We start from the raw sequence: 55,550 nt of genomic DNA on the forward strand, positions 1-55,550 counted from the left end.
TGGCCAAGATCTGGACTTCAGAGCCAGACCGGTTCATCGTCGACCCGATCCACCAGATGCCGGGACTGAACACCTAGACGGGGGCAGAGACGTGAGGAGGGTGATCGCGTCGTACTTCGCGCACGGCGTTGCCGTGCTGTTCCCGCTTGTATCGGCGGCCTGCAGTGCTCCTGCGATCGAGCAGAACGACGCGGATGCTGCTACGCGCGCTCCACAAGCGACCATGCGCAACGCGATCGACGACGTCGAGGCCGCGGAGGCCGCCGTCGCTGACGCAGCGCCAGCCAACCGAAACTAGCGCGAGCGAAACTCTCGTTGAGGTACGTCTGCTTCACCCCGTTCTGGCCTGTATGACATCGGCCTGATCGGCCCATTGCTGCATCCGATCGCCTCCGACAGCATGTCGTGGGTGGAAGTCAGGCGACCAATGCCAACCTGTTCCGGCCCTCGTGCTTCGCACGGTACAGCGCCGTATCGGTGCGGGCGAGTAACTCGGCCGGCTCGATGCTCGCAGCGAGCGGCGACAGGCCGGCGCTGACCGTCACGCGCACCGGCTCGCCTGCCGCCGAGCGCATTTCCGTCGAGGCCAGCCGCTGCCGAATTCGGTCGCAGACCAGATGTGCCTGTTCGGGCGTCGCACCGCCCAGCAGGATTGCGAATTCCTCACCGCCCAGGCGGACCGCGAGGTCACCATCCCTGATGCTCGCTTGCAGCAACTGGGCAAAGCCTCGCAGAACCTCGTCACCGGTCGCGTGGCCGTGCTGGTCGTTAACGCGCTTGAAGTGATCGAGGTCGAACAGCGCAAGGCAGCCGACCGCGCTGCCGCTGCCGACCGCCGCGAGCCGGTCGGCGAGCGCCACGTCGAACGCTCGACGATTGCCGAGCCCGGTCAGCGGATCGGTGATCGCCTGTAGCGTCAGCGCTTCGGTCGCCTTCCTGCGTTCGTTGATTTCGCGGACGATGCTCACGGTTCCCGTGACGCGGCCATCATCGCCGATGGTGGCTCTCATGTGACTTTCGACCCAGGAGACGCTCCCGTCCTTGCGAACCACGCGGTACTCCGCGACCGCGCGCTGATCCTCCGCGGCCAAGGCCCGGGTGCGCGTCTCGATCACCATCGGCAGATCGTCGACATGAACCAGATCGAGCGCCGACCGCCCGTTCAGTTCCTCTGCCGTATAGCCCGATGCCTGAATGACCGACGGCGAGGCATAGCGGATCGTGCCGTCGACGCCGAGGCGCATGACGATGTCGCCGGTCCGGTCGAGCACGAGCCGATGCAGCGTCTCGGCAGCCTTCAGACGCTCGGTCAGCCGCCTGCGCGCCTTGAGCTCGGCGGCGATGGGCAGCAGGATCAGGACCACGGTCGCGAAATAGACCTGCAGAACCTGCAGTTTGACCCCCATCGCGCCGGCGAGAAGCGTCGTCGGCCCGAGACCCGCAAGCGAGCAGCCCATGCCGATGCTCATCAGCAGGACGACAGAAGCGACCGCGCCGAAGCGACCGAGCCGGAACGTCGCCGCGATCATCGGCAGGAGGGGGAGCATGACGAGTGGGATATCGTTCTGGCCGAACGTAACGGCGCAGGCGCCGGCAACTGCGCCAAGTAGCCCGACTGCCTCGAACGCGTCGTGGCGCGACGCAGTGCTGCGCCAGCGGCTGAGGTTGCCACGGAACATCAGCACCAGGGGAGGGGCGAGCGCAATGAGCCCGAGCGCGTGACCGGCGTACCAGTCGAGTGCAGCGGTCCGAAGCGGAATGCCGCTCGCGTAGTGGGCAAGCCAACCACCCAGGACCGCACCTGTCGCTGGGATCAGCGCGCCGGCGATCGCAAGGAAGCGCGAGACTTCGCCGATCGACTGAAAGCGCCCGATCCGCCGGCAAACGCGCTTCAGCAACCAGGCTGCGGCAAATGCCTCGCCGACCGATATGCAGGCGAGGGGGACGGCAACGCCGCGACCAAAGCCGAACATCGCGGCGGCGAGAACGCCGGCAGGCAGGCAGCTGAGGACAAGAAGGGACCATCGATGGCGCGGCGAGGCCACCAGTTTGGCAAACAGCACAGCGCCTGCGGGCCAGACGATGGCAACGCCGCCCCCGAAGCGGGTCAGCTGCAGCGTCAGCGCGGCACATGCGAAATAGGCGAAGGCGAGGCCAAAGACTTCGATAGCGCGCGTCAGGCTGATCGGGGCAGGCGATCTGAACATCCGGATGTGGTAAACAGCGAAGCTTGGCAAAGCCTTACTCCGGTCGCCGCTCGTCGTTTTTCACCCGCGAAAGTGCCGAGTGGACGGCAAGCTGCGCCACATCCGAACAGGGAAGCTATCGTCCACACCGAGCCAGCGCCGCCAGACGATCCCGTGACCCCTCCCGTGTTGAGTAGGCGACGTCCAGTCGGCATGACCGGAACATGCGCCGCAAGCCACCGCCTCGAGTTCTGCAACCTCGCCTGAGTGAGAACGAGAAGCGCGATCTGTCGCCGACATTGCCTTCCATGGACGATCGTGCCGATCTGAGAGCCAGGGCAACGTACGCGGGCTATGCCAAGCACAAGCGCGATCCTTACGCCTGGGGACTGGAGCCCTTCCGCGGTCGCGCACCGGACCGGACCTTCTGCGAGGACAGCGGCTTCGGGATCGCCGATCAGGTTCGTATTCCGCAGCTGCTGCGGCGAGGGATTGACGCCGGGCTGTTCGGAGACCTGATCCGCCAAGGTGATCCAACGATGCTATGGACGCTGGATGACGACGGCTGGATCTACGAGCTGCGGCAGACCATTCCGGGCCGCGCGGTGTACCACGGCTATCCGTTGCTGCCGACCAATGCGCTGGGCCGCAAGGTGATAGCCCGGTTCGAAAGCTGGTATCTGTCACGGCCTCGGGCGCAGCGACAGCCAGTCATCCTCGCCGCGTTGCGAGGCGCCCAGGAGCGGTATAGATAGAGCTGTGAGCTTCGACATCGATCTTGACTGGCCGGCAGGGGGCAGGCGGCAGGGTGTGGCCGACATCCGGATGGCTGTTGGCGGCACGATCTTCACGCGTCTGCTCGACGAGCATGCAGGACATCGTCGCGACTATTTCCGGGCATCGCCGCTCCTGCTCGGCTTCTGGTTCGTCGACAATTTCTGGCGGCTGCGCTGGGAGCCGCTCGACGACCCGCATTTCCCGAGCACCGAGTGGCGGCTGCGCCATGAGCTGAGCGCCGCTTCTGGCGACACCCTCCTCCCGCCCTTCATGATCTACGGAATGGGACCGCGGGTGATGGTGGCGCCGGTTACCGGCGTCGAGGATGACGGCAGCATGATCCGCTACCTGCAGGAACGTCCGCTGACGATGCTGTCGGACGAGTTCGAGACCGGTCTCGAGCGCTTCTTCGAGGCGCTGCTTCGCTGCCATGACCTGCCCGACAGCGCTGTATTCGCCGATCTCGTCGCCCAGCTTGCCCGCGAGCGCGGGGATGACGAGCTCGCCGGATGGCGACGCCTCGAGGCCTGCCTCGGCTACGATCCCGATCAAGCGCCCGACGCGGTCGTCGAGGCGCTCCTCGGGTTCGAGGAGCGGATCGGCGAGGCGGCGGTGGACGAAGCTGCGCTCGCGACCAAGGGACAAGCGGCGCCGGTGGCCTTGGAGGCGGTGCTGGAGGCGGTCGATGCCTCGGACGTCGTCGTCGACTTCGCCTCGGTGCAAGGACAGATCGATCCCACGACGCTGCCCGGTCAAACGCCGTGGCAGGCGGCCGAAGACGCCGCGAACGCGCTACGGGCCACCCTCAATCTCGGCAACACCATTCGCTGGGCCGATCTGGGCGACATCCTCCGGGTCCGGTGGCAGTTGCTCAAGGAAGCGACGGCGACGGCGCGGCATCTGCCGTTCGCCGCCAAGACCCAGGACGACGGTTCTCAGGCGCGACTGGCGCTGGCGATGAAGCCGCTCAATGATCGTCGGTTCGAACTGGCGCGGATGATCGGTGACGAGGTCTGGACAGGCGGTCAGGGCTTCGGGGTGATCAGTCGGTCGCGGACCGACCGGCAGAAGTTCCAGCGTGCGTTCGCACAGGCGCTGCTCTGTCCGATGGAGGCGCTGCGCGACATTGTCGACGTGAACCGTCCGACCCGCGAGCAGATCGTGCGGGCCGCCAGCCGTTTCGGGGTGCGCGACAGCGTGATCGTCACGATCCTGCGCAACCGCGGTTATCTGCCGCGCGAGTCGATGGCCGACTGGCTGGAAGCGGCCTGACTGCCGGCCGAAAGCGCCCGGCGTTTTACATAATCTATGTTATCAATCTTGTACGTTTGTAAGCGCTAAGTACAAATGGCACCATCCTGCTAGATAGAAACGGCACTGCCGGTGCTGTCAGCGGATCGCCGGTGTCATAGCCTTCCTCGGCAACGAGGACGCGCATGGTATGACGGTGCTGACGATGAGTGCTGCAGAGATCACCCGGTTCAACACGCTGATGCGGCTCGACCGCGGCGAGATCCGGATCCCGGACGCGATGGAGCTGCTGGGCCTACAGCGGCGGCAAATCTACCGGCTGCTCGATCGCCTGCGACAGGAAGGCGCTGCGGGTCTCGTGTCGCGCAAACGTGGGCGACCGAGCAATCGGCGCTACAGCGATGCCTTTCGCGCCGAGGTGGTCGCGCTGGTGCGAGAAAACTATGCCGACTTTGGGCCGACGCTCGCGCGCGAGTATCTCGCCGAGCGCCACGGCCTTGGCTTGTCTTGCGAGACGCTCCGGCAGATCATGATGGAAGCCGGGCTTTGGAAGGACCGCGCCGCCAGGCGCCCTCGCCCCTACCAGCCTCGCTACCGGCGCGACTGTCGCGGTGAGCTGGTCCAGGTCGATGGTTCGAAACACTGGTGGTTCGAGGGCCGCGGCCCGCAATGTACGCTGCTGGTGTTCATAGACGATGCCACGAGCGAGCTGATGCACCTCGAGATGGTCGAGAGCGAGAGCACGTTCTCCTACATGCGCGCGACGCGCACGTACCTCGAGCGGCACGGCAAGCCGGTCGCTTTTTACACGGACAAGCACAGTGCGTTCCGCAACAACACGGCCTCGGCGAATGGCGACGGCATGACCCATCTTGGACGCGCGTTGGACCGGCTGAACATCGACTTGATCTGCGCGAACTCGCCGCAAGCGAAGGGGCGCGTCGAGCGGGCCAACGCGACGCTGCAGGACCGGCTCGTCAAGGCGATGCGGCTCCACCGCATCGACACCATGGACCAAGCCAACGCCTTCCTCCCCTCCTATATGGCGCAGCACAACCAACGGTTCGCCAAGGCGCCGTTCGACCCGCGCGATCTGCACCGGCCGCTCGCCATCCACGAGAACCTCGAAGCCGAGATGGTATGGCGCGAGCAGCGCACCGTCACCGGCGCCCTCACCCTCCACTACAACAAGGCGATGTTCATCCTGGAGCCGACCCTGGTCGCACAGGGGCTCGCGCGCAAGAAGGTGGATGTGTGCGAATATCCGGACGGCCGGCTCGAGATCCAGCACGAGGGTGAGACCCTGCCCTATCGCGTCTTCGACAAGATGCGCAGGGTGAACCAAGCGCCGGTGGTCGACAGCAAACACCTGGACGCCGCTCTGGCGCTCGCCCATGCCATCCAGCAGGTCCAGCCGCACCACGCCAAGCGCAACAACCACGAGCCCGCGCGTACCGCTCAGCCCAGCGGGATGTTCAAGGCCCCCTCGCCCGTCCCCCCTGGGCCTAAGCTGGATCGCCGCAAACTGGGCAATCAGCGCCTGAAGCGAGGCCTTCGCCTCTCCAACGACGACCTCGTCGCGCGCGGCCTGGGCGAGTATGTCCGCCAACACATCGGATGACCGAAGGCTGTGCCTGTCGGCGCCTCAAACGCGATGGAGTTTTGAGTGCTTCTAAGCAGACACGCGGTAAAGCCTGCACGGGAGTGCCCTGTGTCCCCTCAGCCTGGGTGGACGCTGGGCGAACCAACATGTATCTTAGGCGTTGGAGGACCAGGATGCGCGTGAATACCAGCACTTCGATGCGTTTGGCCCGCCGGGTCAAAAGCAGGTACGGCACATGGCAGGCCGTGCGACAGGCGTCGCGCGTCGAGAACGGCGTGTACGTCGTGAGCGCTAACGCGGCCACCGATAGCGACAAGCAGGACGGCTCAATTCCCGTCACGGCATAACCGGCTTGGCCTTCAGCTACTCGCTTTTTCTCGTTCTGCTGCTGATCTTCCCGGGCCTGTGCTTCTGGGCTGGCTGGCGTGCCGGCGAACGAACCGACTTCCTGAGCCCGTCGCCGGATCGACCGAACTCCACCCTTACGCTGTTCATGGTGGTCTTCGGCACCATTGTAGGACATCTGCTAGGAACGGGCTTCTTCGCTCTGCAAACGGCCTGGTGTCAGACAACCGGCTTCTGTGTCGGTGTCGGCTTCGACCCCAACATATACCGCGCCTTGTTGCGGGGTGCTTCCGATGCTCGAGGCGCGACAGACTTTGCATTGGAAGCATGGCTATTGGCGATGCTCCTCATCGGCGTGGTGACAGGCGTCGTCGCCCAGTGGCTCGTGCAGCGCGACGCCGTGAGTGGCAAGACGGACCCCATCGCGTTCGGATGGCTCAACCCCGCCGTGCAGGCGGTCAAAAAAGGCGACTCCTTCGTCGTCGCCTATGTGCTTACCAAGACCAGCCACGACGGCTTCATCGTGGCTTATGAGGGCACGGTTCAGCAGCTCGCGCTCGACGAAGACCAGTCGATCAAGCTGGTCATCCTCAACGACGTCGACCGTTTCCTGGTCAAAATTTCTGAGAGCGGCCTAGACCGGGTCGACACAAGCTCGACGCCGATCACCCAATTGCAGGTGACAGCGGCCGAGATTGCAAATGTGGCACTGGAGGTCGTGCAGGCGCCAGCTGCGGATGTTGAGGCCGTCGCACAAGAGGACGCGGCTGAACGGAGCTGACCAGCTTCACGGTCAGCCGAACCGCGCTGGCCAAACCCGTCTCGAAAAGGATGGTGAAGAGAGAATGTAGTCGGCTTCTCAAAACCTATGTCTAAGGGTGCTGGTGATATCCGAACGACTGTTGGTCACTTCGGCGCGAGCGCGAAATCGACCCGCGCCGCGACCACGCCGTTGTTCGTGCCGGCCATGACGGGCGGGGCGGCGCTCTGCATCGCGACCACGGGCGGCGGTGCTACGGGCATCGCCGTCATATCGCCGGCCTGCGGTAATTCGCCGCCAGTGCCGCCATCCCGGATCGAAAGCACCCGCACGATATGCAGCCCGGCCGCGGCGGCATATGCGTCCGCTTTCGCGCGTGCGGTTTTGTAGGCATTTCCGTAGCCGGTGAGGTTCGCCTTTTCCGGATCGGCGACCGAAAGGTCGGGGCCGGACACGATGTTGGCACCGGCGTCAGTGACGGCGGCGATCGCCGCGCCTACTGCGCCGGTGTCGCGCATCCGAACGGTGACGCTGTTGGCGACCTCGTACTGTCCCTTGTTCGCGCCCCAAGTGATGCGGTTCACCGACAGATTGCGAGTTTGGATATCCCGTTGGGCGACGCCTAACTTTGCCAGTGCCTGCGTGATCGCGGTCATGGTGCGAGCGTTCCGTTCGGACGCGCCGCGGGCATCCGCGGCGATGCTCGACAAGCCGGCGGTGAACAGCGCTTGGTCAGGCGTCGCCTCGGTGCGGCCGGTGCCCGTCACCGACAACAGCGTCTCGCCCGGCTGAAGGCCGATCGGATCGGGGGTGGCGTTGCAAGCGCCGAGACCAGCGCATAGCGGCGCGACCCAGATCAGACTCCTCATCCGCGTTCTTCCTTCTCGTTCTCTACCTGGAAGACACGTCTATCGATACGGTCGAGGTTTTCCCATTGGGATGCTAATTTTGGGACAACGAAAGGTCAGCCCAGGATAGGTGTTCCTATAACTACGCCATCCTCAAGCTGAAGCTTTTGCCACTGCCGCTCTCGCGCATAGTGGTACAAGGCAGAGTAGAGCCGCCAGCATCCAGAAAGCGGCCGTTAGGCCGGTATGCCCCGCGACGAAACCGATCGCAGCCGGACCTGCCAGGATGCCGGCGTAGCCAACCGTCGTAATCGAGGCGACGGCAAGCTCAGGCGGCATCGCGTTCTGTGCGCCAGCCTGGCGAAACAATACCGGCACCGTGTTCGATGCACCAAGTCCGATCAACATCAGACCCAACATGGCGACCACGGCAACCGGTGCGAGCAGCATGATCCCGTAGCCCATGAGCGCCAGCAAGCCGCCCCAAAACATGGTCTGACGATCACCAATTCGAGCCACCACCCGATCGCCGGTGAGCCGCCCTGCGGTCATCGCAATAGCGAAGACACTATATCCAAGGCCCGCTTGATCGGGTGCCAGCAATCCCTTGCCGGCAAGGAGCAGCGCACCCCAGTCGAGAATAGCCCCCTCCGTCAGGAAGGTAATCGCGGCGAGTAGCGCCAGGAGAACCACAATACCGCGCGGCACGACGAAAAGCGGCGCTTGTTCGGCACGCGGCGTAACGATGAACCGTGATGCGGCAACTGCCAGTGCGGCAAGCATCAGTGCGGTCGCAACGAGTGTTCCGGCGAGCGCGCTTAGGCGCGCAGATACATCGTCCGCGACGCGCACAGCTGGACATGCGCGACCTTCACGCGCATCGGCTTGCCCGAGATCTCGACGTCCTCGTGGCTCCAGTCGAACTGGTAAGCCTCGCCCGGCCGGAATAGCAGCGGGATGAACGCCGGCGCATTCATTACGTCGCGACGCCGCGCCTGCCGCCAGCGCGCCGCATAACGGCGCACCGCATCATACGAGCCGTCGAACCCCTCGCGTAGCAGCAGGTCGTGGATACGGGTGAGGCGCAGCTTCTCCCGCCGCGGCCGTGCCTCATCTTCCTCCAGCAACGCGTCCAGTCGCGATTGAAACGGCCCCAGCTTAGGCAGCGGCTGTACCTCCCGCCGATACCCCATGTCCGCCTCCGGCGCCCGGATCGCCTTACGCACCACCTTGCGCGACAGGTGCAGGTCCCGCGCTATCGCCTTGATGGCCTTCCCAGACGCGTGCTCGCGCCGGATCCTCAACACCGTCTCCAATACCAGCATCCCGATCTCGCCGCCTGACACACCGCCAAGCGAGCAGCCTAGACCACCGGGATGAGGGGTCCTTTTTCGACGCCGATCACCCCGCTACCGGGGTCCTTTTTCCACGCCGATCCACACCCGAAATTTCGCTCGAAATGCGGTTGCCCATCACCGGCCACCGCTCTTTGCCCAGCCGCAGACTACCGACTGGCAGGTGAACGGACGACCGCTTTCGGGAGCGCTATTACCGCGATTGAACCACCGAAATTGGGTCGTTATAGCCTGGATCGCCGGTGAATATCTCAGCCTTGATGGTGTCACATTTTGAGCAGTGCGCCTCTCCCGAGGCATGAGGCTCGTGACGCCAGCGTGTCACGAACGCTGCATCATGCGCTCAACGATCCTAGACTGTTTGGTTGATAAAAAAAGCACGTGCAATCTCGTGTGCGGCGATGTTGGCTAACTTGGCCGAACAAAGCGGGCATATGCGATCCAGCCGTAGAAAACGGTGAGCCCGAAGAGGTTCACCACTTCGCCTGATAATTGCCGAAGGCTTCCACCCATCTGGTTGACCCCCACCATCAGATGTATCCCCGGGGTCGTGGGAAGCATCCGTGACGCTGCGACGAGCCATCCCGGCGTTGCCTCCGAGGGCCATGACAAGCCGGAGAGGAAGAAGATTGGCAGGGATGTCACGATCCAGAGCTGGATCGGCCGCTCGCGAGTCTTGAAGAAGCTGGCAAGCGCCATTGCCCCGGCGACGGTTGCCGCGACGAACGCGATTGCTGCGACGATGAGGGTGAGAGGGGCCGCCTGAGCACGTGGGTAGTCCTGAAACCAGAAAACGAAGCCAGTGTAGTAGGCCACGTCGAGGAGACCAATTGATACGAATGCCAGTGCGATGCCGAAGAACTCCCTGCGAGTGAAGCGTCGGCGGCCCTGCCGTTCCCTCATCGTCCCGGCAAGCAGAGCGAGACCCATCAGCAGCGTCTGATGAATGATCAGGAACGCGACGCCCGGAACGACCGTGCTTCCATAGCCTTCGCGCGTGTTGAAGAGCGGTCGTTGCACGAGCGACAAGGCCGGTGGCGCCGTCGCGCCGGCGGCCATCGCCTGATCCATCCCTGCCTCGCGACCGACCGCCGAAATGGCAGCGGCGATGCTGCCGAGCGAGGTGCTGCTACGAAGAAGATAGGCACCATTGCCATACAGCGCGATCGTGCCTTGGCCACCACGCAGGATGTTCCGCTCGTAGCCGTCCGGGATGACGATCACCGCGTCCGCGTGGCGAGATTGCACCCATCCGTAAGCCTCTCGAGGAGACGATAGGGAGGCGATGAGCTCGGCCTGCTGAAGGGCCGGGAGCTTCATCAGGAGCGAGCGGCTCGAACCGGTATGGTCGAGATCGACAACGACGATGGGCAGTCGCCTCGGCACCTCGCCGGAATAAGCGGCCGGGTAGAAGAACGAATAGATGATGGCCGATCCGATCAGCAGCAGGAGCGCGGATCGGTCCGAGAGGATGGCACGGAACGTGCCGAGGAAGGCGTTGCGTATCACCGGCGGCCCCAGGTTTCCGGCTGCTTCGCCGCGGCAAGGTAGCGCGGCAGTCCGACGGCAAGACCGACGATCACGAATGGTAGCATGACGATGATCTGTCGCAGTGACACTGATGCCGCCGAACCCATGATCCACTGCTCCGAAAGCAGCTTGGCAAAGGAAGAATAAGGAAGCAGCGCGCTCCATACCCGAGCAAAGCCGGAGGCGGACTCGACCGGGAATACCGCCCCGGCGAACGCGAAGGAGGCTCCCGCGTAGAGGCCAGCCGCCGAAAGCGCGCTGCTCATCGTTAGAGTAAGACCGACGAATAGAAGCCCGACACCGACATATGCCATGTACATCACCGCATAGCCGGCGCCGATCAGCAGCGGGCTGCCCGCGATCGGCCAGCCTCGCAGACCAGCCAGATAGGCGATCGCTGCGATCCCCCAGCCCATGAAGATGAGGACGTAGAGCAGCAATTTGCCGCAAACGGCCCAGGCCGCCTCGCGTCGCGAGCAGTCTGCAAGCCAGTCCCCGATCGTTCCGTCGCGAAGCTCCCGCCCGAGCGCGCCGGTGATCGCCACCATGAAGATCAGATGCAGCAATGCGGGATGAAGCAGCGCCACCAGCTGAATTTCGTAGCTGCCCTGCGGATTGAAGAGAACGGTCGAGCGTACCGCGATGGGTGGCCTGCGAACCCTCCCAGGCCCCAGCACGGCCGCGCTCTGCTGCGACGCAAGCGAGCTGGCATAGCCTTGCACGACGCTGCCGACTTCGCGGATGACGGACCCGGCCGGTGTCGAGTAGCTGGCATTGTAGAGCGCAATGACCTTAGCCGTGCCGCCGCGGAGTACCTCTCTGCTTGTGTCCCGATCGATGAGGACAATTGCATAGGCCTGTCGGGCGCGCACGGCGTTTTCCGCCATCGACAGGTCGGGTGCTATTTCGAGAACGGCCAAGCCGGGCGCCGCATCGAGACGGCGGGTCAACTCGCGGGCGATGCCGCCGCCGTCGCGATCGACCACGACGATTGGGAGGTCGCGCATGGCCCCGGCCGACATCTGGATGGCGACCGTGGCGAGAAGGATCAACGGGATCCATGTCACGAGCGACAGGTCCCAGAAGCTCTTTCGCAGGAAGCCGGCCTCCCGCCGAAAGCCGCCGACCAGCGCGGGCGGGATCATTGCGGCCAGTCGAACAGGACCGTCATACCGGGACGCAGCCCGTCGATGGGACGGGATGGCAGGGCGCGGACCTCGAAGCTCTTGACGTCGAACCCGCTGGACTGGCGGGTCGCGCGCCAGGTCGCGAACTCGCCCGCCGGCGCCAGGTACGACACGCGGAACGTCACCCGCCTGTTCGCAAGCGCAGGTATCGTTCCGACGATCTGCCGGCCTCGTGCGAGCCCGTCGAGCTGATCCTCGCGGACGTTCAGCGTGACCCAAGCGTTTTCGACGTCGGTCAGCATGAAGACCGGAAAGCCCTGCGGCACGAGTTCGCCTGGTTGAGCCATCCGTTTCCCGACTTCCCCAGCAGATGGCGCGACCACGCGCGTCTCGGCGGCGGCGGCCTGCACCTCGGCCACCGCGCCGCGCGCCTGCTGGACCTGACCGCCAGCGGCGGCCTTGTCCTGAGGGCGGGCTCCCGCCAGGGCCTGATCGTATTGCGCCCTCGCTGCCTTCGCAGCCTCCGTCGAAGCGATGGCGTTCGTCCGCGCCTCGTCCGCCTTCTGACCGGCGACGACGCCCTGGGCGAACAAGCGTTGCGTGCGGTTGCTGGTATCCTGCGCCAGATTCGCTGCCGCCTGTGCACGCCGCCATTGCGCCTCGGCCGCCCGGATGTCCTCGCTGCGCGCGCCGGCCTCGGCCTTGTCCTGCGTTGCCTGCGCGGCCTCCAGCGCCCCGCCGGCCTGCTGCTGCTTGGCGGCGACTTCGGGGCTGGAGATCGTGTAGAGTAGCTGCCCTTGCCGGACGGGCTGTCCTTCCTCCACGCCGAACGATGCGATCCGTCCCGTGACCTTGCTCGTGACGCGGATCTCGCGCGCGTCTACCATGCCTTGCAGCTGACCAGGCACGGGACGGTAGCTGAGCCAGAGTCCGACGCCCAGCAGGGCAGCGACCACGAGAGCGACAACGACCAGTTTGCCGCGGGGTGGCCTTGTCGTCCCCCCGCCGTCGTGCATTTCGTTTTCAGTTGCGGCGTTCATGGAATTACCTTGTCGGCTTTGGCGACGTATGCGGCCATCTCATCCATTTGCCCGCTGACGTTCAGAAGCTGGGCAAGTGCCTGTACATATTCGTTGGCCGCCTGCGCGCGCTGGATGCGCGATCGCCCCAGCGAAAGCTGCGCGTCGATGACGTCCAGCGATGTCGCCTGCTGTTCCCGATAGGATAGGGTCTGAAGCCGCAGATTCTCGATAGATGAAGCGAGGGAGGTATCGAGAAGCAGATACCGCTTTCGCGCCGCCTCGACGTCGTTCCACGCCTTCGTCACACCGATCTCGATCTGCGTGCGGCCTTCGCGCAGACCGGCGCGCGCCTGTTCCGCCGTCGCCCGTGCCGCATCGACCGCCTGTCGGCGCCCAAGACCCCCGGCGAGCTTATAGCGCAAGCCAACACCCACTGCCCAATCCGGGTCCGTGAGGAGGGTGTCGCGCCGGTCGAAATTATACTGGCCGAAGCCGTAGACGGTCGGGCGCTGCTTCGCCTGCTGGATCAGGACGCCGGCCTTCGCCTGGTCCTCCAGCGACGACAGCCGCTCGAGTTGAGGATGTGAGGCTAGGGCCGCGGCCTTGAACGTGTCGAGCGGCGGCAGTGGACGCGAGATGACGAAGAGCGGCGTTGACGGCCTCACTCCTGCGGGTTCGCGCAGCAGCCCCGCAAGCGCCGCATTCGCCGTCTGGAGGTCAGCGATCGCCTTCTCATATTCCGCCCGTGCGTCGTCGCGTGCCACCTCTGCCTGAAGGCGTTGCGCCCGGCTGATGAAGCGCGCTTCCTCGAGCTTGACGGCGTCTGCGACGTGACGGTCGAGCCCATCGAGCACGTCGCGGCGCACGCCCAGCGCTCGCTCGGCTAGCTGCTGGCCGAAATAGGCCCGCACCAATTGCACGAGCTGATCGTTGGCGGTGATGGCCCGGTCGGCCTGCGCCTGCGCCACCTGTGCCCGCGCACCAGCCTGCGTCCCCGAAATCTGCCCTCCGGTGTAGATCGGGAGGGTCGTCGAAGCGATGGGGCGCGTACTTTGCCTTCTAACTTGAAACCGCAGCGGGTCAGGGATGCCGAAGCCCTCGGCGACCGGCGCGAGCGAACCGAGCGGCAGATAGAGCGTCTTCTGATAGTCCAGCAGTTGCGCCTCGAGGTCGACGTCCGGCCTGCGCAATGTGCGCGTGGCTCCCTCTTGCGCCTCCTTGCTGCGCACGTTCGCGTCCGAGGCCGCGATCGCGTCGGAACGGTCCAGCAGCTGCTCCTGCGCACGGGCGTATGTCAGGACGGCGGGGCTTGAGGGGCCGATGTTCTGGGCCGATGCGGCATGCGCCGTCGCGACCGCGGCGCCGATGATGGCGATAGACCGAAGGCTCATCATCGACGTTGGCCCGCTTTGCTGTGAGGCGACAAGCCGTCTGCGGCCTCGATGCCGCAGCCATGTACGAGGGGACGAGGTCTGGGCGTCGCCGCCATGATCACGTTCACGACTGCGACCCCGGTCGTCGAAATTCGCAAGAGACGATGCTCGCCCCCCTTCGGAGGGTCAGCTCGCGGGCCGCACGTCGTTTCGCGAATGATCTTGGCAATCCCAAAGCATGGTCCAGCTCGTCGCCGATCAACGACGCACTCAGCGCGCCCGAAACGATGCCCTTGACGAGGGCCGGCAGCTCGTGGTCGGCGACTGTCGAGCCCCCCGTCGTGTCGCCCGCCAACTCGCTTGGTAGGCGGGAGAATCGGCTGAAGAGGGGTTCCAGCATCTGACGATCGGTCGCGGCAAGCCAGCCGATCAGCCGGCCCACGCCGGTCTGTGCGAACGTGTCGAAGACGAGGTCGACGAGGCCGGCTTCATCGATGTCGCCTGCCCTCAAGGCTCGGACACCGCGCCGGACGTCCTCCAGAAGCTGGCCGATGACGTCGTCCGCGACGGCTGCCTGCAGGTTGGCCGCGGTGCCGAAATGATGGGTGATGCTTCCGTGCGCCATGCCTAATGCCCCGGCCACGCTCTGAAGCGTGATCGCTGCCGGCCCGAAACGCTCAAGGATATCGCGGGCAGCGCCGACCGCTTCGCTGCGAAGCTCGTCCGGATGACGCCGGCGGCGACGGGGAGGCTCTATTGTCATTGATGACAATATAAGTTAATGCCGTGTCGGCGTCAATGACGATCAGCGGAGACGACGCGGATGCCTAACGATAGCGCCGGCCATACCTGCGCCTTCGATGTGATCGCCTCCGACATCGATCACATGGGCCACGTCAACAATACGGTCTATTTAGGCTGGATTCAGGAGGCGGTGATCTCCTTTTGGCACCGGATCGCGCCCGGCGATGCGCTGGAGTCGGTTGCCCGGGTCGCGATAAAGCATGAGATCACCTATCGCTGCCCCGCCTTCCTAGATCAGCGCGTTGACTGTCAATCGGCGTCCAAAAGGGACCCCCTACCGGCGTCCAAAAGGGACCCCCTTCGTCGAGCAGCGTACCGGGGATGACGGGCGCACTGTTCGCGCTGGTTGCGGCGTAGGGCGGGCGTAGCCCGACGGGAGGCGCAACCAGCGCGAAGCGTTCTCTGCCGGTGTCCCAGGCGTCAGCTTCGATGTTTGAAGCGCCAGCTGTCGTTGCCGGTTTCGACGATGTCGCAATGGTGGGTAATTCGGTCGAGCAGCGCGGTGGTCATCTTGGGGTCGCCGAAGACGGTGGGCCACTCACCAAAGGCCAGGTTCGTCGTGACGATGACTGAAGTCTGTTCGTAGAGCTTGCTGACGAGGTGGAAGAGCAGCTGACCGCCCGAGCGGGCAAACGGCAGGTAGCCAAGCTCGTCGAGCACCACGAGGTCGAGGCGCGAGAGCTGGGCCGCCAGCGTGCCGGCCTTCCCAAGGCGGGTTTCCTCCTCGAGCCGGTTCACCAGATCAACCGTGTGGAAATAGCGCCCGCGGGCGCCGGCCCGTACCACATTGGCGGTGATGGTGGTGGCGAGGTGCGTCTTGCCGGTGCCCGTCCCACCGACCAGCACGACGTTGCGCCGGCCCGGAAGAAACGAGCCGCTGTACAGCGAGCGTACCGCGTGCCGCTCTACACGGGCGGTGCGATCCCGGCGATCCAGGCGGGTGCGGACGGCGCGGTCGAGGTGGCCCGCGCCAGGCAGGCGGGTGGTCGCGACCTGTCTCGCGTCAGGTTGGTCCGCACCTATTTCGGTCAGCAGGTTGCCGCCCAGCTGACCCGGTCGACGCGCGAGACGCTCGCAGGGTTCGATCGGCATCTGTCGGATGCCGTGAAGCTCGAGCAGAACGGGGTCATTCCCCATGCGCGCGTCCTCCAGGTTCAGGTCGCCCGCGACGCCGCCGAACGCGCCTTCATTCGCGCGCAACTCGAGGAAGCGACTGCTGCCGACGCACTGTCGGGTTGCTGGACCGACCCGCCGGCGTCGGCGCATCGACGCCGCTGTTCGTCAATTCGCAGCCGCTGCCTCCCGTCGGCACATTCCTGGAGGGCATAGACGCGACGCCCCGGGCCCGCGGCGCCGACGCAGCGCGTGACATCGCCAGCGCGGGGGTCGGCCTGGCGAAATCGCGCTACCGCCCGCAAGCCTTCGCGTTCGGCAGCTACAACGCCAATCGCGACAATGCGCTGCCCACGGACACGCGAAACCGCGACCGCTCTGTCGGCGAGCGCCGTCTATGCCGGTTCGGCGCTTGCCTATTCGGGCGCGACGTTACCGCTGAACGGCGCCAACGCCTTTGCCCACATCTGGAGCAACGTGCTGCCGCTGAACCCAACTCAGTCGCGGCGGGCTGCCCGTCGCGGTCACCACCGAACCGTTGTTCAATCGGACGGGTGGTTACAAGGGCTATGTCTTTCCGGCCGTAGCGGTGATCATCGTTCAGCAGACGCTGCTCTTCGGCGCCGCTACCTTCATGGGCGGACGACGCCGCTCCGGCGCATGGCGGATGGGTGTCGCGGAGTTCTGGGGAACGCTGGCGGCGTTCACGTCGGTAGGCATCCTGGGATGCTATTTCCTGTTCGGGTTCATCTTCTGGCTCCAGGCTGTGCCCGTCGATGGCGACATTACCGGCATGATGGTGATGGTCCCTGTCTTCGCCACGGCGGTTGCTGCCCTAGGGCTGCTCATCGGCAGCGTGTTCGATTGCGCCGAGCGGGCAACCTACATCCTGGCACCGACCTCGGTGCCGTTCTTCTTCCTCACCGGGACCGCCTATCCGCTCGATCAAATGCCGGGCTTCGTCGCCGCCCTCTCTCACTTGATCCCGGCCACCGCCGGCGTCCACACGTTCGTCCCGTTGAACCAGATGCATGCGCGCCTGGCCACGAGACTTCGTGTCGCTGATCGCTGCCACCTGCATCGATAGTTGCCTCACGTAGAGACCTGGTCGAGTCGACAAGAAAGGGAACCATTCGGTTTCCCTAGGTGTTGTTGGTGGGTAATTGCCGGGAAATGGCTGGGCCAAGCGGCGCCGCGACCGGCGTCGGGACATGGGCAACAGACGAGGTCAGGCTTTGAAAGCACCGCTTCTCTATTCGTCCGACATCGAGACGATCGCCGAGGATGAAGAGCGCCTGACGGCCGAGATCGTCGAGCAGATGGCGGCCGGGAACCGCTGCGCTTTCGAGCATCACCGCCATGCGATCCGCGACGCGCATGCCAAGTCCCATGCTGTCCTGAGGGGCACGTTGACGGTTCACGACGATCTGGCGCCGGAACTGCGGCAGGGCATCTTCGGACACCCATGCACCTACGGCGTGGTCGCACGGCTGTCCTCGGCGCCCAGCGACATTCATTCGGACGCGATCCCTGCGCCGCGAGGATTCGCGATCAAGGTAATCGGCGTCGAAGGAGAGCGGTTGTCGCCCGATATCGGGGGCGCCAACCAGGATTTCCTGATGGTGAACTTTCCCGTCCTCGCCTTTGGCACCATCGCCAAATACAAGCTGATGCTGAGCCTTCTCGAGGCGAATGCGCATGCGCCCGACACCTTCCAGCGGCTGATCGCGGGCACTGCGCGGGGTGCCAAGAAGACAGTGGAGGCGTTGGGGATGACGCCCGGGGCGACGCTCGAGGGTTTGGCGCGCGACAACCATCATCCGCTCGGCGAGAGCTACCATACGCAAGGTGCTATCCGCTTCGGTGACCATGTCGCCAAGCTGGCTCTGTCCCCAGCTTCCGATAACGTCCGGGCCTTGACGGGACAGCCGGTGGGCAAGGCGGATTTCTCCACGATGCGGGATGTTATGGTGGAGCATTTCGCCGGCCAGGGCGCGGAATATGCCCTGTCGGCGCAGCTCTGCACCGATCTGGCGGAGATGCCGGTCGAGGATGCGGCGGTACGCTGGGACGAGAAGGTGTCGCCGCATCGCCCGATCGCGACGCTGCGGTTCGCAGCGCAGGACGCCTACGCCCCGGCACGCCAGGTGTATGGCGACGACGTCCTGTCTTTCAATCCATGGAACGGCGTAGAGGCGCACCGCCCACTCGGCCAGATCATGCGCATCCGCCGGGCGGCTTACGAACGCTCCACCAGCTACCGCCATCGGATGAACGCGCGCCCCCGGATCGAGCCTGACCGGCTCGATGACATTCCCGATTGAACAAGCAGGAGGTCGTGATGACCACAGACAACAAGGACCCGCGCCTCGCGGATGAGAGCAAGCTTCAGGAAATCCGTCGCCGGGTGGAGGAAGTCGCCGCCGATGCACCCCACCTCGCCAAGATCGCGCTCGAGGCGATGATCCGCAAACATAATCCGGACCTGAAGGGCGGCGCCCAGTCGGCGGGCCGCGCCGGCAAGCAATCCGGCAACGTGTCCGAACTCACCGCCATCGCGACGCTCAAGCCGGGCGGCGCAGAGCGCCTGCGGCGGATCTTCGATCTCACCGCCGGCAACATGGACGGGGCCCAGCGCGTCTCCACCCTGCACGACATGCGCTTCGTCTTTTTCGACGATGATACGCGCATCCTGTTCGCGACCGCCTACGACGGCGACTGGGATGCCTACATCAATGACTTTGCGACCAAGATCCCCGAGCTCATGGACCTTCTGTTCGCCAACGTCGAAGGCTGGCCGGGGATCGACAGCCCCAAGGTGAAGGATTTCATCGCCGACCACCAGATCGACGCTGCCGGCTGGTTCGTTGCCAATCCGCAGGTGACGGTGGTCGACGTACGCCGTTTCCAGCGAATGGAGAAGGCGCTCAACGCGTTCCTCGATGCAGAGGCCGCCAACATGGGCATCGACCCGACGACCAAGGCGGCGCTCGGCCAACTTACCGACGCCATCTCCAAGCCGGAAGGGGTGGATTACTGACATGAGCGTTCTGGCGAACCTGAAGGCGCGCTTCAGCCGGGAGCGGGTCAAGCTGCAGCTCGACGACATCCAGGCCCTGATCCTGCGATCGCGGCCCGAGCCCTATGTCGGCCTGCACGCGATGCTGCACGTCGATGAGGCGGAAGGCGGTCGCGATCTGGTCCGCCGGCTCGCGCCGCATATCCCCTCGGCCGACGATTGGACGGACGACATGGACTCCTGGACCGGCGTCGCGATCAGCCATGCCGGCCTGAAGGCGCTGGGCGTGCCAGAGGCATCGCTGAAGAGCTTTCCCCTGCCATTTCAACAGGGCATGGCGGCCCGAGCCGAGCAACTGCGCGACTTCGGCGAGAATGCACCCGACCGGTGGGAAGATGCCTTTCGGCCCGGCACCTGCCATATCGCGCTGACGATCTATGCCCGCGACGAAGCCGCGCTGGAAAAGGCGATCGAAGTCGCCATGACCGAGTTGGAAGCCTCGCATGGTGTCACGCTCGTCGGCACGCACAGCTTCGGGGCGGATGCCGATGCCAAGAACCCTTTCGGATTTCGCGACTCCATCTCGCAGCCGACAGTGGCGGGCGGCGGGGTGGACCCGCGGGGCGACGAGCGCGCGATCGCGGCGGGCGAGTTCATCCTGGGCGAAAACAGCGAGACCGGCGCGCCAGTCGCAATGCCCGAACCGGCCCCGCTCGGTCGCAACGGATCGTTCGTGGTCCTGCGCAAATATCAGAGCGCGGTTGGCGCCTTCAACGATTTCATCCGCGAAAACGCCGACAGCGAAGCCGACCAGGAGAAGCTGGCGGCCAAGATGTTCGGCCGCTGGCGCAGCGGCGCGCCGCTGATCCTGGCACCGGATCATGACGACGAGGCGCTGGGGGCGGATCGATCACGCAACAACGACTTTAATTTCGCGGAAGATCCCAAGGGACTGGTCTGTCCGCATTCAGCGCACATGCGCCGTCTGAACCCGCGCGACAGCCAGTTGACGATCCTGACCGACGTCAACATTCACCGCATCATCCGGCGCTCTTCCACCTTCGGCCCAAAGTGGACTCCGGACGTGACGGCGGCCGACGATGCGAAAGACGATCGCGGCATCTTCTTCATCTTCATCAGCGCGCGGGCGTACGATACGATCGAGTTCCTCCAGCAGGAATGGATCAACCGGGGCAACTTCATCGATCTTGGCACCGAAAAGGACCCGATCGTCGCGCTGCACGAGGAGCCCGGGACCTTCACCATTCCGCAGGAGCCGGCGCGAAAGCGCGTCAACGGCGTGACCACCTTCAACCGTCTGATGGGCGGCGAATATCTCTTCATGCCGTCGCTGACGGCGCTCCGGTGGATCGGTGAAGCAGGCTGGCACTGATCCGTCCAGCGGGCCTGAGGGGCGCTCGCAATACCGTTCGCATCGGCATGCCATCACCGTTTCGGCGGACGCGATCGACGAACTGGGCCACGTCAACAATGCTGTGTACCTGCAGTGGGTGCAGCAGGCGATAACCGCGTACTGGCGCGCGGTGGCGAGGAAGGAAGATGTCGACCGGCTTCGCTGGATCGTCGCTAGTCACGAGATCTTCTATCGAAAACCGGCCTATCACCGCGATAGTCTCATCGCGACGGTTCAGATTACCAAGCACACAGCGTCGCGAGCATGGTTCTCGACGCATATCGGCAGGGACGGCGAGACGGTCGCCGAGGTGCACTCGACGTTATGCTGTCTCGACGCGAGCTCGGGTCAACTCGTCCGCATCACTCCGGACCTTGCGCAGCCGTTCTGCCTGTAACACGCCGGGCCTATGAGGGGCGGTTAACCCTGGCGAGCAGCTTGGGTCGGATGGTGCGGCGCAGCCCGCGAGCAAGCTGCGCCACGGCCGATCATGCTCAGCCTCTGGGCATCGTCGGAACGGCTCGAGCGGTCGTCGCCGACGCTGACCGGGACCGATCAAAGCTCGGAGCGATGTAAGGAAGAGCCGCGATGGTCGGTGAAAAGAGAATGCCGAAAAGCCAACGCGGTCGGATAGGCCGGCCGAGTGCCGAAGAGGCGGCCAGTCTGGAAGACCGGATCCTGGCCGCCACTTGGGACTTGCTGCTCGCAAAGGGTGCCCGCGAACTCTCGGTCGAACGGATCGCACGTGCGGCTGCTGTCAGCAAGAAGACGATCTACACTCGCTTTCAAGGCCGCAGTGATCTCTTAATGCGCCTCCTGCGGCGCAAGCTGGAACTGGAAGAAAGCGGACTTCATGAGGACGTGGATGCGGAAGACTTTCGCGATGCATTCTGCAGCGTCGGGAGGCGTATCCTGGCCTTCTTGATCAGCGCGGAGCGTCAGGCGATCGCAGCGGTGCTGGCGGAACTACCGGACGCGCGGCATGATGCCTGGACCTCTACCTATGCTGTCGGTCTACGCGCAATTGATGCCTTGCTAGCACATCCGGGAGCCGCGATCGCGCTAGCGGATCTCGATCTTGCGACGTTCCGTCATGCTTTGTTGCAATGTCTGATCGGTCGGGCGGAGAACATGCTGCGTGCTCCTGAGTCAGATCAGCCTATGAGCGAGGATTGGATGAAGGCCTTGGCAAAGCTCTTCATACGGCATGATTCGTAACCGCGGTGGTGACTGCCATAGCCAATAGCCTTGGCAGGGTAGAACGGCCTCGCCGCATCGCTCGTCTCCATCTGACGAGCTAACCTGCAAGTGGCATGATTTCCGGGGAGCAGGTCAAGCACGTCAATGTCTGCGCCGCTGCCCCGGTAGCCGCTGCCAAGGTCAGCAGGCTGCCGGCCATGATAGACTTGAACATTGGTTGCTCCTTAGGATTAAAATCGTCCCGCTTGCGCGATTGACTCGGGAAGAAAGCTAAAGGGAACCACTCGGTTCCCTTTGGGCGATACACGTCCTGGGATTTTTTATGGATAGTGGGAGTTCGTCGGAGCATCGGGTCGATAGCGCGGACGGCTAGGAGGGGTTCGAGGTGGTGGCCGAGATGAGCACGTTGGCGAGCGGGCAGTCCCGACGGATTGGTCGGCCGAGCGTCGAGGAGGCTGCGGCTTTGGAGAGCCGCATCTTGGCAGCCGCTTGGGACTTGTTGCTGACCAAAGGATCACGCGAGCTATCGATCGAGCGGATCGCGCGTGCCGCGGAGGTCAGCAAGAAAACGATCTACACGCGCTTTCAGGACCGGAGCGACCTGCTCATGCGTCTGCTGGAGGAGAAGCTCGAAGCCGAGGAGAACGGCTTGTGTGAAGACGTGCAGATCGAGGAATTCGCCAGTGCCTTCCGCAGCGTGGGCGAACGCATCCTCGCGTTTCTGACCAGCCCGGAACGCGAGGCGATCGGTGTCGTGCTAACGGAGTTGCCGAAAGCGCGACATGACGCTTGGACGGCCACCTACGCCGTTGGGCTGCGAGCAATTGACGGGCTTCTCGACCATCCCAGCGCGGCCACAGCGCTGGGGCATCTGGACGCGACGACGTTTCGGCACGCCTTTCTTCAATGCCTGATCGGACATGCGGAGAACATGATTCGCGCGCCAAAGAACGAGGATGTTTCAACTGCCGAATGGATGACGGCGCTGTCAGAACTATTCATTCGTAATTGAAGTTGAGCAGCGTCAATCCGCGCTTTTAAGCCGACGCGCTGGGCAAGCTGGGTGCGCGGGTCGTGTTGAGTGGGAAGCCAACCGCCCCAGCTTTCCCACGCCCGCACCGCCCACGCTCATCTCTCTCCGGTCGTGCCCTTGATGCGGTCGAGCGCCTGCTTTTCGATGGACTTAAGCTCGATGAGCGTCTGTTCCAACGCGACGAACTGCGCCTCGAGGTCCGCCACGCGTTGATGGCAGCGATCGGCCAAGGCCTTCATCTGCTCGACGTGCTGCGGATCGGCTTCGTACAGGTCTAGGAATTCTTGGATATCGCGGAGCGAGAAGCCGAGGCGCTTTCCGCGAAGGATTAGCTGCATCCGGCCCGTCTCGCGCTTGGTGTAGATGCGCACTGTCCCGATCCTGCGGGGTTCTATTAGGCCGCGATCCTCGTAGAATCTGAGCGTCCGCGGCGTGATCCCCAGGAAGTCGGCCACCTCCTGGATTCCGCGCAGTTCCTCTTCACTGTCGCCCAATCTGCCCCTCCAGCGGCTTTCCCGCAGCCCTTTGCGCCTCTTCCTCGACCAACTCCTTTTTAGAGAGCTTTCCGATCAACGTCTTTGGCAGACTCTCTCGGATCTCGACCTCTCTGGGAAGCTCGATCTTGCTGAGCTTGTCACGCAGGAAGTCCCGAAGGGCAGCGCCCGTCACCTCTTCCCCGGGTTTGACGGTGACGAATGCCTTGGGGGACTGCCCCCGATAGGGGTCGGGCACGCCGATCGCGACCGCTTCGGCGACGGCGGGATGCTCGTAAAGGGCCTCCTCGATCATGCGAGGGTATACGTTGTAGCCGCCGCAGAGGATGATGTCCTTGATCCGGTCGACGATGAACAGGAAGCCCTCCTCGTCCAGATAGCCGATGTCCCCTGTCCGGAGAGCGCCCTCAAAAAGGACCTGCTGTGTATCCGTAGGCTTGTTCCAATAGCCGCTCATCACCTGCGGTCCTCGTGCGCAGATCTCCCCTGGTATGCCGATGTCGCGTAGGATCGAGGGCGCCTCCGGGTCCCTGATCTCGATCGTCGTGCCGGGGAAGGGGCGGCCGGCGGAGGCCGACTTGTCCGGGCCGTCTATCGGATTGCAGGTGACAATCGGCGATGCCTCGGACAGGCCATAGCCCTCGACCAGGCGCCCCCTTGTCTGACGCTCGAACGCCTCGCGTACCTCGGACGGAAGCGGTGCGCCTCCGGAAATACAGGCACGTATGTTGCCGAGATCGACCACTTGGCGGCCCGCAGCTTCGGCGATGGCATTGAAGATCGTCGGCACGGCGGGGAAGAAGGTCGGGCGTGTCCGGGCAATCGCCTTCAATGTCTGCTTGAGATCGTAGCGCGGCAGCAGGATCATCTTCGCCCCTACGCGGAGCGCGAAGCTGAGCACCGTAGTCAAGGCGAACACGTGAAACAGCGGCAGCACGCCCAGGACGCGTTCCTGCACCTCCTTCTCGCCGCCGACATGGACCACCATCGCATCGGCCTGGGCGACCAGGTTGGCGTGGCTGAGCATGGCGGCCTTGGGCCGACCGGTAGTTCCCCCGGTATACTGCAGCACCGCGACCGCGTCGGGCGAGACCGCGACCGGCATCGGCGCGCGGCCCCGGACCAGCAGACGTGCATAGGCGACATGGCCATCGCCACGGGGCGCTTCGGCGATGTCACGACGCCGGAGCAGCCGATAGGCGAGCGACTTACCGAAGGGCAGGGCGCTGGCGATCGGACATGTGATCACATGACGCAGTCCCACCTCGGCTGCGACGGCGGACACTCGGCGATGAACCTCGGGCAGGTCGCAGGTCGCGATGATCTCCGCACCAGAATCGACAAGAAGGTGGCGCAACTCCCGCTCGACGTAGAGTGGGTTCACGTTCACGACCACTCCGCCCGCTTTCAACGTTGCGAGGAACAGCACGGGATAATGCGGCGTGTTGGGTAGGGAGAGGGCCACCCGCGTGCCCGTCGTCACGCCCAGGGACTGCAACCCCGCCGTGGCGCGTTCCACGGACTCGGCGAGCGCCTGATACGACGTGGTCGCCCCCAAGAAGTCGATCGCGGTCCAGCCGCCGTGCTTCGCCACCGATTCTTCGAACATGGTGGTGACCATGCGGGGCCGTTCATCCGATGCGATGCCCTGCGCTCGTGCCGATACCATCTTCTTCCGCTCTCCCGACGATAGGGCTTCCAGGCTGCCGAACTCGGCGCCATGGCATATTGCTCTTGACGTATAGGTTAGTTATCGCACCTTTAGGTAAGGTCGCAAGACCGGAACTGTCGCGTTCGAGAGGATTTCCATGACCAGCGTCGTGATCGCGGGATACGCCCGCTCTCCCTTCCACCTTGCCGCCAAGGGCGATCTGGCCCGGGTCCGACCGGACGATCTGGCCGCGCAGGTAATTCGAGGCTTAATTGAAAAGACCGGCATCGACGCGGCGGAGATCGAGGACGTGATCCTCGGCTGCGCCTTTCCGGAAGGAGAGCAGGGGCTGAACGTGGCGCGCATGATCGGGCTGCTCGCGGACCTGCCGCTGTCGGTCGGGGGCATGACGGTGAACCGCTTGTGCGGCTCCTCGATGAGCGCGATCCACATCGCGGTAGGCCAAATCCAGATCGGCGCGGGTGACGCGTTCATCTGCGCCGGGCTCGAGTCGATGAGCCGCATTCCGATGGGCGGCTACAACCCGTTACCCAGCCCCGCGCTCGCGAAGCAGCGGCCCGGTGCGTACATGGGCATGGGCGAGACGGCCGAGAACGTTGCTCAGCAATATCAGATCACTCGCGCCGAGCAGGATGCCTTTGCGGTCAAGAGTCACCACAAGGCCGCCGCCGCGCGGGCCGCCGGCAAGCTCACGGACGAGATCGTCCCGATCACGACCAAGGCAGGCACCATCGGTGAGGACGGCATCATCCGGTCCGATTCGTCAGTGGAAGTCCTCGGTGGCCTGAAGCCGGCGTTCAGCCAGGACGGCACGGTGACGGCCGGCACCTCTTCCCCCCTGACCGACGGCGCGTCCGCCGTGCTGGTGACCTCCGAGGAGTTCGCGACGCGGCACGGCCTCAAGATTCTTGCCCGGATCAAGGCAGTGGGCCTGTCCGGTTGCGAGCCCGAGACGATGGGACTGGGGCCGATCGGCGCGTCGCGCAAGGCGCTGGAGCGCGCGGGACTGAACGTCGCCGACCTCGACGTGGTGGAGATCAACGAGGCGTTCGCCAGCCAGTCGATCGCCTGCATCCGCGACCTCGGCTTGAAGGAGGAGACGATCAACATCGACGGCGGCGCGATCGCGATCGGCCATCCGCTGGGTGCGACGGGCGCGCGGATCGTCGGCAAGGCGGCGGCGCTGCTGGCGCGCGAGGGTGGCCGCTATGCGCTCGCCACCCAATGCATCGGCGGCGGGCAAGGTATTGCCACGGTGTTGGAGCGCGCCTGACATGAGCGAGCCGATTCGAAAGGTGTGCGTCATCGGTGCGGGCGTGATGGGCGCCGGCATCGCGGCGCAGGTCGCCAACGCGGGCATTCCGGTGCTGCTGCTTGATGTCGCCGCGAAGGAAGGCGCCGATCGCGATGCGGTGGCGAAAGGCGCGGTTGCGAAAATGCTGAAGACCGACCCGGCGCCCTTCATGTCGAAGCGGGCGGCAAAGCTGGTCGAGACGGGCAACATCGACGATCATCTCGACCGCGTCGCCGAATGCGACTGGGTGGTCGAGGCGATCGTGGAACGGCTCGACATCAAGCAGGCACTGTACGCAAGGCTGGAACAGGTGAAGCGGCCCGGCACGGCGGTGTCGTCCAACACCTCCACCATCCCGCTCGGTCATCTGGTCGAGGGGCGCGGCGACCAGTTCCGGCGCGACTTCCTCATCACCCATTTCTTCAATCCCCCGCGCTACATGCGCCTGATCGAGATCGTGCGCGGGCCGGCCACCGACCCGGTGGTCGCCGACCGGGTCGAGCGCTTCGTCGATCGCTTCATGGGCAAGCGGGTCGTGCCCGCCAAGGATACGCCCGGCTTCATCGCCAACCGGATCGGCACCTACTGGCTGGCGGTGGCGATCAACGCCGCCATGGACCAGGGCCTCACCGTCGAGGAGGCCGACCAGATCGGTGGCCGGCCGATGGGCGTGCCGAAGACGGGCATCTTCGGGCTGATCGACCTCGTCGGCGTCGACCTGATGCCGCTCCTGTCGAAGAGCCTGTCCGCCACCCTGCCGCAGGGCGATCCGTATTTCGATACGGTGCGGCCGATGCCGCTGGTCGACCGGATGATCGCGGACGGGTTCACGGGGCGCAAGGGTAAGGGCGGCTTCTACGCCTTCGACAAGGCGACGCGGACGAAGAAGGCGGTGGACCTGTCGACGGGGGAATATCGCGCGAGCGTCAAGCCCGCGTCGCTGCCCCGCGCGGCGGAGAAGGATCTGGCCGCGTTGGTCGCCGCGCCCGGCAAGGTCGGCGCTTATGCGTGGGAGATCCTCGGCAAGGTTCTCGCCTATGCCGCCATGCTGGTCGGCGAGGCGGCCGACGACGTCGTCGCGATCGATGACGCGATGAAGCTCGGCTACAACTGGAAACAGGGGCCATTCGAGCTGATCGACCGGCTGGGGCCAAGCGCGCTGGCGCGGCGGCTGGCGGCGGAGGGCCGGACGGTGCCGCCGATCCTGGTGACCGCCGGGGATCGCCCTTTCTATCGGGTGGAGGGCGGCCGGCGCCAGTATCTCGCCGCCACGGGCGAGTATCGCGAGGTGGCCCGGCCCGAGGGCGTGTTGCTGCTGGAGGATGTGAAGCGGGGCGCCGAGCCGGTGATCCGCAATGGCTCCGCCGCGCTGTGGGACGTGGGCGACGGAGTCGCGTGCCTGGAATTCACGGCCAAGATGAATGCGCTGGACGAGGAGGTCGCCAAGCTGATCGGCCAGGCGATCCCGCTGGTCAAGGCGCGGTTCAAGGCGCTGGTGATCTATAACGAAGGCAGCAACTTCTCGGTCGGCGCCAATCTGGGCCTCGCCATGTTCGCGGTGAACATCGCCGCCTGGAGCGAGATCGACCGGCTGATCGCCGCCGGGCAGCAGGCGTACAAGGCGCTGAAATACGCGCCGTTCCCGGTCGTGGCCGCTCCCGCGGGCATGGCGCTGGGCGGGGGGTGCGAGATCCTGCTTCATGCCGACGCCATCCAGGCGCATGCCGAAAGCTATGTCGGGCTGGTCGAATGCGGCGTCGGGCTGATCCCCGGCTGGGGTGGCAACGGCGAGATGCTCGATCGTCTTGCCAGGTCGCCGGCCGTGCCGAATGGCCCGATGCCCGCCGTCGCGAAGGCGTTCGAGATGATCTCGACGGCGCAGGTGTCGAAATCGGCGGCCGAGGCGAAGGAGATGCTGTTCCTGCGCGCCTCGGACGGCATCACCATGAACCGTGACCGCCTGCTCGCCGATGCTAAGAACAAGGCGCTCTCGCTGGTCGAGGGATATTGCGCGCCCGACAAGCCGGTATTCCGCCTGCCGGGTGAAAGCGGGCGTGTCGGCATTGCCGGGGTCGTCGCCGATTTCCGCAAAAAAGGGGTGGCCACCCCCTATGACACCGTGGTCGCGGAGCGGCTGGCGACCGTACTGACCGGCGGCAACGCCGATCTGGTCGACACCGTCACCGAGGACCAGCTGCTGGTGCTGGAGCGCAACGCGTTCATGGCCAGCGTCAAGGACGCGCGCACCCAGGCACGGGTCGAGCACATGCTCGAAACCGGCAAGCCGCTGCGCAACTGATCGAAGAGGTAGCCGCCGATGCAAATCTATTCCGCGCCGCTCCGGGACATGCGCTTCGTCCTGCACGAGCTGTTCGCCGACGATCAGTTCGACGCGAGCGCCGCCTTCGCTGAGTTCACCCCCGACCTGTACGATGCCGTGCTGGAGGAAGCCGGTCGCATGGCGAAGGACGTCCTGTTGCCGCTGAACGCAAGCGGCGATCTGGAAGGATGCCGGCTCGAGAACGGCGTCGTGCGGACGCCCGCGGGTTTTCCCGAGGCGTATCGGCAGTTCCGCGACGGCGGCTGGGCGGCGCTCGCCTCCGCGCCCGAATGGGGTGGGCAGGGATTGCCCGAGACGCTGAACAAGCTGGTGGAGGAGATGATCTGCTCCGCCAACCTATCGTTCGGCCTGTACCCCGGCCTGACTCACGGCGCCACCACCGCGATCGAGGGACACGGATCGGAGGATCTGAAGCGGGCCTACCTGCCCAGGATGGTCAGCGGTGAATGGTCGGGGACCATGTGCCTGACCGAGCCCCATTGCGGCACCGACCTGGGCCTGCTCCGCACCCGCGCGGTGCCGCAGGACGACGGCAGCTATCGCGTGTCCGGGTCCAAGATCTTCATCTCGGCAGGAGACCACGACCTGACCGACAACGTGATTCACCTTGTCCTTGCGCGCTTGCCCGACGCCCCCGCGGGGGTGAAGGGTATCAGCCTGTTCCTGGTGCCCAAGTTCCTGCCCCGGGACGACGGCAGCTTCGGCCCGCATAACGGCGTGTCGGTCGCCGGCATTGAACACAAGATGGGGCTGAAGGCGTCGGCGACGTGCCAGATGCAGTTCGACGACGCAACCGGCTGGATCGTCGGCGAGCCGAACAAGGGGCTCGCCGCGATGTTCACCATGATGAACACCGAACGCGTCTCGGTCGGCATCCAGGGGCTCGGCGTCGGCGAGATCGCCTATCAGTCCGCTGTCGCCTACGCGCGCGAGCGGCAGCAGGGCCGCGCGCTGACCGGCCCCAAGCGCCCTGATCTGCCCGCCGATCCAATCATCGTCCACCCCGATGTGCGCCGGATGCTGATGACCATGCGCGTCTATGCCGAGGGGTGCCGCGCGGTAGGCCAGTGGACATCGCGGGCGCTGGACGCGGAGAAGCATGCGCCCGACCCGGAGCTGCGCGCCCGCGCGACCGATTTCATCGCGCTGATGACGCCCGTCGTGAAGGCGCTGTTCACCGATCTGGCGTCGGAGGCCGCGAACCTCTGCGTCCAGACCTATGGCGGCCACGGCTATATCCGCGAGCATGGCGTCGAGCAGTTCGTTCGCGACGCCCGCATCACCCAGATCTATGAAGGCACCAACGGCGTCCAGGCGCTGGACCTGGTCGGGCGCAAGATGCCCGCCAACATGGGTCGGGCGATGCGGCCTTTCTTCCACGCCGTGTCGAACCTGTGTGAGGAGATGGCGGGCAGCACGGACAAGACGCTCGCGGCGCAGACCGCAGCGCTGCACCAGGCGTTCGGCGCACTCCAACTCACCACCGCGACGATCGCTCGCAAGGCGATGAAGAATGCGGACGAGGCCGGGGCGGCGGCAACTGATTATCTGAAGATGCTGGGACTGGTCGCGATAGGCTACACCTTCCTTCGGGCCGCGCGGATCGCCACGGACCGGCTTGCCGAAGGAAGTGCCGACGCCGCCTTCTACCGAGCCAAGCTGGCGACCGCGGCCTTTTTCTTCGATCGCATCCTGCCGCAGGCGACGGGGAGTTTCCTGGTCATCAAGGCGGGCAGCAGATCGACCATGGCGCTCGCAGAGGAGCTGTTCTGACCAGCCCGCCGACGATCCAACGATAACAGAAACGGGTCGTACTCGCCCGGCCCAAAACAAGGAGAGAAGAAGGCCATGTCCATGATGTTGCTCGCCCTGGCGCTGATGGCCGGCAACCCTCCGGCGGAGACGGTGATCGGCCGCTGGCGGACAGAGACGCGCGGCGGGGTCGTGGACATCCAGCGGTGCGGCGCCTCCATCTGCGGGCGCTTGGTCAGTTCCGACAAGCTGCGCAGAGACCCGACGCTGAAGGATGGCAACAACCGCGACGCGGCACAGCGTGACCGTCCCTTGCGCGGGCTACTCATGCTGAGCGGCTTCTCACGTGACGGCGAGGTCTGGAGCGGCGGCCGGATCTACAATGCGGATGATGGAAAGACGTATGGCGCCAAGCTGACGCCGATCGGCCGCGATCAGCTCAAAGTGCGTGGCTGCGTGTTCGTGCCGTTGTGCAAGACGCAGACCTGGACCCGCATCCCCTGATACTCCCCCCGTTTTCCGTGCCTGTGAGAGTAGCATGACCCATTCTTTTCGCGCGGCCTTGGCCGCTACGGTCGTTGTTTATTCCCTTACCCTGTCGGCCCAGGCGCATGCCCAGGCATTCTATCTGCAGGAGCAATCCGCACGCGCAGCCGGTCGCGCCTTTTCCGGCGAGGTGGCGGATACGGGAGCGGCATCCTTGTGGTGGAACCCCGCGGCTATCGCTGACACAAACGAGCGGGAGGTGACGATCAGTGCCGCTGCGATCCTGCCCCGGGGCAGGGTCGTCGACCAGGGAACGCTGATCCGGCGACCCGGCCAGCCGTTCGCGCCAGTCGGCGGCGACGGAGTCTCGCGTAATCCGATCAACAACGGCGTGCTGCCATCAGGCGCGATCGCGCTGCCGCTGACCAACCGCATCGCCGTGGGTCTAGCGGTGACGTCGCCCTACAGCTTCACGACCGACTATGACGATGACAGCTGGGCGCGATATTCGGCAGACCGGACCAAACTCAGAACGATCGACATCCAGCCCTCGCTTGGCATCGCGCTGACCGACTGGCTGCGGGTCGGCGGGGCAGTCAACGTCGAGTACACCGACGCCAGCCTCAGCAACAAGCTGCCGAACCTGTCGGCCGCGCTGCACGACGGGGAACAGCGGCTCGCTGGCGACGGTTGGGATCTCGGCTGGACGGCGGGTGTACAGCTCCATCATCAGTGGGCGATCGTGGGCATCGCGTACAAGTCGGCCATCGAGCATCATCTGAAGGGCGAGCTGGAAACCTCCGGTCTTGCGGGTCCGCTCGCCGCTTCCAACCGAACCGTTTCCGATGCGCGTGCCTCCTTCTACACGCCCGCGCAGATCATCGTCGGCGGCCGCTTCCGCGCGTCCGATGCGCTGACGCTGAATACCCAGGTGGTCCGCTACACCTGGAGCAAGTTTGACGCGATCCGGCTCGGCGCGCCCATCAACACGGCCATCCCGGAGAATTATCGCGACAGCTGGAGCCTGGCGGGCGGTGTGGATTATGCCGTGTCCCCGGCCGTGACGCTGCGCGCGGGCGTGCAGCATGCCATCACTCCCACGCGAAACGGCGATCGCGACGCGCGCGTGCCGGATTCCGACCGGTGGAATTACGGCGCCGGCGCGACGTTCAAGCTCACATCGGGCCTGTCGATCGACGCCGCCGCGAACTATGTCGACTTCAAGGATGCGACCATCGACCGGATCACCGCAGCCTATGCGGGCACGGCGGTGCAGACGCCGATCGTGACCGACGGCTCGCTGAAGGATGCCCACGCGGTGGTCCTGTCCCTTGGCGCTCGGCTGACGTTCTGAGGAGAGGTTCCAATGAAGGTTCTGGTACCGGTCAAGCGGGTGCTTGACTACAATGTGAAGCCCCGGGTGAAGGCGGACGGGTCGGGTGTAGACCTTGCCAACGTCAAGATGAGCATGAACCCCTTCGACGAGATCGCGGTCGAGGAGGCGATCCGGCTGAAGGAAAAGGCCGGCGTCATCGAGATCGTGGTCGTGTCGATCGGCGAGGCCAAATCGCAGGAGACATTGCGCACCGCGCTCGCGATGGGCGCCGACCGCGCGATCCTGGTGACGAGCGAACAGAAGGTCGAGCCGCTGAGCGTCGCCAAGATCCTGGCGAAGATCGTGGAAGAGGAGCAGCCCGCCCTCGTCATCCTCGGCAAGCAGGCGATCGACGACGACAACAACCAGACCGGCCAGATGCTTGCCGGGCTGCTCGGCTGGGGCCAGGGGACGTTCGCGTCCAAGGTCGAGCTGGCAAGCGACAGCGTCACCGTGACGCGCGAGGTCGATGGTGGGCTGGAAACCGACAGGTTCCCACTGCCCGCGATCGTCACCACCGACCTGCGGTTGAACGAGCCGCGCTATGCCTCGCTGCCCAACATCATGAAGGCCAAGAGCAAGCCGCTCGCGAACAAGACGCCGGCCGATTACGGCGTGGACGTGACGCCGCGCATCACCACCCTGAAGGTGGTAGAACCCGGCAAACGCCAGGCGGGAGTCAAGGTCGCCGATGTGGACGAGCTGGTGATGAAGCTCCATGCGATGGGCATCGCTAAGTAAGCACAACTCTCACCCGTTCGGGCTGAGCCTGTCGGACGATGTGCCGAGAAAAAGGGGCAGAGGATATGAAGACGCTGGTCTGGGTCGAGCATGACGGCTCGACGGTGAAGGATGCGACGCTAGCCGCGGTAACCGCCGCGTCGAAGCTGGGCGGGGTCGACCTGCTGGTCGCGGGTCAGGGCGTGGATGGGGTCGCTGAGGCCGCTGCGCAGATCGCGGGTGTCGGCACGGTGCACGTCGCGGACGATGCAGCCTATGCCCACGCGCTGGCCGAGAATGTCGCGCCGCTGGTGATGCAGCTGATGGACGACCACGACGCCTTCGTTGCGGCGGCCACGACGACGGGCAAGAACATCGCGCCGCGGGTCGCCGCGTTGCTCGACGTAATGCAGATCAGCGACATCCTGTCGGTCGAGGGCGAGGAAAGCTTCACCCGCCCGATCTATGCCGGCAACGCGATCGCGACGGTGCAGACCTCCGACGCGAAAAAGGTCGTCACCGTCCGCACCACGGCGTTCGAGAAGGCGGCGGCGAGCGGCGGGTCGGGCACGGTCGAGGCAGTCGCGTCTACCGGTGAGGAGGGCTTGTCGACCTTTGTCGGCTCGGAGATTGCGGCGAACGCGCGGCCGGAGCTGACCAGCGCCAAGGTGATCGTCTCGGGCGGGCGGGCGCTCGGGTCGGGCGAGAAGTTCCATGAACTGATCGAGCCGCTCGCCGACAAGCTCGGCGCCGGCGTCGGCGCCAGCCGCGCGGCGGTGGATGCGGGTTATGTTCCCAACGATTACCAGGTCGGGCAGACGGGAAAGATCGTGGCGCCGGAAGTGTACGTCGCGGTCGGGATTTCCGGCGCGATCCAGCACCTGGCGGGCATGAAGGACTCCAAGGTAATCGTGGCGATCAACAAGGATGAGGACGCGCCGATATTCCAGGTGGCGGACATCGGCCTGGTCGGCGACCTGTTCAAGGTGGTGCCGGAGTTGACGGAGAAGCTGTAGGAGGGACGAAGGCCGCGAAGTCAGCTGCGCGCCGGCGCTTCCGCCAGCACGCGGAGTTCGGCCGGCAGCGCGGCTCCGTCGCGCAACGTGCCATCCGTTGCCACTCCGGGGCCGCCGGACGTTGCCTCACCACGTCCCTTTTCCAGTGCGCGGAACCGGTGGAGCAGTGGTTCGGTATACCCGTTCGGCTGCTCCGCCCCCTCGAACACCAGCGCGCGGGCCGCCTGCATCGCAAGGCTGTCCGCGGTGAGCGGCCGGTAGGCGGGATCGCCGGCGTTCTGGTGTCCGGTCAGAGGAGGTTCTAAATCGTACGCTAAGTGTGACGGCCTGCAATGATGATCGGTTCGACGCGAGATAAAGGGCGCACTCTGGCGCATAGTCTGTGAGACCGTCGAGGTGCTTGGGCGCACGTTATTCGAGAACCAGCGTACGATCTTTGAGACGGACGCGAGACGGTCATCAGTCAGCGCACGCTTTGTGAGACCTTCAAATCGGCACCGGCGACGCGCATCCGTCGCTGGACTGTGCGCATGTTACGATCGTGAGAGCCCCATTGATGTGACGCCGAGTTAGCGGCTATCGCCTTCGGACCCACTGAATTGGTGTTCATTGGACCGCTTAATCACAGCATGTAGCCGATATCCGAAGCCCCGGACGGATAAGCGAACATGGTCGATTTCAGATCGTCGGCCGTCAGACCATGCCGGATCGCGAGCGCGAACAGATTGATGACCTCGTCCACATGCGGTCCGACCAGGTGAGCCCCGAGCACCCGGTCGTCGCCTTCATCGACCATCACCTTGAACCCATAAACCGGTTCGGCCGCTTGCCGCGCGGAGTACCAGTTGGGGACCAGATTGCTTTTCACGCGGAAGCGCAGGCCCCGCTCGCGCGCTTCGGCTTCGCTGAGCCCGACCGAAGCGATGGGAGGAAGCGTGAAGGCGACGCTGGGGATACCCCGATAGTCCGGGCGGAGGTGGTTGCCTTCGAGCATGTTGCCGGCGACGACCTTGCCGTCATGGCTCGATACCGGCGTCAGCGGAGGCCCCATCTGGGCCGCGTCGCCGGCAGCATACACCGCCGGGTTGGAGACGCTTTGCAGATGCTCGTTGAGCGTGAGGCGGCCCCGCTCGTGTGCGATCCCCGCCGCATCGAGGTCGAGTGCTTCGAGCGCCGGGCGTCGCCCGGCAGCATGGACGATCAGATCGGCCGCGAAGCTCTTGCTCACCCCGCCCGTGGAGGCGCGAACCGAGAAGCCGTCGCCTGTCTTGTCGATCGCCTCGACCTCCGTATCGAGCTGCACGTCGATCCCCGCATCGCGCAGGCGGGGCATCAGCCAGCCGACCAGATCGGGGTCGAAGCCGGTCAACATGCGCGGCCCGCGTTGGAGGATGGTCACTTGCGCCCCGGCGTTCGCCGCGATTGTAGAGAACTCCGCCGCGATGTATCCACCCCCGACGATCACGATGCGCCGGGGCAGGCTCTCAATCGCCAGGAACGCCTCATTGTCGATGACGTGCTCTTCGCCCGGCAAGCCGAGCGGGACCGGTTCGGCACCGCTGGCAACAAGGAAATGGCCGCCAACCAGCGTCTTTCCCTCCACGACGAGGCTGTTCGCGCCGGTGAAGCGAGCCGGGCCGTGGTAGGTATCCACCCCGGCCTCATGGTAGCTTCGTTCATGTTTCCCCGGCACCGGATCAGTGAAGGTGCGCTTGAACGCCATCAACTCGCGCCAGTCGATGCAGTCCTTTCCCACCACGCCGTTGCTCCGCATCCGGCGCGCGTCGTCGATCACAGCGGCCCCGTGGCGTAGCATCTTTTTCGGATCGCAGCCGCGCAGGGCGCAGGTGCCGCCATAGGGTCGGCAGTCGATCACGGCGACGCTCTTGCCGGCCTTGCGAACGCGCATGGCCGCTACCCGCGCGGCAGTTCCCGCGCCGATGACGACCAGATCATAGGTGTCGGGCACGAGCTTCTCCTTGGCGTGGTTCAGGTTCCCCGGCTGGCGTGCCGTCAGGCGCAGCAGCTCGCCGTTGATCCCGACGCGCGCGCTTCCTGTATCGGGGGACAGGGCACGTCACCGAAGGAGCAATAAACGCAACAGTCCCCGGCGTTGGGGCGAAGCACCGCGGCGCAGCCTTTGCAGTCGTAGAAGAACTGGCACGCATCGGTCGGCATGGTGTCGGTCGATTGGTGGCCGCACTTGGGGCAGGTCAACGTGGAGGTGAGCAGCATTACAACACCCAATTCATGAGGATAGGCTCGATCGAGCCCCAGATAGCGGCCAGGCCGACCAGCACAGTTGCCGCAATCAGGAGGCCGACGATCCGGCGCGACCTGACATCAACCGCACAGGCGTCCCCCGGCGCACAGGCCGTCTCGCGCTTGCGCCACCACATGGCCCAAGCGACCACGAGCGCGACCGCGCTCAGCACCAGAAGCGGCGCGCGAATGCTCGCCAGCCCTACGAAGCTGCCGGCGAGCCCAGCACCCACGCCGAGCGAGGCGAGCGCGAGTGGCAGAACGCAGCAGGCCGCGGCGGCCGTGACCGCGCCCAGGCCCAACGCAGCCGCTATTGATGCGACACCCCGGACGGGCGGCCCACCCGGTGTTGAGGGTTGCCTTGCGACGGTATCCGTCATTATCTGTTCCTCGATGGGATCGGATTGCTGAACCGCCGCCCCGGAGGCGAAACAAGATCGAGAATCGACACCCCGATCATCAACACCAGCCCCGCATACAGCACCCATTCCGCCCGAACGCCGCGAAGCGACATCAGCAGGGCGGCGATGAGAACAAGCACAGGTCCAGTGACGCCTAACGCTAGGCGCAGCCAGGTCTTGTGACGAAGGCCGGTGCGGAGGTTCGCCGCCAATACGATGAGCGCGGAGAGCGGCAGAACGTATCGGATAAAGGGGCCTTCATACTGGCTCAGAAAACTCAGGCCGATCCCGGCACCGAGACTGCCAAGGGCGGGAAAGCACGCCGCACAGCCGAACGAGGCGATGATCGCGCCGATCACACCCGTTTTATCGGCCGTTCGCGTTAGGGAGTCCTCAGTAGGCACAGCCGTTCCTTTCACCCGCTCCGCCGCAGCGACTCACCGCGCTCGCCTTGGCTCCTCGACAGGATCATAGTCGAAACCTTATATGCACCCTCCAGCAACTGTAGGGTCAAGGGCCGTGGCTCTGAAAATCGGCGACCTCGCCAAGGCGACCGGCACAAAGGTGCAGACGATCCGCTATTATGAGGAGATCGGCTTGCTGCCCGCGCCGGCGCGCACCGAAGGCAACTACCGGACCTATGCTTCGGCGACCCTTCGCCGGCTGTCATTCATTCGCCGCTCGCGCGGCCTTGGTTTCAGTCTCGACCAAGTGCGAGAGCTGCTGGGCTTGGCCGACCATAGCGATTGGTCCTGTGCCGCGGTCGAGACGATCGCGCGCGAGCACAGGGCGGCGATCGAGCGCAAGATCGCCGACTTGGCAGCCCTGGATGGCGAGCTGGCGCGTATCATCGACCGATGCGGACACGGCACCGTTGCCGAGTGCGGCATCCTTGAAGCCCTGTCTCCTGCCTAAGACGGCAGTGCATTACCGCTTCTCCCAACAGCGCGCGCGGCTCGCAAGAAATACGTCCGGTTTCCTTGTGGTCGCAATCGGCCACCCGATCGCGGCCGTTCAGAACGAGAAAAGCCGTTGCGGAAACCAGCGTCAGAATGCAGGGTGGTAGCTGTCTTTCCTTGGGGGTGAACCGGCCTTCTCATGCTGATCGGATACGTCCGCGTCTCGAAAGCCGACGGCAGCCAGACGCTGGAGCCGCAGCGCGACGCGCTGCTCGCGGGCGGCGTCGACCCGAGCCGCATCTACGAGGACCTCGCATCGGGTCGGCACGATGCTCGGCCTGGCCTGACCGCGTGCCTGAAGGCGCTCCAGCCCGGCAACACGTTGGTGATCTGGAAGCTCGACCGGCTCGGCCGTGATCTCCGTCACCTCGTCATCACCGCAGAGGATCTGCGCTCGCGCGGGATCGGGCTGAAGGTGCTGACGGGTGCCGGCGCGCAGATCGACACGACGACCGCCAATGGCCGGCTCGCGTTCGGCATCTTCGCCGCATTTGCCGAGTTCGAGCGCGAGCTGATCACCGAGCGTACGCGCGCCGGGCTCGCTGCAGCGCGCGCCAGGGGCCGGTTGGGCGGGCGCCCGCGCAAGATGGACCGCTCGACGCTGCAAATGGCAATGGCGGCGATGAGCGACCGGAAGGCGGTCGCGGCTGAGGTGGCCAAGCGGCTCGGCATCACGACCACGACGCTCTACCACTACATCAACGGCGACGGCACGCCCAAGGCCCCCGGCCAGGCGCTCCTCGACGGGAAGGCGATGCCCAAACCTCCCACCCGGGCTCGCGAAGAGCGACAAGCGGCGTGACCGTCTGGCGAGCGCCCGTTCCAGCCGAGGCGCTCGCGACCCTGAAACGACGCCTCGCGGCGCTGCCGCCCCGGCACCCCGACCGCAAGGAGATGATGGCGTCGACCTGCCGGCTCTACGCCGTGTCGCGCGCCACCCTGTACCGTGCGCTACGCGGCGAGCACCGTCCCCGCGACGCGCACCGCTCCGATCGCGGGCACGCGCGCGTCATGGGCGACGGCGAGATCGAACACTGGTGCGAGATCGTCGCTGCGGTGAAGAAGAGCACCACCAACAGGAAGGGCCGCCACCTCTCGACCGCGCGGGCGCTCAGGCTGGTCGAGGAGCATGGGGTCCACACGCCCGATGGCCATCGCAAGCTCGCGCCCGGGTTGCTCACCATCTCGACCCTCAACCGACATATGCGCCGGCTCGGGTATGACCACGCGCGCCTGACACGAGAGCCCGCGGCCGTCCGTTTCCAGGCGGAGCACGCCAACGACCTGTGGCACTTCGACCTGAGCCCGTCCGACCTGAAGCAACTCGCGGTTCCCCCGCCCTGGGTCGACCTGGAACGGGGCGGCGCGCCCACGCTGATGCTGTTCTCGGTCGTCGATGACCGGTCGGGGCTCGCCTACCTCGAATACCACTGCGTATATGGTGAGGATGTCGAGGCGGCGCTCGGTTTCCTGTTCCGCGCCATGTCGGCCAAGCCGGACGGCACGACCAACCCGCTCCAGGGCATCCCCAAGCAACTCCACCTCGACAACGGCCCCGTCGCGAAGTCAGCCGTGTTCAAGCGGGTAATGGAGAGCCTGGACGTGATCGTCACTCCGCACATGCCGGCCGGATCGGACGGTGCGCGCACGACCGCACGCGCCAAGGGCAAGGTCGAGCGGCCGTTCCGGACGGTGAAGGAGGCGCACGAGACACTCTACCATCATCACCAGCCCGACACCGAAGCCGAGGCGAACGCTTGGCTGACCCGGTTCGTCGATCGCGAAAATGCGCGCGATCACCGGCACGAGGCTCACTCGCGCGTCGATGACTGGCTTGAGCGCCAGCCCGAGGGCGGGGTCCGCGCGATGTGCGCGTGGGAGCGGTTCTGCTCGTTCGCGCGCGAGCCCGAGCGGCGCATGGTCGGGCTGGACGCGCGGGTGTCGGTCGCGGGGGTCACCTACGAGCTCGACCCCGAGCTTGCCGGCGAGGCGGTCGTGCTGTGGTGGGGGTTGTTCGACGCCGAGCTGTTCGCCGAGCATGGCGACGAGCGCTACGGTCCGTTCGATCCCGTGGGCGGCCCCGTACCGCTCCATCGCTACCGCAAGCACCGCAAGAGCAGGCGCGATGTCCGCCAGGACCGCGTCGCCGAACTCGCGACCCGCATTTCCATCCCGCGCTCCGCGCTGTCGGGTGAGCCCGACCTGATCGCGCGCGAGCCGCACCGCGCCATGCTCGCCACCCGCCCATTCGACGGTCCCGACCGGTTCGAGGAGTTGGCGTTCGCCACGCCGCTGAAGGCGCGCGCGGCGATCGCGGAAGAGCTGCGCGTGCCGCTCGGCAAGCTCAGCGCGGACGACCTCCAATTCATCGCCGACCTGCTCGCCCGCACGCTGGTCCGCGCGGAGGTGATGGTCGCCATCCGCGAACGGTTCCCGCCCGGCCGCGCCCATGCGGGATGAGGAGCCTGCCCCATGCTGACCGAAGTCATGCACCACTACCGGCTTGCCCGACCGCCAGTCGATGTTGGGTTCTACGAGACTGAGCACCACAAGCAAATCGTTCACGACCTGCGTACGACGATCATGGCGGGCCGGCTGATCGCGCTCACGGCCGTGATCGGGTCGGGCAAGTCGCTGCTGGTGCGCAGGTTGCGCGAGGCGCTGGAGCGCGAGAACCGCGTTATCGTGTCGCGCGCGCTCAGCCTGGAGAAGGCCAAGATCACGGTGCCGCTGCTCGTGTCGGCGCTGTTCTACGACCTCAGCCCGGACAAGCTACCCACCATCTCGCGCCAAGCCGAGCGCCGCGAGCGCGACCTCCAGGAGCTGTTCCGCAAGGCTAAGAAGCCGGTCGCGCTCTTCGTCGACGACGCGCACGACCTCCACGCCAACACACTGAAGGCGCTCAAGCGTCTGGTCGAGCTGGTTCAGGAGGGTGGCGGGCAACTCTCGGTCGTCATGCTGGGCTACCCGCGTCTGAAGAACGACCTGCGTCGCCCCACCATGGAGGAGGTGGGTGACCGCACGACGCTGTTCGAGTTCGGAGGGCTGCGCGACCGGCAGCGCGACTTCATCGACTGGGTGCTCCGGGCTTCGCTGGAAGAGGGCGTCGAGCCCGAGGAGGTCATCACCGACGACGCGGCGACGCTGCTCGCCGCGCGGCTGAAGACGCCGCTCCAGCTCAGCCGCTACCTCGTCCGCGCGTTCGAGGCGGGGTTCGGGATCGGCGCCAAGCCGATCGACGGCACCATCGTTGACGGCGTGCTGTCGCGCCGCCTCGACGACATAGAGCCAGAGCTGAACCGGCACGGCTACGACGTGAAGGCGCTGTGCGACCAGTTCGACGCCAAGCCCGCCGAGATCAGGAAGCTCATGCGCGGCGAGCTGGAGGGTACACGGGCGACCGAACTAACGGACGAGATGCGCATCGCGGGACTGCCAATATGAACGTCTCACGTAGCGTGCGTCGCGTGGCCTGCGTCTCGCGTCCGTTTCACCCGAGGTGCGCCCGTTCTCAACTATAGTGCGCTAGAGCACGGCTTCGGTCTCACGGAGCGTGCGCCAGAATAGACCTATAATCTCGCGCCGGGCCGACCATCATTGCAGGCCGCTACACCTAGCCATTGCGCCCAAACCCCTTTCGCTTGATGCCCTTCAGGGGGAGCGGCGTGTAGCTCGATCCGCCCCAAAAAACGCGGTTGCGGTTGGCCGCCTTGGTGCGGCCCCACAGGAAGATCAGGCGGAAGGCGTTGACGTCGTGCCGGACGACGAGGCGTGAAATACCGAACATGACCGCGGCGACGACCCCACCATAGATGGGGTTCGTCGTCCCGATCAGGGTAATCACCGAAGCCAGCAGGATTACCACCGCCGCCTCGATCGGAATGCCCGCGAACAGCGCAGGCCGCGTCACCGCCAGGAACAGCGTGTTACGCGCCATCACTTCCCGTTCTTCGTCCACGCTACGCACTCCACGAAACACAGGCGGAAGCGGGGCGTGGGGGACGCCCCGCTTCCATGAGGATCAGCCCTGGAGCTGATCGACGATCCACGGCGCCGAGAAGATGATCGCGATCCCGATGATGACGGTGACAAGCGCGCCGGTGTTGACCCGGCCCGTCAGCCAACCAAACCCCGCCGCGATCAGCGCTAGGATCGCGACGATGCGCAGCAGGCCATTGCTCAGCAGTCCGAGGACCGCGTTGCCGAAACTCTCCAGATTGGTTTGCGCGAACGCCGGCTCGGCCGACAGCAGCGACGTCAGCGCGACCAAGCCGAACATCGACACCCCCCGCGAGACGCTGCGCTGGCGCGGGGTCATCGCGTCGACGCGCTTCGTGACACGGGCTCGGAGGGCCAGCGCCGGCCCACCGAAAGATGCGAGATTCATCGGTTTTCTCCTTCGGCGAGACGGTCTCGCTCATATTCCGCCCTCGCAAACACGTCCCACGATGGCGGCGGTGGGGGTGGCGCAGCCTTCGGCTGCTCCGCGACGGACGTGTTTTCCTCGACCAGCGCGGCGAGCTGCGCAGCCGCGCTCGCCCCCTCGCTGGTATCTGTTGTGCCAGTGAACGCGCTCACGCGGACCGTGACGGGCTGGATGCCGTCGGCGAAGCCAGCATTGCCGACGACCTTCCCGACATAGCCGTTTCTAAAGCCACGCGACTGCGACCCGGTGTTATACATGGACAGGGCAATGCGAAGCGCGCGCTGGGGGTGAAGCCCTGCGCGCACGCTATGATAATTGCCGGACAGCACCGCACCTGCCGCAGCGATGTTGGTGCAGGGATCGAACACGTTGTCCCATGTCAGCCCGAGAGCCTTCATGTTCCGGGAGTTGATCTGACCGAGGCCGAGATCGACCGAATAGCCCTTGCTGACATAGTGGCGAGCGGTCTGCACCGCTTGAGCGACACTGGTCGCAGGCGCGGGCTGGCGAGCGATGCCGTTGACCCCGATCGCCAACTCGAAACCGCGACTTTCGGTTTGAACGATCGCCGCGATGGTCGCGGGTGCGACGCTGGGCGCGCACTGCGCCGCGAGACCCATAATGACCGCGGCGGGGAGCGTCATTGTCGCTCCAAATCTGCAGACCCTAGCGCACCACCGGGCTGCGCCGTGCCCTCCGCTAGAGCCACCTGCGTCGCCGTTGGCACCGTGTAGCGTGTTCGGGTGCCGTCGGTCATGGTCATCACGACATAGCCAGGCCGCCCGTTCTTCGGCTTGGTATAGTCGGTCTTGCGGACACCGCCCGCGCTACAGGTCGGAAAGCCCCCGCCGAGCGCAAGATGCGAGATGAGCTTGCGGATCGGCGGCACGCATTCGGCGAATTGCATCCATCCACCGGGGTTGCTGGCGCATAGCAGCACCTCGCAAGCCCAGGTCGAGTCGGCGGCGCGAGCGGGCGTCGCTGCGATAGAGCCGGTCGCAAGGGCAACGGCGGCAACGGATGAACACAAGCGATTTGCCATGTTTTCACTCCTGTCGTGATGACAGGGTAAGTCGCTTATGATTTCACCGATACCCCTTTGTGCCTCGCTTCACCCCTTTTTGAGAACGGTTTGCAGAACACCCAATTCGGATCAAAAAGCGCTTGTGTCTTCTAATCCGGGATGAGGATGGACGTGGATAATCCCGTCATACCCATAGCCTAGGACTACATGACGGATCGCTGAAGAAACCTTTTTATACAATCTGATACGCTTCTTGTCATACAGCGCGACATGGAACAGGGCTGACTTCCGCCAACTCACTCGAATATTGATATGCCACTTGCCGGAGTCGTGCTGACACACATGCACATCGGTGATGGTGCCACCTGGCGGGCGTTGCGAAGTCAGCTCGCGCTCAAGTATCAGCTCTAATTCCATTCCGCCCCGCGATGAGTGATTCTATATGTTTTCGCTGGCGTCCACGTTAACGCCGCTTTAGCAATTATGCGGGCATAGATGGGAGTGTCCAGAGATGGCCCGGCGAGACGCAGCATCGATCGAGGACCAGGCCGAGCGGATCGTTCGTCAGCTCGGTGGCAAATGGCAGGGTGACTTCGCTATGTGCCGCTGCCCTGCGCACGCTGATGGCAAGGCCAGCTTGTCGATCAGGGTGGGCGAGCGCGCCGTCCTCTTCCATTGCTTCGCGGGCTGCGCGGCAGACGCCATCATGTCCGCACTGCGTTCGGGCAAGATCCTCGCACCCGCTGACCACGACCCAGGCCAGCGGCAGGAGAACAAGGCCGACCTCAACAAGCTCGCGCTGGCGGTGTGGCGTCACGCCGAGCCCTTCGCCGGCACGCTCGCCGATCGCTACCTGCGCGAGGGGCGCCACATCATCCCGGACGGCATCAACGCCCGCTTCGACCCGCGATGCCAATGCGGCGCAGGTGCCGCCAAGGCGTTCGCGCCGGCGCTCATCGTGCCGATCGAAGAAGACTCCGGCGTTGTCGCCATCCATCGCACCTTCCTGCGCCCTGACGGACGCTGGAAGGCCGACATGAACGAGCCCAAGCGGATGCTCGGTAATCCCGGTTGCGGCGCGGTCCGCTGGGGCGGCATTCCGCTCGATGGCGTCCTGCGCCTCGCCGAAGGCGTCGAGGACGCCGCCAGCGTGATGAACATGCTCGAACCCGGGCGCTTCGTGTGGCCCGTCCTCGGCATTGAGCGCTATCAGGCAGTCGCTATCCCGGAGAGCGTCCACACCGTTGTCATCTACAGCCAGCATGGGGGCGAGGCGGCGCGCGCGATCGAGCGCGCCACCCCGCACCTGACGGCCAACGGCCGCCAGCTCGTCGTCAAGCCGCCGCCCCACGCTGGTGACTGGAACGATCTCCTTCGCGAGATACGTTCATTATGAAGCTGTTCCCCGGCGCGACGCGGTTCCAACGATGGACGATGGGTGCGACGTTCCTGATCGTCGCGACCTACGCGATTTCGCAGAACAAGCAGTCGCTGGTCGAAGTCTCGAAGACGCGGCTTTCGTCGCCAACTCCCAGAATCATCGATGGGGATACCGTCGACTTCGCCAACGGGCGGGTGCGAATTGTCGGGATCGACGCGCCAGATGACGACTTGCCGCAGCTTAAAGCTGTTTCGAGTGACGTGTTACGGGGTCTGGTGGCACGTGACGGCGGGATGGACTGCTCGGTATCGATGTTCGACTATGCGCTGCGTCGGGAGAACCAGTGTCGCACCGACCCTAAAAGCTATGGGCGCTTGAACCTGGCTTGTCGCTTTCCCGCCAACAAGGCGAGTGTGGGGGCCACGATGGTCGCTCAAGGATATGCCGTCGATTACCGGGTGTTTTCAGGCGGAGCCTATGTCGACTTGATGCAGAAAGCCGCAGCGAGGCGAGCGGGTCTATGGGGTGTCGACTATGAAGCGATGCGTCAACTTGCTGTTCGCAGGGCACAGGTGCCGCAGGGATGCGAGGTGGGAACGATCAAGCAGTAAGCCGGGCCTGCCTTCGGCCCGCGCTCTACTTCGCACCGTGTGCCACGCCGCTCCGCGGAACCCCGTCGCCGGGCTTCCGCCCATGCGGGTGACGATCAGGCTAGGCCATAGCGGGCCGCCCCTGCGGGCGGGCGCTGCCTATGCGGAGAACCGCTCCAATGCTTGAGCGCGGTTCGCCTAGAGCGGTCCTGATCGGCCGCTGGGGGATCGCCCTCTCGCTGGTCGCCGGTGCCGTCCTGACGGGGCGCATCCTCCGTAATTACCCCTACCTGCTGCCTAACCGCCTGCCCGGTTTAGTCCTCTACGAAATGGGTCCGGCGCTGATCCTGGCGCTCGCGATCGGGACCTCCATCGCCATCACCGACACATCGCGTCCCGGCGTCCGAGCGCGGCTCGCGCTGTTCGTGATCGCCGCGCTGCTCGCGGGTACGATCACCCTTGCCGTTGAGTTCGGCGCGGTCCTGGGAGGTCAGTGGCTATGAGGACGACGGGCTGTGCCACGTGGCACACCCTCTCTCCGTTCCCTACATTCCGGCCAATCATCCCGCCGGAGACCGCTATGCCGATCGAACCGTTCGTCCTGATCGTGGCAGACCACGACAATCATACGTTTTCGGTCGAGGGGCCGATGGTTGACGACAATCCGTGGTCAAAGCCCGTCGTTGACGCCCAGGAAGGCGGCAAGCGGCACATCAACTGCTTCGTGCCGGGTGGCCCCGCCAAGCACGACGCCGGGATCGCTGCGCGTGAATATAATCGGGAGTATAACTACACCCAGGTTCCCGCTGGTTCGATCGTAAGTCGTAAACCTTGGTGATCGGCGGGCCTGAGGCTGCCCCCAAGGCGTTCGTGATCCGATTGCCATCGGCTATGTCGGGGGAATGACATGGAAACCCCGCAATCTGCGCGAGCTGGGCCGGATGATCGTCGGCGATGCCGAATACTTTCAGTATCGGTCGAGCAAGTACATCACCGAGTTTTTCGAGGATTGCGATCTCGAGTTCGTCCATCAGGGTGAAACCCGACCAGCGTGGGCGGCAGAGCGGGTCGAGGAAGTCCTGGCGATGCCCAAGGCGTCCGCGACATCAATGCCCGACGCGTTCGTGCGGATCATTCGTCGGCTGCTAGACAGAGGCGAGGTCGTCAACGACGATGCGGGGCGTAGCCTTGCCCTAGGCGCCCTGAACATCACGCTCGCGCGAGAGGGATGGGAAGCCTTCTACGACGATCACGGCATTGCCCAGATCAAGCACATCGCGACCAACACCGTCGCGCAGATGGCGAACCCGCACCGACCCTTCACGCCGTCAGAGCTGGAGCGGCGCGACCAGCTCCTCGCCTACCTCGGCCGCTGCTCCGAAGACGAGCTCATCGAGGACGTTCTGCTACCGCTGTTCCGACAGCTCGGCTTCCACCGCATCACCGCAGCGGGCCACAGGGACAAGGCGCTGGAGTACGGCAAGGACGTCTGGATGAAATACACCCTGCCGACGCTCCACGTCCTTTATTTCGGCATCCAGGCCAAAAAGGGGAAGCTCGATTCCTCCGGCGTCAGCACCAGCAACGTCGCCGAGATCCACAACCAGGTGTCGATGATGCTCGGGCACGAAATCTTCGATCCGGAACTCAGCCGCCGCGTTCTGGTCGATCATGCCTTCATCGTCGCCGGCGGCGAGATCACCAAGCAGGCGCGCAACTGGATCGGCAACAAACTCGACGCGAGCAAACGATCGCAGGTCATGTTCATGGATCGCGATGACATCCTGAACCTTTTCGTCGTCAACAATCTGCCCCTACCCAAAGCCGCCCTTCCCTCCCCGCCTTCGGCATGGGATCTGGACGAGGACGTGCCGTTCTAGCGGCATGTCAGTGCTGGTGTAGAGGGTGTGCCACGTGGCACAGACGCGCGAGCGGCAGATAAGCCAAGGGCCGCCCTTTTGAGGCGGCCCCGACCGTTTAGTTCCCTTGCGGGAAACGGACACTCCCCAGGGGGAGGCCGCGCGTGCTCCCCATGTAGAAACCCATCTCTTAGGATTCAACTAAAATCTGAAATACCCCCAGCGCCCGCTAAGCCGCAGGCGCAGCAGGCGCGGGCGCAGGCAGCGCCGACGGGACCGGCAGCCACGCCAGCACAAGGCGCAGCATGTCGTCGAACTCGGCGACAGGCATACGCACGATGCCGCCCTTGTCGGGCGTCAGGCGGCTCACCGCCACGGTCGTGGGCTTGTCGCAGATCGCGAATGCGGCGCGGCCGTCGATCGTCGTCTGCAACGGGAACGCCCACTTGTTGCCCGGCTGCGCCTGCGTGGAGCAAGGAACCACCGTCACCGCGCCGTGAAGCGTGTTCTTGAACGACAGGATCACGACAGGGCGCCGCTTCCAGAACTCCGGAAGGTGGGCGTCCTGCGGAAAGTCGCACCAATAGAGCTGCCGAATGCTCGGTGCCGCCGTGACCTTGGGCGGCACCCTCGGCGGCGCCTCCTGAACATGCGCGTTCACGCCTCGTCATCCTTCTCCACCAAGCGCAGCTTGGGGGCACCGCGCCGGTTCTCGCGACGCTTCGCCAGCTCCGACTTGTCCTTGATCTCGGCCAACTTCTCCGCCGCGAACGGCGCGGCGGCCTCAATCAAGCCGTCGAGGTGATAGATGTTGGTTCGGCTCCCCGTCTCGGTCCGCCGCTCCTCGCGACGGATATAGCCCGCCCCTTCCAGGCCAGCGATATGCTTCTGGATCGTGCGCGGATGGACGTTCATGGCCTTCGCCATCGTGGCCTTGGACGGGAAGGGTTTGCCTTCCGCCGTCCACCACTTGCTCGCCAGATACACGACGATGTTGAGGTCGAGCGGTTCGAGGCCAAGCTGACGCTGGTTCTCGATGATGACGCTCGGCAACGCGGTCCATCCCGCATCCATCAGCGGCTTGGTCCACTTCTTCTCGTTCGTCCGCAGATCGGCGCTGCTGTCCGTTTGCTTCTTCGCAGCCATAGGTCTAATCCTTTCTCGACTGCGGATATGACCTTCGCGCGAGCATCGTTCAAGTTTGAGGGGGCGGCGCTGGGGGCACCCTCCCCGGGCGTTGAGGCCCCCCACTCCCCGGGCCGATGCGCCCAGGAGCCGGGAGCCGCTGGGGGCCTACAAAGTAGAGGCATTGCTCCATGTAGGAACCGCTCAGGCTACACTCCTGGCGTATGAACCGAGGATAAGCCAACGGGGAGCCCCCACGGCCTCCCCCTTCCCCCCGAAATTCAGATGAAGGCTTCGTCCGCGAGGTTGCCGTCGCGGGATTCGACTATCAACGCCGCCGTGTCTTCCCGATCGCGCGGGTTGAACACGCGGCCCACCACCGTCCAGATCGAGCGGTTCTGCGGCATGTTGCGATCCTGGCCTTGCAGCACGCCGGGGTCGACGATCGTGTCCCCGATCATGGGCACCTGACCGGCGAACTGCTCCAATCCGAACTCGATCTGGCCGTCGAATACCTTGCCGGCAGGATCACGGTGTAGAATCCGGATGTTCGTCACGTCTCGATCGCTCCGCCTTGGTGGGCCTTGATCGCCGAAGACGCGTGCGGTGCCAAGAGGCGCTGAACCGATCGCCCCAACGCATTGGATGAGGTGTGCCACGTGGCACACCTGCCGGCGCGCCGAGGCGCGACATATACCCGTTGGCGCCGCAGCCCTCCCCCAGAGGGCCGCTGGCGCTGGGGAACGCCAAGGGCGGCTGCCCTTTCGTTCCCGAACGACAATCAGGCCCCCCGTGTAATCCGCCAAGCGCGGCACCCGACGACCTTGCGGACGTCGGCCGCGCTAGGGCGGCTCGCCCGCACCAGGGGCCAGATTCTCGCCCTCCCTCCCCATCCCGTTCCTCGCCGGAAAGGCAGAGCCGGTTGCTGTTGCGACCGGCTTTCAGCCTCAAGGAAAGGAAGAAATCATGCGACGGATCACCGACAACCGCGCCGACATCTATCAGGAAATCACCGACCAGATGATTGCCTTGATCGAGGCGGGCACCCGGCCTTGGTCGAAATCGTGGAACGGCAGCACCGCGCCGAATATCCCCCTGCGCTCGACGGGCGTTCCCTATCGCGGCATCAACGTCCTGACCCTTTGGATTGCCGCCATGACGAAGGGCTATGCCTCGCCGCATTGGCTCACCTTCAAGCAGGCGCTCGCGCTTGGCGGTTGCGTCCGCAAGGGCGAAAAGGGCTCCACTGTCGTCTATGCCAACAAGATCGAGGTCGACGCCGACAAGGGCGGAGAGCGTGGCGAGGAAGGCAAGCGTCAGGTGGCGTTCCTCAAGCGTTACACCGTCTTCAATGCCGAGCAGATCGACGGCATCGAGGCGAAATATCCCACCCCCGCGCCGATCATCACCGCGACCAATCCCGACGAGCGGGACGCCGAACTGGACGCGCTTTTTGCCCGCGTGCCCGTCACCCTCAAGCATTTAGGCTCGCAGCCCTATTATCAGCCGAGCGGCGACCATGTCGTCATGCCGCAGTTTACCGACTTCCACACCAGCGATGACTATTATTCGACCCTAGCGCACGAGCTTTGCCACGCGACGGGACACGTCGACCGGCTCGCCCGTCCCTCCCTCATTTCCACGAAGCGCGAGGATTATGCCCGCGAGGAACTGGTTGCCGAGCTTGGGGCCGCGTTCGTCAGCGCGACCATCGGGATCAAGCTACACGACCGCGAGGACCACGCCGCCTATCTGGCGAGCTGGCTTCAAGCCCTCCGCAACGACAAGCGTTGCATCTTCACCGCCGCGACGCAGGCGCAGGCCGCAGCCGATTGGCTCTTGAGCCGCATGGCAATCGAGACCGCCCCCGAGCTTGAGGAGGCGGCATGACCGAGGACGACGACACCGGCCCCGAAGGGGGCCGGGCGGTCGCGAGCCGGTTGGTCTATGACCCCCACATCGCGACCGTCGACGAGGCGACGTTCAACGAGCTGGTCGCGTTGATGTGAAACAATAGGCCGAGCAAGCAGCCCGGGACGCTGTGGCGTTACAAAGCGACATTGCGACTGAGCTTCCATGAACCAGTGCTGCAAGCTCTATTTCAATAGCGTTCATTCACGACTATATATTTTAGAATAAAATTGGAGATGGATGGTGAAACCACTTATCATCGCGGCGGCTGCGCTGACGATATTCGCAGCGCCTACCGCCATCGCTCAAACGCATCACAACCGGGCGGACAGCCACGATAGCTACAGGAGTAGTCATACCGCTCAACGCTATGATAGTCATGGCTATCAGCAGCGTTGGAACGGCGGTCATCAACTCCGATCTAATTGGGGCGGGCAGTATGCCTATGGCTACGATGGCTACGCTCCGCCCCGGGACCACCATGAACGCCGGAGGCATCATCGCTCGGGACACCATCGTTGATGGAAACCTGAGTAGGAAAGCGAAATCTATTCGATGAACGACACATCATCAGCACAGCCGACCGCTCATCCGGCAGGGATGCTTTGTCCGGTATGCAAGGTCGGGCTGTTGCTTTCCGAGCGACAAGGGATCGAGATCGATTATTGCCCGCAATGCCGGGGCGTGTGGCTTGATCGCGGTGAACTCGACACGATCATTGAACGTAGCGATGCTCATGATGTGGCTCAGCCGAAGCTTGAGCCGCCCTATTCCTCAGAGCGCGGCGGCTATGCGCCACCTTCCCCCCGGAGCGGCGATCCGCATTACCGCGACGACTATCATGAGACCGGCAGGCACGGCGGCCGTCATCCTGATGATCGCCGCGGGCATGGTCGGGGCGGGTTCTTGGGACGCCTGTTTGATCACTAAACAATTTCGCGTCAGCGAGCTCCCTTGGTGGGAGTATCTCTGATTTCCCTATTTATCGCGGCGACGGCCTGTGATGCCGCCTCGCAGTCACTCCCGGTTTCTTGGCCTCGCTCGCAGCGGGTGACGACCAGTTTCGCCTCCTCCGCATGGAAGCGGAAATATTCCTCGTCGCGGGGTGTTATGAGCCCACAACCGCCGAGCGCAAGCATGACGGCCGAGGCGGCGGCCAGACGAGTCCTGTCGATCATCGCGCGATCGTTCCCTGATGTTGATGAGCGGTCATAGCGGGATGCCGACGCGCGAAAGCGCGAAGGTCATGATGAGATAGAGCATGATGGTCAGCGCGCACCCGGCGGCTAACGCCAACCAGAAGCCAACGCCGTGGCGCAGCATCCATGGGATCAGCAGGAAAAACGGCAGTGATGGCAGGACAAACCAGAAGGTCGCCTGGGTATGGGCCGCCATGTTCACGGGATCGCGCCGATCATGCCACAACCATATCATGCCAAGAACAGAAACGAGCGGCAGTGATGCGATTAGAGCACCAAATCCGGGATAGCGTTTGGCGAGTTCTGACGCAGCAGCGATCAGAATGCCCGATATGATCGCCTTGGCAGCGAGGTGATACATAGAACACTCCATTTTCCGGTCGTGCCGTCAGCATCGCGCTGCGGACCAACGCCACTTCCCACCTGTACGGCGCCAGACTCCAAAGCCGGCGCGATGCAAGGCCCCGATCCATCTGATGAGAATGAGCGCGCTGGCGGCCGAGATCAGGCGATAAGCGCGCGCGATGCGGGTGACACGGATCAGCATCGATGCTGCCATAAGCCAGATGCCGGCGGGGCAGATAGAATACAGGCGAGGGAGGCCCATCAGCGGCCCTTCGTTCGGCCGAAGGTCGCGACGCGCCAGATGTACCAGAGGATTGCGGCACCGATTACCATGTTGCTGGCCGGCTCTATGATGCTCGCCACCTGGTTATAGCGCTCACCCAGCTCGTAGCCGGCCAGCGTCAGTACCGTCGTCCACAGCGCCGAGCCGGCTAGCGTCGATATTAGGAAAGGTGTCAGAGGCATTCCGCTCACCCCGGCGGGCACGGAAATCAGCGTTCGTACACCGGGCACCATGCGACCCAACAGCATAGCCCAGCGGCCATAACGATCGAACCAGCGGTCAACATGATCAATCTCCTGGGGCGTGAGGGTCAGCCATCGGCCATGCCGCGAGGCGAACCGCTTCAGCCGATCAATGCCAATCCAGCGACCAATATAGTACCATAGCAGTGCGCCAACGGCCGAACCAAGCGTGCCGGCAACGATCACGATCCAGAGCGCGCCGCGCCCCTGCGCGGCCGTGTACCCTGCAAGCGGCAAGATCACCTCTGATGGAATTGGCGGAAAGACATTCTCGGCAAGCATCAGCAAAAAGACGCCGAAGGCGCCGAGCGTCGAAAGGATGGATGTTATGACACTGAACACGATGATGTCCTGACGGTAAGTCCGCTCTCCCCCAGAAACCGCACTGCGTGGCTGCACCGTTTCAGAAAAGGCGGTGGTAGATGACCCACTTAATCATCGCGCAAAGCACGATCACGCCAAAGACGGCGGCTGCGACGATACGATTCTCGAGCTCGGGATGTTCGACATGTCTGATGCGCGCGGCGACTTGCCATGCAGGCCGGATCGGACACCACCACGATCCTGCCGCTATCCGGTCGAGTTGTGCGTCGGAAAGACCGAAGAAGGCCTTCACTTCGCGACGTGACCGCCCTCGCAGCCCCATTACGCGTAGAACGGCATCATTCCACGCGACATCGATCGCGCTTGGCTCGCCGACCATTGTTCCCCGCAGATCTCCTCCGGCCCATGAAGGTGACAGCAGTCTGATGATCCTGTCCGGGTTCCGATCAAGAAGCGTCGCCCAGCGAAGCAAGCGGTGCTGCCGATCCCTTGGAGATATGGTTTCGGCCGGAGCCCAGCGCTTGGCGAGCGTCCGCAAAGGCTGCGACCACAAAGTCGCTGATAGGTTCGGTGGGCTCATGGGCTTTCCGACACCTTGGTATCGCCATTGGTGACGCGCTTCAGGGGCCGCGAGCAGCGCAAGGTCAGGAAAGTGGTGACACTCAGGATGATGGCGATGTCATAGAGGCCGTAGCCAACTGCTGCGCCCAGAGCGCCAGTGGCCCAAAGGCTGGCAGCCGTAGCCGTGCCCGAGGCCTTCCCCCCCTTCTTCAGGATCGCACCGCCTCCAATGAAACCCACGCCCGTAATCAGGCCCTCAAGAATTCGCGCTTGCGCGGGATTGGTCCGCCCTAAAACCGCAATGCCCACCAGCACGAAGCCACAGCTGGCGATCGCGACGAGCGGGAACGTCCGGATGCCTGCGCTCCGCTCATCCTTCTCACGATCCCAACCAACCGGCAGGGCAAGCGCATAGGCCACCGCGAGACTGACGACATGGGTGGCTGTTTCCAGCCACGAACTTTGAAACATACCAGCCTGCCTGTTCTAGATGCTTGCCCCGTTGAAGGTTATGGGTTGGTAGTGCTGTCGGTCACGTGCGGACGCCTACCGTCTCAGGCAGGCGAGGATCGCTGCCACCACGGCGCCGGTCTCGGCCACATCGCGCACCTTGACGACGTCCACACCGGCCTCAACAACGGGATAATCGTTCCCGCCAGGGTAGGTCGCGTCGCCGATAAAGAGCATTCCGGCTAAAGGAACGCCGGCTTCCTTGCTCAGCCGGTTGAGGCCGTAGCCCTTATCGACTCCGGCGCGTGTTACGTCGATCGATGTCGTGCCGCCCAGGTTTATCGACAGGTCCGGCAGGTTAGCGCGGAGAGCCGTCTGCAGCGCGATCCGCTTGGTACGGTTCGGGTCCCATGCCTCCTTCTCCTTGAGCGGAGCAGCCTGACCCAAGCCGGAGAAGGTGATTTGGCTTCCTCGATCCTCAATCCGTTCCCCCCAGATGTGCTCGTCGGCGAGACCGGCATCGGCGAGCGCCTGATCGAAGGCGGTGCGTATGCTTGCCTTCTCCGCCTGATCGAACAGTTCTGCATAGATGATCCGCCACCCACCGTTCACGAAGCGGTAAAGTTTGGTACCGGTAGTGGGCATCAACCATAGTCGTTCGCGCGCGGTGCCTTTCGGTAACCGCGAAGCCACCTGCTTATCGAATTGCGGCCAGTCGCCACCTGAAATCACCGCCACGTCAACGACGTCGAGCAGGCGGGCGAGTGTCGCTGCCATCTCCTCCGACAAAGGACGTTTGCTTTCCGCAAGCGTCCCATCGAGATCGAACACGATCAGCCATTTCATGAGCCGGTTCCTTCACCGTCGCGGTTGCGCAGATCATTGTGGAGAGTGGTCGCGGCGATCGCGGCATGGCCCATGGCGACGCTGATCTGATCGAGCGACATGACGATGTCGCCGGCTGCATAGACGCCTGTGACGCTGGTTCGCTGCTTGGCATCGACGACGATGCAATGATCGTTGCCCAGATCAGCGCCGAGCTGCCGCGCGAGCGCGTTGTTGCTGTCTGACCCCAGCGCCGGATATACGGTGTCGAACCCATGTTCGTCCCCGCTGGTCAGCGTGACGATTGCACGGTCCTCGAAGGCGATAGAGGCCATCGGGGTGTCGACGACGCGAATCCCTGCCCCCCACAGGTTGGCGCGATCGGTCGAGGTAAGCGTCGTGCGGATATGAGGAATTAGCGTCACATTTTCCGAAAAGGTGCGCAGGAACAATGCCTCGGCCACGCCGTGGGTATCGGCGCCGATCACGCCGATCGCCTGTCCGCGCGCCTCGTATCCGTCGCAGACCGGGCAATAGCGCAGCAGGCCACGATCGAGCGCATCGCGGTGCGCGTCACTCTCGATCGCGGGGCGGCGGTTCTCGACGCCAGTTGCGAGCAGCACCGCGCGAGAATGGAGCTTAATTCCACTGCCCGCGGCCACGAAGTTTTCGCCATCACGGGTGATGGTATCGGCCCGCCCCAGGACGATCGAAGCGCCGTAGCGCTTCGCCTGATCGCGCATCCGATCGAGCAGCGCACTGCCGCCTATCCCGTCGGGAAAGCCGGCATGGTTGTGCGAGATCGGTATCCATTTGGCGCGGCTGTGTCCCTCGTCGATCACGACGATGCGACGCAGGTAGCGGGCGAGATAGATCGCCGCCGTGAGGCCCGCCGGTCCGCCACCGACGATTAATGCGTCGTGGCGATCCGTCGTCATACTGCTAGCTTTGCTGGGTCACGATAGGCCAGCAACCGAAGTGCATTAACGACGACCAGCAGGGTCGATCCTTCGTGAACAGCCACCGCCGGGCCGATGCCAAGGCCCAGGATCGTCGCCGGCACGAGAAAGGCGACGACGCCGAGGCTCACGAAGACGTTCTGCCGGATAATGCCGCGGGTGTGGCGGCTCAAGCCGACCGCGAATGGCAGATGAGCCAAATCATCGGCCATCAGGGCGACGTCGGCCGTTTCCAGCGCGACGTCGGAACCCGCCGCGCCCATGGCGATGCCGACTGTGGCGCTCGCCATGGCTGGCGCGTCGTTTACGCCATCGCCCACCATCGCGACCTTGTCCTCGCCAGCGAGCTTCTTGATCGCGGCAACCTTGTCTTCCGGCATGAGGTCGCCCCATGCCTCGTCGATCCCGACGTCATTGGCGATTGCTTCAGCAACCTTTTGGTGATCGCCGGAGATCATTATCATCCGCGACACGCCCATGTCGTGCAGCCGGCGCAGTGCGGTCTTGGCAGCTT

At 64.7% G+C, this 55,550-nt stretch carries 64 protein-coding genes and 2 pseudogenes (1 of these 66 running past the window's edge); 33 read left to right on the forward strand and 33 right to left on the reverse strand.

Annotated features, from left to right (window positions below; all coding sequences use genetic code 11):
• Window positions 1-298, forward strand: a 298-nt coding sequence (locus tag HRV97_RS17295; protein ID WP_223176884.1) for a hypothetical protein, incomplete at its 5' end; no start/stop codon positions are given.
• A gap of 118 nt (window positions 299-416) precedes the next feature.
• Here the strand turns inward: HRV97_RS17295 and HRV97_RS14445 are convergent.
• Window positions 417-2,237: a sensor domain-containing diguanylate cyclase gene (locus HRV97_RS14445; protein WP_246248765.1), complete on the reverse strand. Its 1,821-nt coding sequence runs from the start codon at window positions 2,235-2,237 to the stop codon at window positions 417-419.
• A 173-nt stretch (window positions 2,238-2,410) separates the two neighbouring features.
• Here HRV97_RS14445 and HRV97_RS14450 point away from each other — a divergent pair, with 173 nt between their 5' ends.
• From HRV97_RS14450 to HRV97_RS14470, 5 genes are all read left to right on the forward strand, one after another.
• Window positions 2,411-2,941, forward strand: coding sequence for a hypothetical protein (locus tag HRV97_RS14450; RefSeq protein ID WP_174194996.1), 531 nt, complete (start codon window positions 2,411-2,413; stop codon window positions 2,939-2,941).
• Between the two features lie 4 nt (window positions 2,942-2,945).
• Entirely contained in the window at window positions 2,946-4,235 is a 1,290-nt protein-coding gene (locus tag HRV97_RS14455) for a hypothetical protein (RefSeq protein WP_174194997.1), read from the forward strand.
• A 169-nt stretch (window positions 4,236-4,404) separates the two neighbouring features.
• A complete protein-coding gene (locus HRV97_RS14460; RefSeq protein ID WP_174194998.1) occupies window positions 4,405-5,835 on the forward strand; it encodes an ISNCY family transposase in 1,431 nt (476 codons plus the stop codon).
• A gap of 155 nt (window positions 5,836-5,990) precedes the next feature.
• A complete protein-coding gene (locus HRV97_RS14465; protein WP_156361063.1) occupies window positions 5,991-6,164 on the forward strand; it encodes a hypothetical protein in 174 nt (57 codons plus the stop codon).
• A 5-nt stretch (window positions 6,165-6,169) separates the two neighbouring features.
• Complete coding sequence (locus HRV97_RS14470; protein ID WP_056433022.1) at window positions 6,170-6,943, forward strand: hypothetical protein; 774 nt, start codon at window positions 6,170-6,172, stop codon at window positions 6,941-6,943.
• Between the two features lie 125 nt (window positions 6,944-7,068).
• Here the strand turns inward: HRV97_RS14470 and HRV97_RS14475 are convergent, their stop codons facing one another.
• From HRV97_RS14475 to HRV97_RS14510, 8 genes and pseudogenes are all read right to left on the reverse strand, one after another.
• On the reverse strand, window positions 7,069-7,689 hold the full coding sequence (locus tag HRV97_RS14475) for an SIMPL domain-containing protein (protein WP_343044527.1): 621 nt from the start codon (window positions 7,687-7,689) through the stop codon (window positions 7,069-7,071).
• Window positions 7,690-7,923: 234 nt separating this feature from the next.
• Window positions 7,924-8,553 (reverse strand): MFS transporter, encoded by a 630-nt coding sequence (locus tag HRV97_RS14480; RefSeq protein ID WP_056433076.1) that lies wholly within the window; start codon window positions 8,551-8,553, stop codon window positions 7,924-7,926.
• Between the two features lie 38 nt (window positions 8,554-8,591).
• Window positions 8,592-9,095 (reverse strand): annotated as a pseudogene (locus HRV97_RS14485) (IS21 family transposase); the annotation flags it as partial.
• A gap of 438 nt (window positions 9,096-9,533) precedes the next feature.
• On the reverse strand, window positions 9,534-10,634 hold the full coding sequence (locus tag HRV97_RS14490) for an ABC transporter permease (RefSeq protein ID WP_056433079.1): 1,101 nt from the start codon (window positions 10,632-10,634) through the stop codon (window positions 9,534-9,536).
• Window positions 10,631-11,800, reverse strand: a complete 1,170-nt coding sequence (locus tag HRV97_RS14495) for an ABC transporter permease (protein ID WP_223176885.1) — start codon at window positions 11,798-11,800, stop codon at window positions 10,631-10,633. The genes HRV97_RS14490 and HRV97_RS14495 overlap by 4 nt, the downstream gene beginning before the upstream one ends.
• Window positions 11,797-12,822, reverse strand: a complete 1,026-nt coding sequence (locus HRV97_RS14500; protein ID WP_232834232.1) for an HlyD family secretion protein — start codon at window positions 12,820-12,822, stop codon at window positions 11,797-11,799. The genes HRV97_RS14495 and HRV97_RS14500 overlap by 4 nt, the downstream gene beginning before the upstream one ends.
• Window positions 12,819-14,198 (reverse strand): TolC family protein, encoded by a 1,380-nt coding sequence (locus HRV97_RS14505; RefSeq protein ID WP_232834233.1) that lies wholly within the window; start codon window positions 14,196-14,198, stop codon window positions 12,819-12,821. Before HRV97_RS14505 ends, HRV97_RS14500 begins: the two co-directional genes overlap by 4 nt.
• Window positions 14,199-14,301: 103 nt before the next feature.
• Window positions 14,302-14,940 carry a TetR/AcrR family transcriptional regulator gene (locus HRV97_RS14510; RefSeq protein WP_174195000.1) on the reverse strand — a complete coding sequence of 213 codons (639 nt, stop codon included), beginning with the start codon at window positions 14,938-14,940 and terminating at the stop codon, window positions 14,302-14,304.
• Window positions 14,941-15,000: 60 nt separating this feature from the next.
• Here HRV97_RS14510 and HRV97_RS14515 point away from each other — a divergent pair, with 60 nt between their 5' ends.
• The gene (locus HRV97_RS14515; RefSeq protein WP_174195001.1) at window positions 15,001-15,306 is read left to right on the forward strand and encodes an acyl-CoA thioesterase; all 306 of its coding nucleotides are present in this window, start codon (window positions 15,001-15,003) and stop codon (window positions 15,304-15,306) included.
• 95 nt (window positions 15,307-15,401) lie between these two features.
• On the opposite strand, the pseudogene istB reads toward HRV97_RS14515, so the two are convergent.
• A pseudogene (gene istB / locus HRV97_RS14520) lies at window positions 15,402-15,875 on the reverse strand (IS21-like element helper ATPase IstB); the annotation flags it as partial.
• Window positions 15,876-16,605: 730 nt separating this feature from the next.
• On the opposite strand from istB, the gene HRV97_RS14530 reads away from it, so the two are divergent.
• From HRV97_RS14530 to HRV97_RS14560, 7 genes are all read left to right on the forward strand, one after another.
• Window positions 16,606-17,181, forward strand: a complete 576-nt coding sequence (locus HRV97_RS14530; RefSeq protein WP_082745958.1) for an ABC transporter permease — start codon at window positions 16,606-16,608, stop codon at window positions 17,179-17,181.
• A 148-nt stretch (window positions 17,182-17,329) separates the two neighbouring features.
• Window positions 17,330-18,418: a catalase family protein gene (locus HRV97_RS14535; RefSeq protein ID WP_246248767.1), complete on the forward strand. Its 1,089-nt coding sequence runs from the start codon at window positions 17,330-17,332 to the stop codon at window positions 18,416-18,418.
• A gap of 17 nt (window positions 18,419-18,435) precedes the next feature.
• Window positions 18,436-19,134, forward strand: coding sequence for a hypothetical protein (locus tag HRV97_RS14540; RefSeq protein ID WP_174195003.1), 699 nt, complete (start codon window positions 18,436-18,438; stop codon window positions 19,132-19,134).
• A 1-nt stretch (window position 19,135) separates the two neighbouring features.
• A complete protein-coding gene (locus tag HRV97_RS14545; RefSeq protein ID WP_174195004.1) occupies window positions 19,136-20,506 on the forward strand; it encodes a Dyp-type peroxidase in 1,371 nt (456 codons plus the stop codon).
• Window positions 20,487-20,924 carry an acyl-CoA thioesterase gene (locus HRV97_RS14550; protein ID WP_056433095.1) on the forward strand — a complete coding sequence of 146 codons (438 nt, stop codon included), beginning with the start codon at window positions 20,487-20,489 and terminating at the stop codon, window positions 20,922-20,924. Before HRV97_RS14545 ends, HRV97_RS14550 begins: the two co-directional genes overlap by 20 nt.
• A 191-nt stretch (window positions 20,925-21,115) precedes the next feature.
• Window positions 21,116-21,745, forward strand: coding sequence for a TetR/AcrR family transcriptional regulator (locus HRV97_RS14555; protein WP_066776240.1), 630 nt, complete (start codon window positions 21,116-21,118; stop codon window positions 21,743-21,745).
• Between the two features lie 367 nt (window positions 21,746-22,112).
• Entirely contained in the window at window positions 22,113-22,739 is a 627-nt protein-coding gene (locus tag HRV97_RS14560) for a TetR/AcrR family transcriptional regulator (protein ID WP_082745959.1), read from the forward strand.
• Window positions 22,740-22,855: 116 nt separating this feature from the next.
• On the opposite strand, the gene HRV97_RS14565 is transcribed toward HRV97_RS14560, so the two are convergent.
• Window positions 22,856-23,254 carry a MerR family transcriptional regulator gene (locus tag HRV97_RS14565; protein ID WP_066776244.1) on the reverse strand — a complete coding sequence of 133 codons (399 nt, stop codon included), beginning with the start codon at window positions 23,252-23,254 and terminating at the stop codon, window positions 22,856-22,858.
• Entirely contained in the window at window positions 23,241-24,875 is a 1,635-nt protein-coding gene (locus HRV97_RS14570; protein ID WP_246248768.1) for a long-chain-fatty-acid--CoA ligase, read from the reverse strand. Before HRV97_RS14570 ends, HRV97_RS14565 begins: the two co-directional genes overlap by 14 nt.
• A gap of 187 nt (window positions 24,876-25,062) precedes the next feature.
• On the opposite strand from HRV97_RS14570, the gene HRV97_RS14575 reads away from it, so the two are divergent.
• The 7 genes from HRV97_RS14575 (at window position 25,063) to HRV97_RS14605 (ending at window position 33,910) form a co-directional block, all read left to right on the forward strand.
• On the forward strand, window positions 25,063-26,199 hold the full coding sequence (locus HRV97_RS14575) for a thiolase family protein (RefSeq protein ID WP_174195005.1): 1,137 nt from the start codon (window positions 25,063-25,065) through the stop codon (window positions 26,197-26,199).
• A gap of 1 nt (window position 26,200) precedes the next feature.
• Entirely contained in the window at window positions 26,201-28,519 is a 2,319-nt protein-coding gene (locus HRV97_RS14580; protein WP_066776251.1) for a 3-hydroxyacyl-CoA dehydrogenase/enoyl-CoA hydratase family protein, read from the forward strand.
• An 18-nt stretch (window positions 28,520-28,537) separates the two neighbouring features.
• On the forward strand, window positions 28,538-30,334 hold the full coding sequence (locus HRV97_RS14585) for an acyl-CoA dehydrogenase C-terminal domain-containing protein (RefSeq protein WP_066776252.1): 1,797 nt from the start codon (window positions 28,538-28,540) through the stop codon (window positions 30,332-30,334).
• A gap of 75 nt (window positions 30,335-30,409) precedes the next feature.
• Window positions 30,410-30,817, forward strand: coding sequence for a DUF2147 domain-containing protein (locus HRV97_RS14590; RefSeq protein ID WP_066776254.1), 408 nt, complete (start codon window positions 30,410-30,412; stop codon window positions 30,815-30,817).
• Between the two features lie 34 nt (window positions 30,818-30,851).
• Window positions 30,852-32,153 (forward strand): OmpP1/FadL family transporter, encoded by a 1,302-nt coding sequence (locus HRV97_RS14595; RefSeq protein ID WP_174195043.1) that lies wholly within the window; start codon window positions 30,852-30,854, stop codon window positions 32,151-32,153.
• Window positions 32,154-32,165: 12 nt separating this feature from the next.
• Window positions 32,166-32,915, forward strand: a complete 750-nt coding sequence (locus HRV97_RS14600) for an electron transfer flavoprotein subunit beta/FixA family protein (protein WP_066776258.1) — start codon at window positions 32,166-32,168, stop codon at window positions 32,913-32,915.
• 65 nt (window positions 32,916-32,980) lie between these two features.
• Window positions 32,981-33,910, forward strand: coding sequence for an electron transfer flavoprotein subunit alpha/FixB family protein (locus HRV97_RS14605; RefSeq protein ID WP_066776261.1), 930 nt, complete (start codon window positions 32,981-32,983; stop codon window positions 33,908-33,910).
• 20 nt (window positions 33,911-33,930) lie between these two features.
• On the opposite strand, the gene HRV97_RS14610 is transcribed toward HRV97_RS14605, so the two are convergent.
• From HRV97_RS14610 to merC, 5 genes are all read right to left on the reverse strand, one after another.
• Entirely contained in the window at window positions 33,931-34,140 is a 210-nt protein-coding gene (locus tag HRV97_RS14610) for a hypothetical protein (protein WP_066776264.1), read from the reverse strand.
• 392 nt (window positions 34,141-34,532) lie between these two features.
• Complete coding sequence (locus HRV97_RS14615; protein WP_007406355.1) at window positions 34,533-35,879, reverse strand: dihydrolipoyl dehydrogenase family protein; 1,347 nt, start codon at window positions 35,877-35,879, stop codon at window positions 34,533-34,535.
• A 44-nt stretch (window positions 35,880-35,923) separates the two neighbouring features.
• Window positions 35,924-36,145: a GDCCVxC domain-containing (seleno)protein gene (locus HRV97_RS17700; protein ID WP_082450164.1), complete on the reverse strand. Its 222-nt coding sequence runs from the start codon at window positions 36,143-36,145 to the stop codon at window positions 35,924-35,926.
• Window positions 36,145-36,474: a mercuric transporter MerT family protein gene (locus tag HRV97_RS14620; RefSeq protein WP_007406366.1), complete on the reverse strand. Its 330-nt coding sequence runs from the start codon at window positions 36,472-36,474 to the stop codon at window positions 36,145-36,147. The genes HRV97_RS17700 and HRV97_RS14620 overlap by 1 nt, the downstream gene beginning before the upstream one ends.
• Before the next feature lie 77 nt (window positions 36,475-36,551).
• Entirely contained in the window at window positions 36,552-36,992 is a 441-nt protein-coding gene (gene merC, locus HRV97_RS14625) for an organomercurial transporter MerC (protein WP_425505788.1), read from the reverse strand.
• A gap of 100 nt (window positions 36,993-37,092) precedes the next feature.
• Between merC and HRV97_RS14630 the strand changes: the two genes are divergently transcribed.
• The 4 genes from HRV97_RS14630 (at window position 37,093) to HRV97_RS14645 (ending at window position 40,976) form a co-directional block, all read left to right on the forward strand.
• Window positions 37,093-37,488, forward strand: a complete 396-nt coding sequence (locus tag HRV97_RS14630; RefSeq protein ID WP_007406344.1) for a MerR family transcriptional regulator — start codon at window positions 37,093-37,095, stop codon at window positions 37,486-37,488.
• 183 nt (window positions 37,489-37,671) lie between these two features.
• A complete protein-coding gene (locus HRV97_RS14635; protein ID WP_007406363.1) occupies window positions 37,672-38,334 on the forward strand; it encodes a recombinase family protein in 663 nt (220 codons plus the stop codon).
• Window positions 38,331-39,992 (forward strand): IS481 family transposase, encoded by a 1,662-nt coding sequence (locus HRV97_RS14640; protein WP_007406365.1) that lies wholly within the window; start codon window positions 38,331-38,333, stop codon window positions 39,990-39,992. The genes HRV97_RS14635 and HRV97_RS14640 overlap by 4 nt, the downstream gene beginning before the upstream one ends.
• Window positions 39,993-40,004: 12 nt before the next feature.
• Complete coding sequence (locus tag HRV97_RS14645) at window positions 40,005-40,976, forward strand: ExeA family protein (protein WP_007406337.1); 972 nt, start codon at window positions 40,005-40,007, stop codon at window positions 40,974-40,976.
• Between the two features lie 169 nt (window positions 40,977-41,145).
• Here the strand turns inward: HRV97_RS14645 and HRV97_RS14650 are convergent, their stop codons facing one another.
• The 5 genes from HRV97_RS14650 to HRV97_RS14670 all read right to left on the reverse strand — a co-directional run bounded on the left by HRV97_RS14650 (window position 41,146) and on the right by HRV97_RS14670 (window position 43,399).
• Window positions 41,146-41,490 carry a VirB3 family type IV secretion system protein gene (locus HRV97_RS14650; protein ID WP_343044524.1) on the reverse strand — a complete coding sequence of 115 codons (345 nt, stop codon included), beginning with the start codon at window positions 41,488-41,490 and terminating at the stop codon, window positions 41,146-41,148.
• Between the two features lie 63 nt (window positions 41,491-41,553).
• Window positions 41,554-41,919: a TrbC/VirB2 family protein gene (locus HRV97_RS14655; protein WP_246248769.1), complete on the reverse strand. Its 366-nt coding sequence runs from the start codon at window positions 41,917-41,919 to the stop codon at window positions 41,554-41,556.
• Entirely contained in the window at window positions 41,916-42,602 is a 687-nt protein-coding gene (locus HRV97_RS14660; RefSeq protein WP_174195007.1) for a lytic transglycosylase domain-containing protein, read from the reverse strand. Before HRV97_RS14660 ends, HRV97_RS14655 begins: the two co-directional genes overlap by 4 nt.
• Complete coding sequence (locus HRV97_RS14665) at window positions 42,599-43,000, reverse strand: hypothetical protein (RefSeq protein WP_174195008.1); 402 nt, start codon at window positions 42,998-43,000, stop codon at window positions 42,599-42,601. Before HRV97_RS14665 ends, HRV97_RS14660 begins: the two co-directional genes overlap by 4 nt.
• 111 nt (window positions 43,001-43,111) lie before the next feature.
• Window positions 43,112-43,399 (reverse strand): hypothetical protein, encoded by a 288-nt coding sequence (locus HRV97_RS14670; RefSeq protein WP_174195009.1) that lies wholly within the window; start codon window positions 43,397-43,399, stop codon window positions 43,112-43,114.
• 232 nt (window positions 43,400-43,631) lie between these two features.
• Between HRV97_RS14670 and HRV97_RS14675 the strand changes: the two genes are divergently transcribed.
• From HRV97_RS14675 to HRV97_RS14695, 5 genes are all read left to right on the forward strand, one after another.
• On the forward strand, window positions 43,632-44,378 hold the full coding sequence (locus tag HRV97_RS14675; protein ID WP_343044525.1) for a DUF7146 domain-containing protein: 747 nt from the start codon (window positions 43,632-43,634) through the stop codon (window positions 44,376-44,378).
• A complete protein-coding gene (locus tag HRV97_RS14680) occupies window positions 44,375-44,974 on the forward strand; it encodes a thermonuclease family protein (RefSeq protein ID WP_246248770.1) in 600 nt (199 codons plus the stop codon). Before HRV97_RS14675 ends, HRV97_RS14680 begins: the two co-directional genes overlap by 4 nt.
• A gap of 158 nt (window positions 44,975-45,132) precedes the next feature.
• The gene (locus HRV97_RS14685; protein ID WP_174195010.1) at window positions 45,133-45,456 is read left to right on the forward strand and encodes a hypothetical protein; all 324 of its coding nucleotides are present in this window, start codon (window positions 45,133-45,135) and stop codon (window positions 45,454-45,456) included.
• A gap of 77 nt (window positions 45,457-45,533) precedes the next feature.
• Window positions 45,534-45,791 (forward strand): hypothetical protein, encoded by a 258-nt coding sequence (locus HRV97_RS14690; RefSeq protein WP_174195011.1) that lies wholly within the window; start codon window positions 45,534-45,536, stop codon window positions 45,789-45,791.
• Between the two features lie 64 nt (window positions 45,792-45,855).
• On the forward strand, window positions 45,856-46,833 hold the full coding sequence (locus HRV97_RS14695) for a PDDEXK family nuclease (RefSeq protein ID WP_174195012.1): 978 nt from the start codon (window positions 45,856-45,858) through the stop codon (window positions 46,831-46,833).
• 208 nt (window positions 46,834-47,041) lie between these two features.
• On the opposite strand, the gene HRV97_RS14700 is transcribed toward HRV97_RS14695, so the two are convergent.
• The 3 genes from HRV97_RS14700 to HRV97_RS14710 all read right to left on the reverse strand — a co-directional run bounded on the left by HRV97_RS14700 (window position 47,042) and on the right by HRV97_RS14710 (window position 48,494).
• Window positions 47,042-47,473, reverse strand: coding sequence for a type II toxin-antitoxin system PemK/MazF family toxin (locus HRV97_RS14700; RefSeq protein WP_343044526.1), 432 nt, complete (start codon window positions 47,471-47,473; stop codon window positions 47,042-47,044).
• Window positions 47,470-47,958, reverse strand: coding sequence for a helix-turn-helix domain-containing protein (locus HRV97_RS14705; protein WP_174195013.1), 489 nt, complete (start codon window positions 47,956-47,958; stop codon window positions 47,470-47,472). The genes HRV97_RS14700 and HRV97_RS14705 overlap by 4 nt, the downstream gene beginning before the upstream one ends.
• A 260-nt stretch (window positions 47,959-48,218) precedes the next feature.
• Complete coding sequence (locus tag HRV97_RS14710) at window positions 48,219-48,494, reverse strand: hypothetical protein (protein WP_174195049.1); 276 nt, start codon at window positions 48,492-48,494, stop codon at window positions 48,219-48,221.
• Between the two features lie 409 nt (window positions 48,495-48,903).
• On the opposite strand from HRV97_RS14710, the gene HRV97_RS14715 reads away from it, so the two are divergent.
• The 3 genes from HRV97_RS14715 to HRV97_RS14720 all read left to right on the forward strand — a co-directional run bounded on the left by HRV97_RS14715 (window position 48,904) and on the right by HRV97_RS14720 (window position 50,778).
• A complete protein-coding gene (locus HRV97_RS14715; RefSeq protein ID WP_174195014.1) occupies window positions 48,904-49,827 on the forward strand; it encodes an ArdC family protein in 924 nt (307 codons plus the stop codon).
• On the forward strand, window positions 49,824-49,946 hold the full coding sequence (locus HRV97_RS17705; RefSeq protein ID WP_281356828.1) for a hypothetical protein: 123 nt from the start codon (window positions 49,824-49,826) through the stop codon (window positions 49,944-49,946). The genes HRV97_RS14715 and HRV97_RS17705 overlap by 4 nt, the downstream gene beginning before the upstream one ends.
• A gap of 457 nt (window positions 49,947-50,403) precedes the next feature.
• Window positions 50,404-50,778, forward strand: coding sequence for a TFIIB-type zinc ribbon-containing protein (locus tag HRV97_RS14720; RefSeq protein WP_223176886.1), 375 nt, complete (start codon window positions 50,404-50,406; stop codon window positions 50,776-50,778).
• Between the two features lie 11 nt (window positions 50,779-50,789).
• Here the strand turns inward: HRV97_RS14720 and HRV97_RS14725 are convergent, their stop codons facing one another.
• The 8 genes from HRV97_RS14725 to HRV97_RS14760 all read right to left on the reverse strand — a co-directional run.
• Window positions 50,790-51,026 (reverse strand): hypothetical protein, encoded by a 237-nt coding sequence (locus HRV97_RS14725; protein WP_246248771.1) that lies wholly within the window; start codon window positions 51,024-51,026, stop codon window positions 50,790-50,792.
• Window positions 51,027-51,057: 31 nt separating this feature from the next.
• Window positions 51,058-51,408: a DUF3147 family protein gene (locus HRV97_RS14730; protein ID WP_174195015.1), complete on the reverse strand. Its 351-nt coding sequence runs from the start codon at window positions 51,406-51,408 to the stop codon at window positions 51,058-51,060.
• Between the two features lie 245 nt (window positions 51,409-51,653).
• On the reverse strand, window positions 51,654-52,259 hold the full coding sequence (locus HRV97_RS14735) for a VTT domain-containing protein (protein WP_174195016.1): 606 nt from the start codon (window positions 52,257-52,259) through the stop codon (window positions 51,654-51,656).
• A gap of 61 nt (window positions 52,260-52,320) precedes the next feature.
• A complete protein-coding gene (locus tag HRV97_RS14740) occupies window positions 52,321-52,821 on the reverse strand; it encodes a hypothetical protein (RefSeq protein WP_246248772.1) in 501 nt (166 codons plus the stop codon).
• Window positions 52,818-53,273, reverse strand: coding sequence for an MgtC/SapB family protein (locus HRV97_RS14745; protein WP_174195017.1), 456 nt, complete (start codon window positions 53,271-53,273; stop codon window positions 52,818-52,820). Before HRV97_RS14745 ends, HRV97_RS14740 begins: the two co-directional genes overlap by 4 nt.
• A gap of 75 nt (window positions 53,274-53,348) precedes the next feature.
• On the reverse strand, window positions 53,349-54,098 hold the full coding sequence (locus HRV97_RS14750; protein ID WP_174195018.1) for an HAD-IIB family hydrolase: 750 nt from the start codon (window positions 54,096-54,098) through the stop codon (window positions 53,349-53,351).
• Window positions 54,095-55,015, reverse strand: coding sequence for an NAD(P)/FAD-dependent oxidoreductase (locus HRV97_RS14755; protein ID WP_174195019.1), 921 nt, complete (start codon window positions 55,013-55,015; stop codon window positions 54,095-54,097). Before HRV97_RS14755 ends, HRV97_RS14750 begins: the two co-directional genes overlap by 4 nt.
• Window positions 55,012-55,550 carry the 3' portion of a heavy metal translocating P-type ATPase gene (locus tag HRV97_RS14760; RefSeq protein WP_174195020.1) on the reverse strand. The gene runs 1,963 nt beyond the window's last position, so only the last 539 of its 2,502 coding nucleotides appear in the window; the start codon falls outside the window, past its right edge; it ends in the stop codon at window positions 55,012-55,014. The genes HRV97_RS14755 and HRV97_RS14760 overlap by 4 nt, the downstream gene beginning before the upstream one ends.

Origin of the sequence: Sphingomonas hominis (genome assembly GCF_013328205.1) — a bacterium.
Taxonomy (GTDB): Bacteria; Pseudomonadota; Alphaproteobacteria; order Sphingomonadales; family Sphingomonadaceae; genus Sphingomonas; species Sphingomonas hominis.

Coding starts and splice junctions, on each gene's coding strand:
- HRV97_RS14745 (WP_174195017.1), bottom strand. CDS start 53,273: ATGTTTCAAAGTTCGTGGCTGGAAACAGCCACCCATGTCGTCAGTCTC.
- HRV97_RS14480 (WP_056433076.1), bottom strand. CDS start 8,553: ATGCTTGCCGCACTGGCAGTTGCCGCATCACGGTTCATCGTTACGCCG.
- HRV97_RS14595 (WP_174195043.1), top strand. CDS start 30,852: ATGACCCATTCTTTTCGCGCGGCCTTGGCCGCTACGGTCGTTGTTTAT.
- HRV97_RS17700 (WP_082450164.1), bottom strand. CDS start 36,145: ATGCTGCTCACCTCCACGTTGACCTGCCCCAAGTGCGGCCACCAATCG.
- HRV97_RS14680 (WP_246248770.1), top strand. CDS start 44,375: ATGAAGCTGTTCCCCGGCGCGACGCGGTTCCAACGATGGACGATGGGT.
- HRV97_RS14540 (WP_174195003.1), top strand. CDS start 18,436: ATGACCACAGACAACAAGGACCCGCGCCTCGCGGATGAGAGCAAGCTT.
- HRV97_RS14605 (WP_066776261.1), top strand. CDS start 32,981: ATGAAGACGCTGGTCTGGGTCGAGCATGACGGCTCGACGGTGAAGGAT.
- HRV97_RS14705 (WP_174195013.1), bottom strand. CDS start 47,958: ATGGCTGCGAAGAAGCAAACGGACAGCAGCGCCGATCTGCGGACGAAC.
- HRV97_RS14715 (WP_174195014.1), top strand. CDS start 48,904: ATGCGACGGATCACCGACAACCGCGCCGACATCTATCAGGAAATCACC.
- HRV97_RS14515 (WP_174195001.1), top strand. CDS start 15,001: ATGCCTAACGATAGCGCCGGCCATACCTGCGCCTTCGATGTGATCGCC.
- HRV97_RS14720 (WP_223176886.1), top strand. CDS start 50,404: ATGAACGACACATCATCAGCACAGCCGACCGCTCATCCGGCAGGGATG.
- HRV97_RS14645 (WP_007406337.1), top strand. CDS start 40,005: ATGCTGACCGAAGTCATGCACCACTACCGGCTTGCCCGACCGCCAGTC.
- HRV97_RS14695 (WP_174195012.1), top strand. CDS start 45,856: ATGACATGGAAACCCCGCAATCTGCGCGAGCTGGGCCGGATGATCGTC.
- HRV97_RS14660 (WP_174195007.1), bottom strand. CDS start 42,602: ATGACGCTCCCCGCCGCGGTCATTATGGGTCTCGCGGCGCAGTGCGCG.
- HRV97_RS14510 (WP_174195000.1), bottom strand. CDS start 14,940: ATGACAATAGAGCCTCCCCGTCGCCGCCGGCGTCATCCGGACGAGCTT.
- HRV97_RS14600 (WP_066776258.1), top strand. CDS start 32,166: ATGAAGGTTCTGGTACCGGTCAAGCGGGTGCTTGACTACAATGTGAAG.
- HRV97_RS14545 (WP_174195004.1), top strand. CDS start 19,136: ATGAGCGTTCTGGCGAACCTGAAGGCGCGCTTCAGCCGGGAGCGGGTC.
- HRV97_RS14725 (WP_246248771.1), bottom strand. CDS start 51,026: ATGATCGACAGGACTCGTCTGGCCGCCGCCTCGGCCGTCATGCTTGCG.
- HRV97_RS14665 (WP_174195008.1), bottom strand. CDS start 43,000: ATGGCAAATCGCTTGTGTTCATCCGTTGCCGCCGTTGCCCTTGCGACC.
- HRV97_RS14590 (WP_066776254.1), top strand. CDS start 30,410: ATGTCCATGATGTTGCTCGCCCTGGCGCTGATGGCCGGCAACCCTCCG.
- HRV97_RS14750 (WP_174195018.1), bottom strand. CDS start 54,098: ATGAAATGGCTGATCGTGTTCGATCTCGATGGGACGCTTGCGGAAAGC.
- HRV97_RS14465 (WP_156361063.1), top strand. CDS start 5,991: ATGCGCGTGAATACCAGCACTTCGATGCGTTTGGCCCGCCGGGTCAAA.
- HRV97_RS17705 (WP_281356828.1), top strand. CDS start 49,824: ATGACCGAGGACGACGACACCGGCCCCGAAGGGGGCCGGGCGGTCGCG.
- HRV97_RS14610 (WP_066776264.1), bottom strand. CDS start 34,140: ATGCAGGCGGCCCGCGCGCTGGTGTTCGAGGGGGCGGAGCAGCCGAAC.
- HRV97_RS14450 (WP_174194996.1), top strand. CDS start 2,411: ATGCGCCGCAAGCCACCGCCTCGAGTTCTGCAACCTCGCCTGAGTGAG.
- HRV97_RS14635 (WP_007406363.1), top strand. CDS start 37,672: ATGCTGATCGGATACGTCCGCGTCTCGAAAGCCGACGGCAGCCAGACG.
- HRV97_RS14740 (WP_246248772.1), bottom strand. CDS start 52,821: ATGAGCCCACCGAACCTATCAGCGACTTTGTGGTCGCAGCCTTTGCGG.
- HRV97_RS14730 (WP_174195015.1), bottom strand. CDS start 51,408: ATGTATCACCTCGCTGCCAAGGCGATCATATCGGGCATTCTGATCGCT.
- HRV97_RS14685 (WP_174195010.1), top strand. CDS start 45,133: ATGCTTGAGCGCGGTTCGCCTAGAGCGGTCCTGATCGGCCGCTGGGGG.
- HRV97_RS14575 (WP_174195005.1), top strand. CDS start 25,063: ATGACCAGCGTCGTGATCGCGGGATACGCCCGCTCTCCCTTCCACCTT.
- HRV97_RS14505 (WP_232834233.1), bottom strand. CDS start 14,198: ATGATGAGCCTTCGGTCTATCGCCATCATCGGCGCCGCGGTCGCGACG.
- HRV97_RS14555 (WP_066776240.1), top strand. CDS start 21,116: ATGGTCGGTGAAAAGAGAATGCCGAAAAGCCAACGCGGTCGGATAGGC.
- HRV97_RS14495 (WP_223176885.1), bottom strand. CDS start 11,800: ATGATCCCGCCCGCGCTGGTCGGCGGCTTTCGGCGGGAGGCCGGCTTC.
- HRV97_RS14755 (WP_174195019.1), bottom strand. CDS start 55,015: ATGACGACGGATCGCCACGACGCATTAATCGTCGGTGGCGGACCGGCG.
- HRV97_RS14655 (WP_246248769.1), bottom strand. CDS start 41,919: ATGAATCTCGCATCTTTCGGTGGGCCGGCGCTGGCCCTCCGAGCCCGT.
- HRV97_RS14670 (WP_174195009.1), bottom strand. CDS start 43,399: ATGGAATTAGAGCTGATACTTGAGCGCGAGCTGACTTCGCAACGCCCG.
- HRV97_RS14690 (WP_174195011.1), top strand. CDS start 45,534: ATGCCGATCGAACCGTTCGTCCTGATCGTGGCAGACCACGACAATCAT.
- HRV97_RS14500 (WP_232834232.1), bottom strand. CDS start 12,822: ATGAACGCCGCAACTGAAAACGAAATGCACGACGGCGGGGGGACGACA.
- HRV97_RS14580 (WP_066776251.1), top strand. CDS start 26,201: ATGAGCGAGCCGATTCGAAAGGTGTGCGTCATCGGTGCGGGCGTGATG.
- HRV97_RS14460 (WP_174194998.1), top strand. CDS start 4,405: ATGACGGTGCTGACGATGAGTGCTGCAGAGATCACCCGGTTCAACACG.
- HRV97_RS14585 (WP_066776252.1), top strand. CDS start 28,538: ATGCAAATCTATTCCGCGCCGCTCCGGGACATGCGCTTCGTCCTGCAC.
- HRV97_RS14570 (WP_246248768.1), bottom strand. CDS start 24,875: ATGGTCACCACCATGTTCGAAGAATCGGTGGCGAAGCACGGCGGCTGG.